Raw genomic sequence first — 55,641 nt, forward strand, 5'->3', positions numbered from 1 at the left:
GATTCCCGGCAGGAAGGCGGCGTAGCATGCGCTAGAATGACGGCATTCTAGGTGATTCTCGGCTCCTCGGGCAGCCTGCGGCTACCCTCGAGAACCGAGCTCTACACCAACATTCGGGACACTACCGTGCAGCGTTGAGCTTGATGGTGTCGGAAAGCACGGAATCCAGGAAAAAGACGCGTTTGGGTTCAAGAGCGGCGATTGCCTCCAAAACCTCAACGGTGAGTCCTTCGTCCATGCAGCAGATGAGCTCGTCAGCGGCGATAGATGTAATGGGGTAACCTGCTACCTCTGTCTTCTCCATGGGAAGCGAAAGCTCAAGTCCCCACTTGAGCATCATTTCGAAGATTATGTCGTCGTACGTGCGACCGGGCTTGATGAGATTGTCGACAAGTGCGCCGCCCTCCACCTGGTCGAAGTTGGAGCTGTCGAGCTTGAGTATGCGGAAACCAATGTCGGGCATCCTAGTCGATTCCCCTGACAGTGTTAGCTGTGCATTTGACGCATGAACTTCGGCTTCTATTTGTTTTCCAACACGTCTTAACCGCTCTTCGGCTATTTCGCAAAGATTAGAAAGTCCTAATTCCTCTGCTTTCTTATTACCGAAAGAGCATTCTGGCAATTGAATGCATATAGCTTTCCTTGTTCCACCATCGTGTAGGTTCATTTTCATTAGCGCATCCATTGAGCTGGCAGAACCGGAGAAAAAGTCGAGGAAAAGGGCGGATGTATCGGGAATCATATCGAATAATTTGATTAGAAATTGAGTCGGTTTGGGGTAAGAGAATATTTTTGCATCACCGAATATATCTAGAATTTCATTTGTCCCATGTTGAGTATAAACATCGTCAATAATTGACTGCAATTTTCCTCTTCTAATGGATCCGTCCTCAAGTTTTAAATACTGTTTGGTTTGAACGCTCCAACCTCCGTCGTTGCTCTTTGCAAACTCAATCTCATTGTTGTCTAGAGCTTCTCGAACACGTTCCTTACTCCAGAGCCATTGCCTTTTTGGCCATACTTCTGTTCCATCTGGCGCGACAATTGGAAATACAAGGTTTTCTCGAGCATCAAGTGTCTTATTCGCTTCGAGCGGGTGTGTCCTATATGGGCCTCCTACTATCTTCTTATCGCGTTTTGACTGTTTCAATCGAACCATTCAGAATGCGATGCAGTTACTGGCTGGGCAGGTATGTCGGCATGTGCCCTGGGGCGTATTCGGACCCCGCAAAAGAGACTGACGGCCTGCCCCATTCGGGGCGGTTCGCGGATAAGCTGGATGGCGGAGCCTTGATCGAAGGCTACCCCGTGTCTCTCACAGGAGGTTGCGAGCCCGTTTGGTGAGCAGGGGCCTGCCATGCACGGAAAGGCAGGGCCTATGATCTACGCCGGGATAGACATCGCCAAAAACGACCACGTCGTAGGGGCGACCGACGAACACGGGCGCGACGCGTCGAAGCCCATGAAGTTCGCAAACTCCGCTGGCGGGTTCGACCGCTGCGTCGCCTACCTGGAAGGGCTCGCGGAATCCAAGTCCGACCTGATGGTGGGCATGGAGGCGACCGGGCACTACTGGCTGCCGCTTTTCTGCCATCTGCAAAACGAGGGCTTCTCGGTCGTCGTGATCAACCCCATCCGCACCGATGCGATGCGGCGCTTCAAGGGCAGCTCGCGCGTGAAGACGGACATGATCGACTGCGTGCTCATAGCCGAGACGATGCGATGCGGCGACTTCGAGCCGAGCAGGCTCGGCGACGAGTCCATGATGGAGCTTCGCCAGCTCACGCGCCTGCACCAAGAGCTCAAAGAAAGCGTCGCGAACCTGAAGCGCCAGGTCATAACCGCGCTCGACCAGGTGTTCCCCGAATACGACTCCATCTTCTCCGACACCTTCGGCGAGAGCTCGAAGGCGTTCCTCAAAAGATGCCCCACCCCCGAAGAATGCCTCGGCATCCGCGCGGATTCGCTGGCGGGCACCTTGGCGAAAGCCAGCCACGGCAAGCTCGGGCGGAAGAAAGCCGACGAGATAAAGAGCATCGCCAAGGGCTCATGCGGGATGCGGATGGCGACTTCCGCCCTATCGTTCCAGATCAAGCTGCTCATAGACCAGATTGACTTCATCGAAAGGCAGGCCGAGGAGGTGGAGGCGAAGATACGCGAGGGCATCCAGGAGATCGAGCCGCTCATCCTCACCATCCCCGGCATCGGGCACATCCTCGGCGCGCAGATCGTCTCCGAGATCGGCGACATCAGGCGGTTCCACAGCGCCCCCGCGATCGTGAAGTACGCCGGCATCAACCCCTCTGTCAGCCAGTCGGGGAAATTCTCATCCGACGACAACCATATCACCAAGCAGGGCTCCCCCTACCTTCGCCGCGCGCTTTACCTGGCGGCGATGGGGCAGTTGAAGCTCAAAACGCCGTTCTACGACTACTATGCCAAGAAGCGCGCCGACGGGAAATCCCATCGAGAGGCATTGATCGCGGTTTCCAGGAAGCTGGTCCACGTGATCTACGCCGTGCTGTCCAAGCAGCAACCCTACGACCCGAATGCCGCGAAGAGCCCCGAGCTCGCATCGCGTTCCGAATGATTCGATGTGAAGCTGTCAAAGTGCGAAATCCAACAATTAAATACTCTCTAGAAAACTTGCCTTACGGGTCTTGACTACTCATAGCTGGTCTCTTTTATCGAAATTTGAATCTTGTTTCGTGTAATATCTCTGGATGGATTCTTCGGTGAGAGGGACGGTAATATCTTGGATCATCGAGATGTCTTTTGCATAGATTAGAACGTAATCCTGAAGTGTAACGAGGTATTTTTCCTTGGGACCGCCCCCATAACGTTTTTTCCAAATAATTGTATCGATGAAATTCGGCGAGCCCAAAATTTCGTCGCAGATAAAGCGTAACGAGTTCAATTCGTTGTCATCGATGGAGATAGCTATGATGCCATCTTCTGATAATAGCTCCCGCGCAAGCCGCAATCTTGGATACATCATGCTGAGCCAGTCAGAATGATAACGACCGGAAGTATCAGCGTTGGATTGACCGCTCAAACCAGCTTGATCTTTGTAGTTCTCAATTGAGTCTTGGAAGCTGTCCTTGTAAACGAAATCATGACCGGTGTTGTAAGGGGGATCGATATAGATCATCTTCACTTTACCGTGGTAGCCGCGCTGGAGAAGCTTCAGTACCTCTAGGTTGTCGCCCTCGATGTAGAGGTTTTCGGTGGTATCCCAATCGACGCTTGCCGCTTCATCGGGACGCAGCGTAGCTGTAGACGGAGTTTGCGCCTGTCGAATAGCATCAGTCTTCCCTGGCCATGTGAAGGCGTAGCGCTCCTGCCCTTCATCAACCTCGTCTCCCAGAATAAGCCGCAGTTTCTCGAAATCGATTGAGCCATCGCCTTCGACGGCAATCTCAGGGAAGAGCGCCTTCAGCTGCTCTATGCGTTCGGCAACTAGGTCTTTCGACTCCAAGTCCACATGCGTGAAGCTCTCGTCCATCAGCTTCTGCTCTTCAGGGGTCATTGGCATATCTCCTTTATCTCATCCATAACGCTTTCGCGCTGCTGTTCCAACTTTCGCATCTCAATGCGAAGCTTCGTCGTGTCAGCAAGAGTCGCATCTTTCGACTTCCTTGCATCGTTCAATTCGTTGATCTTCGACGTTAGCGCATTCATTGCTTTCACGTGTCCCATAAGCAGGTCAACATCCGAATCTTTGCAAACCGGGTAGAAGCCCAGCGCTTTCACGGAGCGCGCAAGCAAGGTTCTGTCGCCCAATGCGATCAGATAGTCCATCAGGGTCGTCTGCGGGAGCATCGCAAACGAGAGACGCTCCAGAAAGGGCGCGTATTCAGGGTTTTCCACCTTGAACAATCCGCTTGAACTGATTCTCTCCGTCACGAAGGCTCCGTGCTCTGCGAGGTTCTTGCGCCGCAGAGCGGCAGAAACTGCAATACCCGGGTTCGCAAAACCTTCTGCAAGGATCACCGTGGGGTTCGGGAAACAGCCGTGCACCATGCGAAGAGCCTCCGCTATCCCGGTCGTGGAGTTCAGGCCGCACGTCAGGAATATGACTGACTCGATGTCGTAGGCATCGTTCTTCACGGGCAAGATGCGGGAGTTCGACTTGTTCAGGCTCGCAAAGAAGCGGATATCCCGCAACTTGTCCAGAAGCTTGACGGACGCAGCTGGTGCCTTGGCAAGCCTCGCCTGCTCCGCCAGCTGCGTCTTGGGGACGCGCCGCTCTCCTGCGAGCGCGCCTTCCGGAAGCTTCAGTATGTCGTTCCAGGACACCGTCATTTCGTCAGCACCACGAAGCTCACGATGGAGTAGTCATCGAATCCGAGAGCCGATCCGCTGCCGACCTCTCCGGCAAAGAAGAGCTGCTCGATCCCTTTAGCTTCCTGCACGCCTGTGATGTCAGAGACGGCGGCCTGGAGAAGCTCGTTCACAGAGGCCATGTCGGTGCCGTCCTTCGTCTTCCTGTTGAAGCGTTTGCAAAGATCGAGCAGGGGCTCGCTCTGCCCATCGCATGCCGCCCTCATGATGTCGAGCGCCGCCTTGGGCTGGGTGTGCGGAGAGATCACGCTGCCGTTCTCGGTGACGTATATGACGTAGTAGGGAAAAGTCGGATTCGTGTCCTTGGGGTCGCGTCTCTCGTCGTTCTGCTTGAGGCAGAAGACGATGCCGGGCTCGACGTCGTCTGCAAGCTCGGGCGGGATCGGTGCAACGGCGCAAAGCCCGCACGACGAGTTCTCCAAAAGCCCCGGATGATTCTGGGCGTAGCGCTTCAGCTCCGCCCGAAAGTCGTCGAAGGCGAAGTCCGTGATGGATATGCCGCCGGACATGTCCTCCAGGTTGAGCACTTCCTCTTGGAGCGCCTGGAGCTGCTGGCGGCGGTATTTCAGGTCGTTCATCTCGTCGTTGCGCTTGCCTTCGAGCACGTTCTCCTCGCCGGTCGCGCTGGCATCGAGCAGCGCCATGCGACCTTTCACGCGCCCCTCCAGCTGGATGTACTCGTCGAGCTCGATGTCAGGCCAGAAGTTCACCAGCTGGATCGTAGTGTTGGCAGACCCCAAGCGGTCGATGCGCCCGAAGCGCTGTATGATGCGCACCGGGTTCCAATGGATGTCGTAGTTCACCAGGCAGTCGCAGTCCTGCAGGTTCTGGCCCTCGGAGATGCAGTCCGTGGCGAAGAGGATGTCAACCTCGCCGAGCTGCCTGCGCGTGTCGGAGAGTTCCTTGGACACTGGCGAGAAGTGCGCGAGCACCGTGTCGAACGTGGCGCGCTTGATCTTGAGTGAATGGGTTTTGGCGATATCGCCCGTGACCATTGCGCATTCGAGCCCAAGCTCTCTCGCCAACGGATCAGACAGTTGGCTATAGAGATAGTTCACCGTGTCCGCGAACGCGCTGAACACGAGGATCTTTCTGTTCTCTTCGTTGAAGGGGCTTTTGGCCTTCTGCTCGATGAGCTCTCGCAGGACGCGCAGTTTCTCGTCGCGCTCGGGCGTGATCTCGCGGGCGTAGCTAAGCAGCTGCTCAAGCACGCTGATGTCGTAGTCGATGTCCTGCCCGAGCTTCAATCGGTCGAGGTCGGCGGGATCCACATGTACCTTCGACGAGGCGCGGTATTCCGCGAAATCGTCCTCGTCGTCGAACATGGACGCGTCTATCTGCGCCATGTCATGCTGGGCGACGAGCTCCTCCGCCTTGTCCAGCATCCGCTTGGTGGCGAGGTTACCCTCGTAGATGCGCTCAAGGGTGATGCGGAACGCGTCGATGGAGCTCTCAAGGCGCTTGAGCAGGTTCACCCGCATGAGGTTGGCCACGGCATGGGTGCGGTTGATCTGGCTGTCGAAGTCGCGGCCCCACGTGTCGCCGTACATGTCCACGTACTTCTGCTGGCGTCCCGGCATCACGTAGGCGAGCTGCTGATACTGCGCAAACGTGAGAGACGCGATCATGTCGTTGAGCTCGGCTATGGAGGGAAGCTTTCCCAGCGTGTCGATGGGCGGGTGGAGCGATATGGGCTTGCGGCGCTCGGGGAATTTTGTGTCGCCTGCGGTGTAGTACTTGTCGATGTGCTTGCGGCTGCGCGCGATAGTGAGCACGTCGAGCAGCTTGAAGTAGTCGGCGTTCACGGCGTTCACGAATGATTGCGTCGTGCGCTCCTCGTCGTCGAGCTTGCTCCACTCTTGGAAGCGCTGCTGCGCCCTGCGCGTCACGCTGTTGATGGAGGGGATGCCGTCCTCTGCCAGATACTCATCATCGCCCTCGGTGATGATCTCTATCTGGTTGCGAAGGTCGAGCAGACGATTGTTCACCGGCGTCGCTGACAGCATGAGCACCTTCGTGCGGATGCCCGACTTGATGATGTCCTCCATGAGGCGATCGTAGCGGCTTCGTTTGGTGGTATCTGTCGGCTTGTTGCGGAAGTTGTGCGACTCGTCGATGACGATGAGGTCGTAGTTGCCCCAGCGAAGCGTCTCCAAGTTCACGTCTCCCGAATATCCGGTATAGCGCGAGAGGTCGGTGTGATTGAGCACCGTGAAGCTCAAACGGTCGTCTGCCAGCACATTGCGCTCGTCGTTGTCCGCCGCGTAGAGCGTCCAGTTCTCTCGCAGTCGCTTGGGGGCGAGCACGAGGATGCGGGCGTTTCTCTCCTGGTAGTACTTCATGATGGCGAGCGCCTCGAAGGTCTTGCCAAGACCCACGCTGTCGGCGATGATGCAGCCCTTGTACTTCTCCAACTTGTGGATGGCACCGACCACGGCGTCCTTCTGGAAGTCGTAGAGCTTGTTCCAGATCACCGAGTCCTCAAGCCGGAACTCAGGTTTTATGGGATCGTCCTCGTCGTCTTCCATGAAGTCTCGGAACAGATGGTAGAGGGTGAGGAAGTAGATGTACTCGGGAGCGTTATCCTTGTAGAGGGTCTGGACCTGCTCGGCCACCGCATCGGTCACTTCCTCCACCATGGCGGGGTTGTCCCATACGGCATCGAACATGGCCTTGAGGCCAGCGGCCTCGGTCTTGCCTTCGTAGTGGCTCACGCCCATCACGGTTCCCGGCTTGCGGTCATATCCGAGGCCTTCCAAGGTGAAGTCGGCGGATGCGCCCATGAATGCCTGTGCCCCGTCGTTCGCATTGTCGATGTAGTATGTGCCGCCCGGCTGGATGGCACCGCGATGCTTGGCGGACTTGAAGGTCGCCCTGTCTCGGATCCATTCCGCGCATTCCTTGGCAAGTGCGCGCTGGTTGAGGTTGTTGCGCAAGGTGAGCTCCAGCCCGGTGCCGCCGATGCCCTGTTCGCGCGAGCGGCGCTTCAGCTCGAACTCCATGGGCTCCTTGGCATCCTGCATGCGCTTCACGAAGGTGGGCTCACTGAACACGAAGCGGAGCTCTTCAACTTTGGAAAGGGCATCTTTCAGCTCACCGTAGGCGAACACTGTGAAATACGAGCTGATGATGGACAGCTTCGCATCCTCGTCGATGGAACCTGCCAAGGCGTCCCCGAGGCGCTCTTCTCCGATATTGCTCAGGAATTCCATAGCTAGTCTTTCTTCACGAGCTCGTCGATCATGCACATGCGCGCGAAGGCACTGAAGCTTAGTCCTTTGAGCGTCGCCGCCTCGGCAGCGGCATCCTTGAGGTTGCTCGGTATGCGAATGGTGATGGCAGTCTGCTCGCCATCGACTAGGTATTCATGCAGCTTTGTCTTGCTCGCCCCTGAATCTACTAGCTCCGTGAACTTCATAGACCCCTCCCGAACGGTTCGTTTTGCAATACAAACGATTATAATGTCTACAACGGCTCCGAGTAGTAATAAAGAGGACTAACATGGCTGAATCGGACAAAGAAATCATTCCAAGAGCTAGCAACGAATTCGATCCATATGACTCGAATTATCCGATAAACCTGCTTGCCGAGGGCATCGGCTCCACTCTCGCGGAAGCGGACAAAGCCGCCGCAGCAATCGTCAATGCGGTTTCGAAAGATGCGTCGATAGCTATCCAGATCGGAGAGTCCCTAACTAAGGGAGTTCGATATGTGGTTGATACGCCCGACGCCATGATCGACTCACTCGAAAAGGGAAAGATTAAGTTCACGCAAGAGAACAATGGCAAAATGTATGCCCAGTTACGTCAAAGCGACGGGCATTACGGTGAGAAGGTTCCCATCAAGCGGGAGGAATTCAGCCAAGGGATAGGCCCTGTGCAGATGGCCAATGCCATGCAGCTCCGCTCGCTCCAAGCGCAAGTGCAGGAACTTCAGGACAGCATCACGTTAATCGACTTCAATGTCAGAGACGTGCTACAAGGCCAGCAGAATGACCGTTTTGCACTATACCAAAGTGGATTAGGGCTGTTTCTGGAAGCACGAGGGGTATCTGATCCAGACCTGAAAAGACAGCTCACATCTCAAGCTATTCGCGCTCTATCAGATGCTTCTTCGCAAATCTCCCTGCAGCTCGAATCGGATGTTGATTGGCTCAAAAGCGAGTCTTACAAAGAGGCAAAGGGGAAGAACAAGCAGCTCATATTGGATCGCATAGCTAGAATCAACAGGGGCTTTGAGCATATTCACCAATCGTATGTCCTCAGGGCTGCCATCTATGGCGACATCCACGAGTATGCCGCGATGATAAGCACTCTGGAAGCCTATTCTCATTTCATAGACTCGACAATTGTCTCCAATGCTGGTTTCCTCGCAGAATGCGATCCTGACGATACTGGTCTTGGGCACGGAACGTGGAAGAAGCGTGCCCGTCTATCAATCAAGATGGGCGACCTCGCTAAACAGCTCAGATCTCAAGATGTTGTTTTATACCTTTCGGAGGCGGATGAGGACGACCATGAAGAAGATTAAGCTTGGATGCCCGAATCCAGAATGCCCAAACCACAAGAAGAACGCCAAGCTCAAGCACAACCTGACCAATTGTCCGATATGTGGCTCTTCGCTTGTCCATGTCTGCAAGAACAAAAAATGCCACACACTAGTAGAGGATGACGACAAGCTCTATTGTGTTCTTTGCAATGCTGATCGCGAAGATAAAAAAGTGGTCGCAGCGAAAGGCGCAGCTTTCGGGGGCGCAGGACTAATCGGAGCTGGCATTAAGTATCGCCATGCCATCAAAGACGTCATCGTGACCTTGATTAAGCGCTAAAACACCTTATATAGTTGCATACACCACCGTTCGCGAGTTCCTTGTCTGATAGGAGCAGGTGGTGAAAGCGAAGAGCTGACTTGCATCGGATGTATCTGCTAGCTGCAAGTCCGGCGTCCCGATAATCTCCTCAAGGCCTTCTTCCTGATCGATCACCAGCCTCTCTCGGCTGGCATTCACGATGTCTACGGCGCAGACCATAAGCTCAAGCGTATCGCCGCTTCGCTTGTAGACGATGATGCGGCTGTGCTCACGGGCGAATCCCTCGTCGATAAAGTCCGCGAACTCGGCGAACGCCGTACCGTCGGACATATGGTGTCCGTAAACCATGACAAATCGAGAATCTATCGTGCATTCGCAATCTATATAGGGCGTACCATACGCTCCCTGGCCAAATACGTCCCTATAGAGATAAGCATTCGGGACATCAGGCATGGCCTGCGCTATAGGCTCGTCTATGCTCGTACCGGGCACCTCAACCCAAGCAACGACCTCTGCAGGAAGGCTATCCCAGTCGATCTGCCTTTCCGGTTCTTCCTGATCGCTCAGATTATCGACCGTCTCTGCAATCTCGATGCGTTCCTCCTCTGACGCACAAAGAATGGTGAGAGTAAGCGCCGTGAGTATGGCGATAATGATTACGCTCGTGGCCTTCGCCGCCTTTCTGATTCTCTTCATTTTTTGCTCCTTGTGCCGAAAAAGGGTGGGACGCCTAGCGAGCGTCCCACCCTGCCATCCTTAGTTCTCAGCTAAGATTCCTGCCGCTTGCGTCAAGGGTCGGTTTAATCCTCGTCGGTTGCCGTCAGCGCTTCCTCTTCCATCTTTTCGATGGCGTCGGTCTGTTTGCGGCTGCGGCGGACGTAGGCGTAGGTCGCACCGGCGATGCCGCAGAGCAGGATCACCGCGACGCTGGCCGTGACGGGATCGACCTCTGCGAAGGCGCCTGTCTTCGGGTATCCCTTACCGGGGTTCTCCGGCTCTGGCACGGGTTCCGGCTCGGGGAAGCTCACGGTCTGGCCGTCGTCGTTGATGTCCTCGTGAGTGGCGACGATGTTCTCCTGCGCGTCTGCGAGCTTCTCGAAGAACACGATGTCGCGTCCCGCGAGCTCGCGCGTGTCGATCTCGACCTCGACGTCGATGGTGCCGTCCGGGGTCTCGGGCACGAACTCGGTCATTCCCACGATGGGAAGGCCGTCGTCGCCCAAGATTGGGTTTCCGGTAGCCTTGTCCATGAACATGGTGAATAGCTTGTAGGTGCTGCCCGGCGCAAGCCCGGTGTAGGCAACCGTGTCGATGAGCTTCACGTGCTCGCCAATGGTGCCGACGTTGGTTCCGGTCTCTGAGTCGCGCGCCTGGGTGGCGATGTCCACTATGGCGACCGTCTGCTCCACGTCGTTGATGTCGGCGTGAACCATGTACTCTGCGCCTTCGAATTCCATCGTCTCAAAGGCAACGAGCGACTTGCCAGCGAGGCTCACACCGGCGAAGGTGAAGGTCACATCCACCGTGCCGCACGACTCCTCTGCAGTGAAAGTGGTAGACGCTGTGATCTCGCTGCCTTCATCGTCGAGTGCGGGCCCGCCGGTGGTCTTGTCCATGAGGGCTCCGCTCACGGTGTACTCGTTTTCGGGGATGAGCCCCGTGTATTCGATGGTGTCCACGATGGTGAGCTCGTCGCGGGCTTGGCCCTCGTGGGTTCCGCTTGCTGAGTCCACAGCGGTCGTCTTCATGGTCTTGGACATGTTGTCAAGTACGAACTCGTGCGTCTGTGCCATGACCCCGCTCTCGTCCCACTCGATCATGCCCTGGTCGTTCACTTTGAAATCGGTCACGGTCGGGTTTCCTTCCTCATCGAGGTCGGCGATCACGTAGCCCCCGGGAGCCGCCACCTCTTGGATGTGGTAGCTCCCGTGCTTCGCGTAGGCGAGCGAGATGGTCCCGTTCTCGTCGGTCGTCATCTCCTCATCGAAGGTTCCCTCGTCGTTCCAGATGCGGAACACGGCACCGGCGACGGGGGTCTCGGGGTCGAGTGCGTCCACCTTCTTGATCTCAGGGTCGGTGGGCTCGTTTATCACGGCTTCCTCGTGGTCGTAGACCGCAACATCCTGTCCTGCGTATTCGAGCACCACGGTCTTCTCAGCCATGTCGAGGGCGTAGCCGTCTTTGGCCTTGGCCTCGTAAACGGTGTAGGTTCCGAGATAGAGCTCGGGCGTGGTCACCTTGCCGTCCTCGCCGGTCGTGAGCGTGGCCACGATCTCGCCCTCGTTCGCACGGATGGTGCCGTCAGGCGTCTGGATGGTCTCCGCAGCCTTCACGATGTAGACGGACTCGTCCACGGCCTCTCCCGTCCAGGAGTCGGTCTTGGCGACCGTGATGGTAGCCTTCTGGGGCATGTTTGAGAACTCTATGACAAGCGGGTTCTCCCAGCCGTTGTAGCCATCGCCGACATGGAACGTCTTGCCCTCAAGCTCCTTCACGTAGCCGCAGGGTGCCTGGACCTCTTTGAGCGTGTAGTCGCCCTCTTCGAGCAGCATCGGCAGCGTCAGCTCGCCGCGTGCGTTGGCCGTCCAGGTGTCGATGGTCTCGGTCACGGGGTAATGGGAGGTGTAGGTGACGAGGTTGCCGCTCGCGTCCTCAAGCTGGAAGCTCACGGGAAGCGGGACCTGCTTGCCGGTCTCGGCGTCAACCTTCACAACCTTGAGAGGAGTCTGCGGGATGTGGTCGTTCACGAGCTGCGGCGGATCGTACTGACCTTCCTCGCGGATCGTGGTCTTCCAGTCCTCCACGGGAAGGAGGGTCTTTCCCCACTTCGCTTTGAAGGCGTCGGCCACGTCGGCCGGGATCACCTCATGAATACGGTAGGTTCCGTAGGCGAGCGCGCCTGTCCAGCTGCCGGACTTGCTCCAGCCGTTGACTTCGGCGTTGTCGTCCTTGGTGGTGGCGAGCCCGTTCTCGTCCACCGTGATGGTGCACACGCGGTTGCCGGGTTCGACGAGCTTGCCGGTCTCGGGCGAGAGCACTGCCTCTGCGGAATCGTTATAGAGCTCGAACTTCACTCCGGGCACAAGGATGCGCACGACCTCCTTCGGCATGTCACCGTCAGGCTCGTCGTAGACGGTCACGGGCACTTCCTTCACGAGGCGGAAATCTCCGCGCTTGACGGTGTCGGGCACCTTGGGCGAGTTGTAGGTGTAGACGGACTCGCCCTGAGCGCCGTCGGGAGTGATGCGCACGCAGAACACCTTAGGATCCCCGCCGTGCCCGTCGTCGAGGTTGTAGCCCTGGGGGGCGCATGTCTCCTGGATCAGCACCGTTCCCAGGGGAATCGATGCGTCGCCGTTGGTCTGGTAGTAGAGGGAATCTCCCGAGTGCTTGTACTCGTCGGCCAGGTAGGCAAATCCATCGGCGTCCGTCTCGAACACCCAGGTGCGCGCAGGGGCACCGGAAGCCTCGGCCGACGCTGCGTCGGCGTAATCGCCCGCATAGTAGCGAACGGTGAAGAGCGCGCCTTCAAGCGTCGCGTCTCCCTGCGGCTCGCTCTCGTTGGTGTCGGCATCAACCTTGCCGACGAGCATGCCCACAGGGTCTGACTGCGGGATGTCGGATACGCTCTGGCCGTTCACCCGCGTGGTCTCATCTGACCTCACCTCGACCGGATAAACGGTCGGGTCGAGCGCGTGCCCCGGAGCCTGCTTAGTCTCGCGCACCCAGTAGCTGCCCGGCTCAAGCTCCTCCAGTATGCCGTAGCCTTCCTCGTCGGTCGTGATGGTGCCCGCCAAGTCCGTGAGGCCCGAGTTGCGGTACACGGTGTAGACCGCGCCCTCCACGGAGTAGAGCGGGTTGCCCTCGCACATCCCCTCGTTGGCGGTGACCTTCACCAGGTCGATCTTACCGTAGGGGGTGTACTTGAACGACAGAATCAGCTGGTTTCCAGCGCCCGTGTAGAGCATGAACGCCTCGAAGTTCGAGGGGACTTCGCCCTGCATGCGCGAGATCTTGCGGCCTGTCGCATCGTCGTTGCACATCGTGCCTGACGAGTCGAAGCCGATCACGTTGTAGCGGCACCATTCCTTGAAAGACTCGTTGCACCCGTAGAGCGCATAGTTTCCGTTGGACGAGAATGTATCTGAGAGCAGGATGTGCGCGAGCGCTGCGTAGCGCGCATCCGTCATGGCCGTGCCGTCATACCACGTGCTTGGCCAGAGGCTTGCATCGAATCCCGGGCTGCCGTAGCTGAACCAGAGGTCCGCTATGGTCTCCGCATCGCGACCCGATACCGAGCTTATCGCGCTTTTGGTGTAGGTGCCTGCAGGCGGCGTCGCCGCAGAGGGGTTACCGCAATAGGCCATCTCGCCGTCGGCGTACATCCATGTGGTCGTGTATCCCGCATAGGGGATCTTGCCTCCGATGCTCAATGAAGCGGTCTCTGAGGCGAATGCGCTTTGCCCCGAAGCCGCGGGAGCGCCTATGACCGAGCTCAGGGCGACAAGTGCTGCGAGCAGGCAGCGCAGTATCTTTGAGCCGGAAGCGCCAATCATCGTAACTTCCATGTCGCACCGCCTATCGGGAGACGGGCTCGGCCTGGCGAACCTCGCGGCTCTGGTTGGCCGATGCCTCACGGGCCTCTTTGGCCTTGTCGTCGAGCGACGCGAGGTAGGCCGCCCTTCCCTTGTCGATGCCCTCCTTGAGTGCAGCGGGCATCACCTTGATGACCTCGCGCACTTGCTTGCCATCCTCGTCGAGCGTGGGGCTGCCGACCGGCTCCAGCACGCTCTTCTTCAGCCAAACCTCCTTCTCGGCCAGAAGGGGGATGTCCCGGTAGTTCTCGCCCTTGAAGCGGGACGGATTCACAAAGAGGGGACTGAACTGGCTATAGCTCACATCCTGTCCGTTGACCACGGTGCCCTTGGGCAGCGTCACCGAGTTGAAGGTCTTGGTCTCGCCGGTCTTCCTGTCCTCGTACTCGATGCCCTCGTGCACGAAGTTCTTGTGCAGGGTGATGTAGATGTTCTTCTTGTCGTCCATTTTGCTTTCTCCTTTGCGTCTTGTGTCTTTTTGGGGTCTATTGGTGGAATGCCCCTGTGGATGCCCTGTCAGCCCATAGGCACCACCCCCTCTCTTGCTGGCATGCGCCTAGAACCCGCTCACGATGTCTCGTGCCCAGGCTCCGCTCTTCACGAGCGACAACACGAGCAGGATGCACATGGCGAGGTACTGGAGCGCGTAGGTGAGCCCGTTCGCTATCGCGTCTATGGGCGTTCCGGTTCCCGGGTTCACGGCGACGATGCCGCCCAGGATCACGGGGAAGCTGATGAGCAGGATCAGAATGATGAGTCCTGCGATGCAGACGGCACCGAAGCTCTTCAGGTACCCGAGCCCGATCTGGCGCGTCTGCTCGAATCCGAGGAATGCCAGCGGGATCGGGGAGAACGCCGCCATGACGTAGAGCTGTATCGCGCGCGCCCAGCAGACGACGAGCGCCACGATGTACGCGACGAGCACGACGAGCCAGCTGATGACCGCGACGACGAGCAGCGCCAGGAGCGCAGACAGGTCGTCATCGCCCGTTACGATCGAGACTGCCGTCATGTCCAGTGCGCCGCCAGTGCCGAAGAGGCCCTCCACACGGTCTATCGCAAGGCCTATGACCTCGTAGATGGCCGCCATGAGGTCGAAGGAGTGCTGGATCAGGAAAAGGAATACTGCGAAGAACACGAGGAGGAACACCACCTCCTTCACGCCCGGGAAGGATTGGTTGCCGTCCATGCGCTGTGATATCTCGATGAGCTTCAAAGTGAACACGAGCCCGAGAACCCCGCAACCGATGGGCAGCACAGCGACCTGCCAGACGCCTCTGGCGATGTCGTACATGGAGACATCTCCCGCGCTGGCGAGCATGGTCTCGAACGGTGCCGACAGTACGCCGTTAGCGCCAAGCGAGCGCATCACGTCGGTCTGAGCCGCGAAGATCCAGTTGCACCAGTCGCGGAGCACTCCGCAGAGCCATGCGTTGATGTCGTCCGCGATCGAACCCCATGCGAGCTGAGTGGGAATGAACAGCGTGGAGAGCAGAACGAATGTGGCTGCGAACGCCACTATGAATCGTCTGTTTGAGACGAGGCTTTTGACTTTGCCCATCCCTATCAGAGCGCCTCGATCGTGCCATCGGATGAGCGCGTTACCGAGATCATGGTCGATGCCCCATCGTCGAGCGTGAACGTTGTCGTAGCCGCGTTGTTGGCATAGTCTATCCACGCCTCCGCATCCCAGATGGCGCGAGTCGCGCTTGGGGACACGGCTGCTGCACGCGCCGAGACGGCGGCCTCGATCTTCGCGGCGTCGATCCCCATCGCCTCTTCGAGCTTGGAGGTGACGCCGGTGAAGCTAAGCGACCTGTCCCCGACCTGCACCTGCCTGTATGCGCAGGCGAGGGCGTCCGATCTAAGTACGGTGTCTGCGCCGTCGCTGCTAACAGAGACGAGAACGGGGCTCGCGGCATCGGTCATTGACTTCGAGGCGAGCACGGTGGCCTCTATGCCGGAGGAAAGCAGCTCCTCGCCGTCAAGCGTCCAGTAGGTCACCTCCGTGCCGCCGTCCTTGGTCTCGACGAAAGCTCCCTTGACGATGGAAAGCGAGTGCGTTGCGTCGTCCACGCCCACCCACGAGGTTCCGACGAGCGATTCGATGCCAGAGCTCGCTTCGCCGTCTGCAGCATCGGTCTCGGACTGAGGGTTCTCTACTGCTGCCTCCTCTGCCGATTCAACAGCAGCCCGGCCTTCAGTCGACCCGTTTTGGGCGAGCGTGCACCTTGCCACGCCCGAGCCCACGAGGAGCACCGCAGCAACAATGGCCGCAGCGAGCATGAGCTTGTTCTTTCTGGTCATGTTTCGTCCTTCCTATCTAATTTTGATGGCGCTCGCGAACTGCGACGCGCCGCTTGCAATCGTGCAGGCCGCGCCCGAGTGCGGCTCGTGGATGTAGCGGTCGTCCCCGATGTAGATGGCCACATGCCCGGGCCTCCAAAGGATGTCACCGGGCGATGCCTCAGACACCGGCACCTTGCGACCGAACGCCGCCTGGTCCTCGGAGTTTCTTGGGATGGCGATGCCCGCCTGTCGGTAGCAGTATTGGGTAAGCCCCGAGCAGTCGAGGCCCACGCCCGGCGTCGTTCCGCCCCATACGTAGGGCACGCCTAGCTGGCTGTAGGCGGCGGCGATGACCGCGTCTGCCGAGAGCGCCCCGCTCTCAAGGTCCTCGACTGTCATCGAGTCGAAGCGGCGCAGGTTGTAGGTATCCATGGCGGACTTGAGGGAGTCCACGTAAGCCGAGCTCGTTGCCCATCCCGCATCCTTGAGTCCCTCCGCCATCTTGTCGGAGGAGCGCTCGGCGATCGCCTGCTGGATGAGGGCATTGGCGCTGTAATGGGATGCCTGCAGGAACACGCGGCTTCTGAAGCGAATGCACTCCACATCTCCTTTGAACACCGTGAAGTACGCCGTAATGGTGGTGAAGGTGCCGGGTGTGTACTCCTCTTGGGTCGTCCATCCCTCCTTTCCGGCGACTTCCAGTGCTGATGCGAAAGACGACGCCCATTTCATCCCGAACAGGTTGTGGTCACGTGTCGCGAGCTGGCTCATGGTCTCGCCCTGTCCCGACTCGCAGATGATCTGCGCGATGGTGCACCCAGCGGGGTGACCGAACTCCTCCTGGCAGCGGATGGCCTCTTCGACCATCTCGTAGGTGATGTAGGGCGGAAGCCCTTCCATGGAGCGCTTCTTGTCCTCTGCATCCCAGAACCCGAACAAGGCCGAGATAATCTGGCCTATGACGAGCGCTACTAGCACGAAGGCGATGACCCCGCAGAGCACCCCACCGCCTGCGGCAATCCCGCTTCCGCCTACCGTGCCAGCGACGGCGGCGTTGCCGGACGACGAGGCGGCCGTCTTCGCGGCGGCTCCCGTCGCCTGGGCGGCGTGGCTCGCTTGCGTATGGCTGACTCCTCGGGCGCTTGTTGTCTTCGCCTTCTTCGTGCCCTGGGCGCTCGTGCTCTTGATGGCGTTCGCGCTCGATCCCTTGGAGCCGCCTGAGGCGGAGAGGGCCCCTTTCGCCTTCCTGTCGCGCATGGCTGCGATTGCCCGCTTTGCGCCTCGTTCGGTGTCGTAGGTGCTACCCACCCCCTCGAACTCGTCTGTTTCGTCGAGCTCGGAGACGGCTTCACGTTCCAGGAACTGACGAACCTTGAGCCGTTCGCTCGGAGTGCTGGATGTCTCGGTTTTTGAGGATGCCTCCCCGACACCCGATGCGCCATCGGAATCCGCGTTAACTGCACTCGCATCTGCCGACTTGCGCATGCGCCTCTTGGAGGGGGCCGCCTTGCACGTTGCCCTCGTGCCGAGTGCGGACTGTTTCTCGCTTAGGGCAGAGAGGCTTTGGCTCTCGTCGTCCTTCACGATTCCCGCGCTCACGGCGTCGAGCTTATCGGCGGTGACGATGTCCGCGATCGAGGCGCTCGTGTTGTCGAGGCTTCTCGGGTCCATCTAGCTCCGGCTCCTCTTCGCGTTCTTCTCGAAGACATGGGCTCGCTTCAGCTGTGCGATCTCCTCGGGCTTGGTGTTCCAGAGGTCGTAGAGCGCGCCTTTGGGGAAGTCGTCACGGATGGGCACGCGCGCCCCTCCCGCGACGAGAAGGCCCTCTCCGGCCTTGATTGACTCGTCGATGTACTCGCGCTCGGCACCGGAGAGCGATAGCATCTCCGCCCACGCGGCGAGATCCTGGCTTGCCTGCTTGTGAAGCAGCATGAAGTCTGAGTTCAGAACCATGGTGCGGGCGCGCTCGTGAGTGAGCATGTGCGAGGTGTTCTGGGAGATGCCGGTGCAAATCAAGTTAAACTTCCTCCCTTCCGCCCAGAACTTCGCGAAGTAATCGATGATGGTGGGGTGGCCGAAGAGAGACTGGACCTCATCGATGTAGAGCCAGGTGGTAACGCCCCGATCGAAGTTCGCATACATCCGGTTGCGCACGGCCTCTAATGCGGTGAGCATGCCGAACACGCGCATGTTGGTGGAGAGGTCGTGAAGGTCTATGTTGGTGATGCGGTTGTGGAAGCCGACGTTGGACTGGCGGTTGAAGAACGACAGCGCACCGGTGACGTATCGCTCGTAGCGAAGGGCTATGTCGCGCGCCTCCGCCTCAGGCTGCTCGACGAGTATCTCGTGGAAATCGGAAAGCGTCGGCATCCCCTCGCCGCCCGAGCATCTCGCGTAAGCCGCCTCGACGCATCTTGTGATGATCGACTTGTCCGCCTCGGGAAGGCCTTCGGAAGACTCCGCCATCATCGCGCTCGAAAGGGCCAAGAAGGCATCGATCTTGAAGGCGAGCTGCGCGGCGTCGGCGCGCCCCTCCACATCAGCCAAATCGAAGGGATTGAGCGCGGTATCCGCATCGGGCGCGAGCCGGACGTTCACGCCGCCGAGGGCCTCTATGAGATTTCCGTACTCACCAGCGGGGTCGAAAATGATGATCTCGTCCTCCGGATAGGCGAGCACTGTATTGGTGATCTCGCGTTTCACAGAGAAGGACTTCCCGGAACCGGGCTTGCCGCAGACGAACCCCATGGGACTTGCGAGCTTCTTGCGGTTGCAGATGACGAGGTTGCCCGACTGCTTCGACTGCCCATAGTAGCCCCCGCCCTCCTGGTTTAACTCTAACGATGCGAAAGGCATCTGCATGGCGATCTGCCCGGTTGTGAGGTAGCGGGTGACATCGACGTGGTTCATGCCGAGCGGTAGCACCGAGTTAAGAGCCTGGCGCTGGCGATAGTAAAGCGGCTCGATACCGAGCGAATTTCCCTGCCCGACGGAGATGATCTGCTCGACCTGGCGCTCAAGCGCATCAACAGTATCGGCGTAGGTGTAGATGAGGCCGGTGTAGGTAAAGAGGCGCTCGTTCTTGTTGCGAAGGAAGTCGAGGAGCTCTTCCGCCTCCTCCTTGGAGTAGCGCAGCTCCGGAGGCAGGATCGTATAGTCGTAGCCCTTCTTCATGGCGCTCATCTGCTCGTCGATTATCTCCTTGTCCATCCAGTCGAGCTGTCGCTTCACGAGCGCAAGGGCGTCCGATTGCGCGATGGGCTGGATGTGCAGGTTCACCGATAGCGGCATGGGAAGGTCGATGATGTTCGCGAGGTAGTGGTCCTCAAGCATCGATCCGAACGTGCGGATGGAAAGCACGCAGCCGTATGTCTCGTCGATCCTGAAGATGTCCGAGCGTCCGCTGGGCTTGAAGTCCACGAGCGCGGGGGCGATCAGGTCGCGCGTCCTTGTGTTCGAGCAGGGATTCACCTTGTCCCATGTGAACGTGAACGCTGCCTTCGGACGAAGCTGGGAGTGGATCGCGCTCAAGCGCTCGATGCCGTTCAGGGCATGCGCCTCGCAGCGTATGCGCGAGAGCGTGTCGGTGACATCGCCCTTGATGCGGGAGAGCTTCGGCACTGCCTCCCACACGTCGCTTGCACCGACCATGTAGGTGAGGTAGCGATGGCGCGTGAGGTTGGAGACGCCCTCTCGCATCTTGTCGTTCAAGATCTGGTTGTATTCCTTGGCGTACTTCTCTGTGTCGGTACCTGCCGCCTTGAAGAAGCGCTTCTTGCCGATCTCATCTTCGGGGATGGGGACGTTGGCTATCGTGAGCTGGACGCACGAGTCCGCCCCGAAGTAGTTGTAGAGGGAGGAGAGCACCGTGAAGATGTTCTGCTGGTTCTCGCGACGAGCCGACTGGTAGGAGATGTCCGAGAACTCGATCGTCTGCGAGAAGAGGCCCTCCTCGACCTGTGCGATGCCATCCTTGTAGATGGCGTCGTATCCGATGTAGGAGGTTATGTCGCTCGCTGACGCCCTTGTCCTCTTCTGTCGCTTCAGCTTCTCCTCGTGGACCTTCTTCGAACGGTCGGATTTGGTGGACATGCCGATAAGCTGCCGCAGGAGGCCTGTCTGGGAACCACTCCGCTCGCGCTTGGCCTTAGCCATCGCTGCACGTTCGGTTCTGATGCGGGCCTTGGCGAGACTTTTCTCATTCTTGAGCCTCTTCTTGTCCTCTTTCATCTCTTTCTTTGGCTTCCTTGTATTCTCTGGTTGGCTCATTGGCCTCCGCTCCTTTGCGTTTGGACATCCTCTTCGCCCTGCGACTTGGCGCCCCGCGCTTGATGCGCGCCAGATGCTTCGGTGCCGGGCTCTCATAGAGGAGTCTCTGGTCTTTCAGATGGTGGGAAAACAGAAGGGGTGCGAACTTCTCAGCGCGCATCCCGAAGGGACGCCAGAAACCGGCGAGCCAGAACGGGATCGATGCGCACATGACGGGGAATGCGGCATCGGCGACCTCAATGCCGATCCAGAAATGGCAGATCGCCGCCACGAGGATCGCCGATCCGAAGCCTCCCGCTACGCACACAAGGGTGCGGAAGGAGAGCTTCCCGACGATCTTCTCCTCGTATTCTCCGATGTCCTTCTGAATGGGGATCTGAAGCGACATGGCTCACCGCCTCCCTAGGCGGGGAGCCAGGACGTGTCGAGCATCCCGAAGTAGACCGCTGCGGCGATGATGATCGCGCCGCCCGCGATGGTCGATATCGCCGAGGCGATCTGGCTGCCTCCCTGCTGCTCCCTGATGGCGAGTCCGAGCGACACCGCGCCCCAGACGACCAGAAAGCCGCCGAGGAAGGTGACGCAGCCAGAGACAAGGCTGATGATGTTTGCGAGCATTTGCCCTCCTTTGCCGTCTTTCGCGCTACCGCCCTGAATGTGGAATGGGTCGGTTGCGCCCCGATGATAGAATTGGGTTCGCAGGGGCGCTTGCGCGCTCCTTTGCGTCTTTCGGCTGCGGCAGCGTCCGGGTGCGTGGAATCACCTAGGCGTCTTGGGGATCCGCCGATCCTTGCCGCAGCCGCACATTTCAGGTCTCCATCAGCTCTCCTTCCCGTCGGGCGCGATACCGTTTGAATTCGAAGGGACCGGATTTCTCGGCCCTTGCCAGCAAAGATGCGCGGGGATGCGACGAAAGCACGTACTTCTTGTCCTTGAACGCCTGAGCCCCGTTTATGAGCACGAGCGCCTCGTCCTTGGGCATGCGTGAGATCTCGGAGCCCTGCATGAGGTCTCGCTCTATGAGGCCGTAGTTATGCGTGTAGGTGGGGTTGTTCCCACGAGAGTCGTTCACGGAGACGTTCGCTACCGTCTGCTTCCCGATCATCTCCGCAATCTTCTGATTGGTGTCTGCCGACTTGCCTCCCAGGTAGAGCATCGTGTCGCAGGCGTTCACAATCGTCGCCGCGTTGTTCTCGCCGTAGTTCTCGTCGAGCTGCGAGAGGGATTGGCAGATCATGGACACGGCGATGTTGCGGCTTCGGGTGACCGTGATCATCCGCTCGAAATCGGGGATGGTGCCGATGTTCGCAAACTCGTCGAACACGAAGTGCACGCATCTCGGGAGCCGTCCCGCGAATCGCTTGAGCGCGCACTCGCAGAGGGTGTCGAGCGCTTGTTGCATGAGCAGCGCGAATACGAAGTCGAAGGTGGAGTCTGTGTCCGACATCGACGCGAACACTGCGACCTTTACATTAGCGTCTCCCATGTGGTCGAGGGCCATCTCGTCAAAGCGGAGAAGCTCGCGCATCTCGGCGATGTCGAAGGGTTTCATGCGAACGTTGCACGAGATCATGATGGATTTGAGGGTCTTGCCCGCAGCCACTTTGAACTGCTTGTAGCTCGACAGGGCGAAGTCGTCCTCGGGTCGCACGGGCTCTGCCACCTTGACCCACGCCCAATCGCCCGTGTCCGTGGTGAATGCCCGGGAGCTCGGATCGAATGCGCGGCCTTCTGACACCTTCATGAGACGACGCCCCGTTTCGAGCTCTTTGAACAACATGTCGAGCGGGCTCAGGTACCCCTCGTCGTCCTCGCGCGCATCCGCTAATGCGAGAAGGGAGAGGAGGCCGGGTATGTTCCTGTCCTCCTCGGGACAATGGTCGAGAAGATATGCCACAAGGGCTGTATAGAGGAGCTTCTCGGCGTTCACCCAGAAAGGGTCTGTCGCGCTCTCGCCCTCTGCTGTGGTGTTCCTGATGAGGCATTCAACGAAGCGCAGGAGCCCCGCCTCGTCCTTGATGTATGCGATGGGGTTGAAGTGCATGGAGCGCGAGAAGTCCACGGTGTCGAACGTCTTGATCTCGTATCCCAGCCATTCGAGCACCCATCCCATATCGTGGATGAGCGTTCCTTTGGGATCCGTAATGAAGAAGCTCGCGTTGGCCTGCATGAGGTTGGGCTTCACGTAGTAGCGCGTCTTGCCGGTGCCGGGTCCTCCGACGACGAGGACGTTGTTGTTCGTCTCCGTCCTCTGGTCGTGAGAGGTGTCCTCCAGGCGCTTGCGCGCGGATGCCGTGAGGATGATGTTGTTGTCGGGGTTTCCCTTGTCGGAGAAAGCACCCATCTCGCTGGCCGTGGCCCAACGGGCGCTACCATGCTCCTCGCCCTTGCGGTAACTTCCACGCCGTTCCCACCATCGCACCCATACGAGCCATACAGCGCACGCGCATGCCGCGCCAACGCTCAAGGGGAGGGGTTCAAGATAGATCACCTGACCTTGCGATAACCGACCGATAAAGGCGTGGGCAAGATTTAACTGGCCATTTCCCGCCTCCATGACGAGCCCCGTGCAGATGTTGCCCAATATGAACAGAGCGAGGGACATGAGCCCGATGGCGAGAAGCTCTCGCCTCATCGGGCCTTCACCTCGATGCGCTCCATCTCGTGCTCGGTCTTGCTTGCTGCCTGATACGCATGGCTGGCCTCGTGGGCAGCGGCGGCCTTCTGCTCAAGGGGCTCTGCGTCGCGCTCTGCGCTCAGATCGCGCCCTCGTTCCTTTACTGCTCTCTCGCATGCCGCGTCGGCGTCGCGTTCGAGCTCCTTGAAAGCCTCGTCCACCTCCGGCGCGTCTTCCACCTTGAATATGAGGTGGTCGTGCCCATCGATGCTCGCGATGTCGTGCTCAATCGCGGCAGCGTCGAGCCGGGCATCGATGATCTCGCGCAGGCTTGCGTAGTCGGGCAGCTCTTCGAATTCGGAGAGGTTCAACCGTGCGTAATCCCGCACGCTCTCGTGCTCCGCTTCTGCTAGGGGCTCGTCGATCTGACCTCTAAGGTTTCTGATGGCATTTTTGAGCCTCTCGGCGCTCGCTCGGATAGCGTCCTGGCTTGCGTCTTGGCCCATCCTGAGCATCCAGTCGAAGAGCTTCTCTCCTGCCTCGTCGCCATAATCGCTTGCCATGATGTTTGCCCCCTAATCTATCTTTCGTTTTCATGCGTCTGCTCCGCATGTTCAGTTCGCACTTGGTTCTCAGATGCGATGACGGCATGCCTTGCTTTGTCAGACAGCCCTTGGGCGTCCGGGATCATCGCAGCCTTCTCATACTGGTCTGCCTTCTCGACCGCTGCTCTTAGCTGCTCTATCAATGTGCCGAAGTTCTCTGAATCGAGGCCTTCGAGCAGGCCCTCCTGGGCCGTCATCGAGACGCCGCGCCCTATTCGGCTTGCAACGACTTCTAGCTCGAAATTCTCGCCTCGTGCCCTGACGTAGCCGCTCGAATCGTCGGGGAAGGCCTCTCCGTCCCAAACGAGAGAGGTCTTCGGCAGCGAGTATTCGAGGCGCTTGCACTCCTCTGGCGTTGCCAGCTGCATGCTCGCGATCGCACGCGTGAAACGGCTCATGTCGGGCAGGATGTAGCTCATGGTGTAGCTCTCGAAAGCAAGCCATGACCCATCGGGGCATCTCTTCAGCGTCCACCATTCGTCGCCCCCGTTGACCTGCTGGATGAAGGCAAGGTCACCGAAGAGCACGCCTTGGCGGATTGCCCAGTTACCGTTTGAGAAGAAGTCGGCGAGGTCTTTGATCGTGGATGCGCGGGAGAAGTCGTATGGATACTCTTCGAGCCACGGATCGTCTTGCCAATCGAATCCGCCTCGCTTGAGCCATCCGTTCTTCTGGCACTTCTCGACGAGCGAGTCGTGCTCCTCCTGGGTTGCCGGTGTGAGGTTGAACATACGGTGCGCTCCTTGTTTGCCATTCGATGGCGGCGGGGCGCATGTCTTTCGAGCCAAGCCCTGAGGGGGTCCGAGTTAGTTGTGTTTCGGGCGACCTGCATCTCCCCGCCGCTAATTTGCTTTATAGCGGGGAGGCAAGGCGATTGCTTGCGTGAGGCTATTCGGAAAGTTCAACTAGGTTCTATAAGGTTTACTGGATCAAGAAAGCAAGATTGAATGTTTTAAGAGAAGTATGCCGTAATAGCGGATGTCACCTTGTCAGGAGAAATCTCAAGCCAATTGTTCTTCGCTCGCGAAAGCTCCCTTTTGAATCTGCGGTCACCGAACACGCGAGAAAGGCGATTGGCTATGTCACCGTAACTTCTCTCACGCATTGTCGGATCTTCGATAACAAGGGCGCGAACCGCATCGTCGAGCTCACGTTCTCGCACACCTTTTTTGCAGAGCAGGTAGTAGATGTCGAAGACATCTTTGTAGCGGGTGGACGCAGCACCGATGCGCAGCAAGGAGCGGAGCTTTTCAGCTACCACCTGCTCGTTGCTATCGGCGAGGATCGTCACGGCATCGTCAAGCTTGCCGAGATCGAAGCATATTTCGGCAAGGTCTGGGGAGACGAGGTTGTGCACTCCTATGTCCACCTTGGTCTCGATGGAGCTCCCTTGGGCATCTGATATGACGACATGGATCCTCTTGCCGCTGTAGTCTTGGTGCTTCAGTTGCTCTATCTTGCCCGTCATCCTTATCGAGAATGTCGAAGACCCGTCTGAGAGCGCGCCGATAAACTTCCTGATAGAGTCATCGGCTATCGAAAAGCGCACGAAGTCCAGGTCGAAGTCTGTGGTTGCGCGGCGCGTGTCATTGGATACGTGCTGCATGAGGACGCCGCCTTTTACCGTCACGTTGCGCGCGAGGTCGGATTTGGCGATAAGGTCCAGCATAGCGTCCTGGGCGGTTCGCGCCCGAGCCTGCTCGTAGACAAGTCCGTCGGCAATGTAGGAGTCTCTGATCTCCGCCAGGCTTTCCATTTCTACAGAACCTCCCTCTGGAGTATGTCGAACATGAAGTCATTCTTCTTGAAGAGGGCCATGTAGTCCTCGACGAGTGCGATGTCGAGCTCGTCGGCTATCTTGCGATAGGAGCTTATGACCTCCTTGTAATAGTCGAGGGGAAGGGATGCCTGGCGGCGCATCACCTCAACGAGCATGCGCTCACGGTTGTACATGCGCGCTGTTCCGCCATCTCGCTCGACATCCATCGTCCCCGGTGTCAGGAGCGCATCCTCGGTGAAGTACTGTCGATATCCAGGCCGAGCGATCCGTGTGGAGCTTCTGCTTGTGGCGAGATGCACTTCATCGGGAATCACATCGGTAAGGTCGTGGGCGTAGAGCGCGCTGTCCATGGTAATGACTGCCTCGGGATAGAGAACGTGCGCGAGCACCAGAGGATCCGGATGCTCGATCTTCGAATATGCCCCACGCGTAAGCTTGTGCAACTCCTTCGATTCCAGCTTCTTCTTCAAGAGGAAGGCCGATCCTGCATCTGCCAAGGCTTGCTCATATGTCATCACTGCGTTATCCATGACGACAATAGTATTGTAATCACTCACATTAAACAAGACCATGTGAGTGATTACATGAATTAATTTTCATACTGATCTCCGCAAAGGAGCTTCAAGTTTTTCGGGACTTCTTGCTATCTCGTGCCAAGCGCGTGTTTCGCTTGAACCAAGCCATGAGCTCGCCGCGCTCCGCAAGGGCTCCCCTTGCTGACCAGCCATACATACGCATAGGCAACGGATCTTCTTCGCGTTCGACAAGCTCGTAGTATTTCTGCTTGCTCAGTTTCAACAGCGCCATGACTTGCCTTGAGTCGTAATAATCCTGGGGCAGGATTTGCCGCTTCTCTTGTTTGGGACTGTCTTCGCTCATGGAACTATCTCGAATAGATTTGCAAGCTGATAGGACAATCAGCTCTCGAAGCTATGCGGATTCGTGCTCAGATCCCGAATCGCCTTCCAGCATCTGGCATCGAGGTCTTCTTGGATCTTCTCGTTGATGAAATGGTTGAAGTCGAGCTTGAGGACGTAGCAGAGAGCAACAAGCTCGTCTGCCTTCATCTCTCGGTTTCCGTGAAGGGTCTTCCAGAGGGTCTTGTTCTTGATGCCTGCGCGCCTTGCCAGTTCGGTGATGTCCTGGCCACATTGCGAGCGGACTTCGTCAATCCTTATCGATATTAGCTCGATTAGCTCCATCCTCGTCTACCTAACGCATCCTTCTCATTAATCCAATAGGAACATTTATTAGGCTAAAGGCGATATAGATGCTCTTGCGATTGTTTCCCCTTCAGGGTGATTTATTTCACCGGCATGGTGAACATTTCCAGCTCCTTACCCTTTTCTCACTAGTGTTCGAGAAACGACACAGCGCTTCGTTTTCGCAATCTGGGAAACGTGCGCCGAGCCATACACCTTGACACTCAAATACGCATCCGCCTCGCAGGCGCGAGGCATACCTACCCCGAGGCGTCAACGACGCGAACGGGGCTTTCGCATCGTTGCTCCGGATGCCGACAGAAGAAAAGATTGTGGCAGGAAGCCACCTTAGCGAGAGGAGGCTGATATGGAACATGAGATAGAAGAAGTCCCGTACGACGAGCAGCGCTTAAGAGACGCCGACCCCGATGGTCTCTACCTTTTCATGCTGGAGCCTTACCCATACATGATGACTCCGGATCAGGTCGCAGACTTCACCGGATCGACCGGACAAGAGATCAGGAAACTCCTGAACAGAGGAGATATCCAAGGTTGCCGAATCGGCATCAAGTGGTGCATCCCAAAGCTCGGGCTTCTCAACTACCTCAACAAGAACCGAAAGGCGGTAGATGAAATTGGGGACGAAGAAGCTAAAGTGCGACAAACCGTATGACATAGATGAAGCTCGCAAGAAGAAGGGGCTCCCGCGCCGAAAGCGTTCAGATTCGCGCACTACAGCCTACGAGCTGACCATTCGCATTCCGGAGGAATATCGCACCTACTTCGATAACAAGAAAAAGCTCACCCGAGTTGTGTTCGCGCTCAACAGGAAGGATGACCTGAAGTCTCAGATTGAGTCTTTTGAGAACGAGAAGAACGCTGAACTTGAGCGCAAGCAAGAAGAGCGTGGATATGCACGCCAAGGAGATGACAGAAACGAGCCGGGGCGATGCATGACCCCGCTCGGAAGTTATGCCGAACGCTATATCGACATCAGGAGCAACGGCTCAGTTGGCAAAGAAACTATCACGAGCGAACGTCGTCTCTTGCAGTACGTTGACGCTGTGATAGGCAGCATCCCCATCTGCAAGGTGACAGCTGAGGACATAGAGGGATGCATCCTCAAGGTACCGGAGCTCTCTGAGAAATGGGCGCTTGAGCGTAGAGCAGCTTGGGAGGAGAACCGAAAAACGGCACGATGGGCAAAGAAGCACGGTACACTTGTTAAGCCATTCAAGCCAATTAAGGTGGCAGGACCTGGCATGCAGGCAAAGGTGCTCAAGTTTCTGCGCGAGCTCATGAACTATGCGCTGGAAAAGGATGACATCACGAAGAACGTCGCGAAGGCGAAATTCCTCACGAGGTTATTCAAGAAGAGCAAGCCCCTCATCGATCCCCTCATGGCTGATGATGCCGCTAGATTTCTCCAGGAAGTGGAGAAGCTGCCTTTGGGCTATCTCAAGGTCACGCTACTTCTCCTTCTCAACACCGGGATGAGGCCAGAGGAAATGCTCGCTATCCGCGTAGGCAACATCACCTCCGATGGTAATGAGACCATCATCAGCATCACGAGTGCTCTCGATCGCGATGGGAAAACCATCAAGGACTATCCGAAGTCGGACGCAGGGCGGCGATCGTTGCCTGTGGACGACTATACGGCAGATACTGTACGAGCATGGATAGAGCTCAAGTCGGAGATGATGAGGAAGATGGGGCTCAAGCCCTCCATGAGTATGCTGGTCTGTGGCCCTGAGATGATTCCTCGCACCTATCAATCCTGGCACCGAGATTGGATGCGATTTGCGGCAGAGGCAGGGTTTGAGGGGGTGCGGCCTTATGCCCTGCGTCACACTTTCGCAACGTTGAATCTTGCAAACGGAGAGAACATAAAGACCGTGGCGGTGCTTATGGGCCATGCCAGCTCTGCCTACACACTCGACCTCTATGCTGCCTATGTTCCAAACACGGGTATAGGGATCGGCACGCGATACATGAACTTCCTACGGGCTGCCGCTTAAGGTGTTACTCGTGGGGATTCCCTGAAATGACCGGCGGTACAAAGGAGGTAAGGTTATAATGGATTACCAATGCGGGCGTCGTATAATGGTTATTACGGCAGCTTCCCAAGCTGCTCACGCGAGTTCGATTCTCGTCGCCCGCTCCATAAACAATTGTGTCGGAAGTCGCCTCTTTGGCGACTTTCGTATTTCAGAGTAGAATTGACTATTGGTTAGAAAACCAATCGTTTTTCCAGTATTTCGTCCAGTACGTTTGCTAGAATTACAGTATTGGTTTTAAGAACAGCGAGGTCAGACGGTTAATTCGAGTCGCGGAAGGTCGGGTAAGGAATAAGCTTCCCAAGCTCGTATTCGCGGGTTCGAGTCCCGTCACCCGCTCCATTGAAAACCAGCGGCAATGGAACACGAGCATTGCCTTTTAAACAAACCCGCTGCGGCGGGTTTTTCTATTGCAGCAGGTCTCTCTTATAAGGAAGAGAAGGAGCGGCTTCACTCATGAGCGACAAGAAATCATTCGACACCTTCATCTTCGACCTCGACGGCACCATCCTGGACACGCTGCCCGATTTGGTTGTTGTCACTAACGAGGCCCTTCGCGAGCAGGGATTTCCCGAGCGAACGCACGATGAGGTTTTGAGCTTCGTGGGCAACGGGCTCGTCGCACTCATGTACCAAGCGGTGCCCGAGAACACCCCGAAAGACATAGCCGACCAGGCAGTTGCATGTTGGAAGCGCTTCAACCTGGAATACGACAACCACCTGACCGCGCCCTACCCGCACGTCCCTGAAACGCTCGCCGAGCTGCGCCGACGCGGTTGCAAGCTGGGCGTTCTCTCCAACAAGTTCGACGGAGGCGTGCACAAGATTATCGCCCAATGTCTCCCCGGCCTCTTCGACGTGGAGCACGGCGAATGCGAGGAAATTCCCCGAAAGCCGAACCCGGCGGGCCTGCTGCGTACCATCGAGGAGCTGGGCAGCACGCCGGAGCGCACCGCCTATCTGGGCGACTCACCGAACGACATCTTGGTCGCTCATCGCGCCGGCGCCTGCGGCATTGGTGTTTCGTGGGGGTACCACACCGCGCAGGAGATGCGCGACGCAGGGTCGGACATCATGCTCGAAAGCTTCTCCGACCTGCTGGAATACGCACCAGAAGTGTAAAGCTCCAAGAACAACGAGGCAAAACAAAGGGAGGCAGTTCCCCCATGTGGACTGCCTCCCTTTGTTTTGCATAAGCAATGCGGGGGCGCCCAATGCCTGCCCCCGCGATTCCGAAATCCTACGCCTTCGTCGCGTAGCCGTCGGGGTTCATCGACTGCCAGCGCCAGCTGTCGGAGCACATGCGGTCGAGGTCGTACTGCGCAACCCAGCCCAGCTCTCGCTGCGCCTTATCGCAAGCAGCGTAATTCGTCGCGATGTCACCCGCGCGGCGAGGCTTGATCTCGTAGGGAATCGTCTTGCCGCAAGCACGCTCGAACGCATGGATCACGTCGAGAACGCTCGAGCCCTTGCCGGTTCCCAGGTTGAAGATGCCCACACCCCGACGCGAGCCGTCAGCCTGAGCCTCGCCCTGGATCGAGCCGAGCCCGGAAGGCTCGCCCGTGCCGACCTTGCCGCCCATCCAGTCGAGCGCGGCAACATGCCCGCGCGCCAAGTCGACCACGTGGATGTAGTCGCGCACGCCCGTGCCGTCCGGCGTGGGATAGTCGTCGCCGAACACGCCGACCGCAGCGAGCTTGCCAACAGCGACCTGCGCCACATAGGGCACCAGGTTGTTGGGAATGCCCTTCGGGTCCTCACCGATAAGGCCGCTCTCGTGCGCGCCGATGGGGTTGAAGTAGCGCAGCAACACGACGTTCCACTCGTTGTCGCCCACGTAAAGGTCGGTAAGCACCTGCTCGAGCATAGTTTTCGTCTGCCCATAGGGGTTCGTGGCGGAATGCTTCGGGCAATCCTCGGTGATGGGCACGAACTCGGGCTCGCCATAGACCGTGGCGCTCGATGAGAACACGATGTTCTTCACACCGTGATTGCGCGCGACGTCGCACAGGACCAGCGTGCCCGCGATATTGTTCCAGTAGTACTCGAGCGGCTTGCGCACGCTCTCGCCCACCGCCTTGAAGCCGGCGAAGTGAATGATCGCATCAACATCGTGCTCGGAGAAGATGGCTTCCATCGCGTCGCGGTCGAGCACGTTCGCCTCGTGGAACGCGCATCGATCGGCGCCGACTCCGGCAATCTTGCGCACGCGTTCGACGGCGACTTCGCTCGAGTTGCTCAAATCGTCGACGATGACGACGTTGAAGCCTTTCGCAAGCAGCTCGACGCAGGTGTGCGAGCCGATGAATCCAGCGCCGCCGGTGACCAAGATCGTAAGCTCGGTGGGCAACTTCGCCAGAGATTTGTTTGCCATAATCACTCTTTTCTCGGAGGGTCCAAGCTTTCGCCATGATACCGCACCTCAAAGCTGTGCGCATGCCCTCCAACAACATCGCAAAACAGCAACGAAAATAGACGATGCCTCGCGAAAAGGAGCATTTCGTCGCTATAATGGCATCATTCTATTAGTGGCAAACGTCTATCTCTAAGGTGCGCAGCGCGCGACGGGTGGACCAACGAAAGGAGCTCCCCATGGAAACGTATTACGACCCGGCAGATCTCGCAAAGTTCTCCGCCGACGGCATTGGCGAAGGCGCCCCTGAGTTGTGGGACCTCTTCATGGCGTACTACGGCAAGGTGTTCGAAGAGGGCGCGCTGACCGCCCGCGAGAAGTCCATCATCGCGCTCGCCGTGGCAGCCGCCGTGCAGTGCCCGTACTGCATCGACGCCTACACCAACTCCTGCCTGCAGAAAGGCGTTACCGAAGAGCAGATGACCGAGGCATTCCACGTAGCGAACGCGATCCGCGGCGGCGCGGCGCTCGCGCATGGCGTGCAGATGAAGAAAATTGTCGAGAACCTGGAGATGTAGTCTCATCGCTTATCCTTCGAGGGCCCGGCTGTTTGGCACGCCGGGCCCTCGCTTTGCGAGAAAGACGAGAGGATGATCATGGGATACATCGAAGAGGTGAACGAGGCGCTTGCTGCCTATCCGCCCTTCTGGCAACACGTGGGGGAATATCGCCTCACCGAGAACGCGCTCGACACGCTTCAGATCAACATCGGACTCAAGTGCAACCTGGCGTGCAAACACTGCCACGTGGAATCGAGCCCCGCGCGCACCGAGGAGATGTCGCGCGAGACGCTCGAGCAGTGCCTTGCCGTCTTCTGCGACCGCGGTTTCAAGACGATCGACATCACGGGCGGAGCTCCCGAGATGAACCCGAACTACGAGTGGTTCCTGCGCGAAGCTGTCGGCGCGGGCGCAAGCGTAATGACGCGCTCGAACTTGAGCATCTGCAAGGAGCCAGGCTACGAGGGCATTCCCGAGCTGTGGGCCGAGCTGGGCATCATCGTCATCGCGTCGCTTCCCCACTACGTGAAGAAAACATCCGAGAAACAGCGCGGCGCGGGCACCTTTGACCCGACGATCGAGATGCTCCAGCACCTGTGCGCGCTTGGGTACGGCAAGGGCGAAGGCACAGGACTTGGCGGCAAAAGGCTCGAGCTCGACCTGGTGTTCAACCCGCTCGGCGCGTTTCTTCCACCCGAGCAGGGGGCGCTCGAGGCCGAGTACAAAGCGAAGCTGAAAGCTGATTTCGACATCGATTTTGACAACCTCTTCGCCATCACCAACGCGCCCGGCGGGCGCTTCGGCGAGCGACTGCTCAAGACGAACAACATGGACCGCTACATGAACACGCTGATCGGGGCATTCAACGAGGAAACCGTCCCGGCGATGATGTGCCGCACGCAGCTTTCGGTATCGTGGGACGGCACCTTATACGACTGCGACTTCAACCAGGCGGTCGGCATGCCATGCAAAAACGGCCTCACCATCGCCGACATGGCGGCGGACCCGTCGATTCCCCTTGCGCGCGAAATCCGCTTCGGGAACCACTGCTACGCCTGTTGTGCAGGATCGGGGTCGAGTTGAGGCGGCTCAACGGCGTAGGTCTTGCGCCGCTCAACCGCAGAAAGCCCTTGGCCGACCTGCAGAAAAGCAAGCCGCCGAGGGCTTTCTCGTATGAAATGTCAGCCGCTGTTGACTTATACTCTTTTCAAGTGCATCATTGCACGCTGGCGCAACGAAAGGAGTCTTCCCTATGAAGAAGCACATGTTTTGGGCATATGCCGCGATCGCATGCATGGTCATGTGCGTCTGGACGGGCAAAGCCCACCGCTAAGGATATTGAGCGCGGGCGGCTTCCGCGAACTGAAGAAGCCGCCCTTACGCTGTTCGCCCAGATAGATACGCTCTCTTGCGGCCCTCATAGCGAATTGAGGCAACGCTACTTCTCGTCGTATTGCGGAATCTCGGTGTCGTCGACTTCCTCCAAATTGCCATCGTAGACATAGTGCTTGGTCTCGCGCGCGATGACGGCGGACAGGCCGAGGACCGCGATGCAGTTCGGAATGGCCATGAGCGCGTTCATCACGTCAGCGAAATCCCACACCGTAGAGCTCAAATTGGAAACCGCGGCGCTGTTCGACGCATCGCCGACCATCATGCAGCCCCAGAACACGAACAGCAGGAACACGATGTAGTACGGAAGCACCGCCTTCTTCCCGAGCAGATAGCTGATCGCGCGGTTGCCGTACTGGCTCCACCCGAGGATGGTGGAATAGGTGAAGGTGAGCAGACCCACCAGCAGTACCAGCGGTCCGAATACGGGGATTTTCTCGAAGGCGGCGGTCGCAAGGCCCGCGCCGGAAGAGATGGTGCCGTTGGCGACGGCGGTGGAAAGCTCCGGGTTCGCGATCAGAGTAGTCATCAACATGAGGCCGGTGATGAGACACACGACGACGGTGTCCCAAAAGGTGCCGGTCATGGAAACGAGAGCCTGACGTGCGGGGTTTTTTGTGGTGGCGGAAGCGGCAACGAGCGGCGCAGAGCCCATGCCGGACTCATTGGAGAAGATGCCGCGCTTGAAGCCGAACTGCAAAGCAAGCGTCACCGTCGAGCCGACAGCGCCGCCGGCAGCACCAGCGGGGGTAAACGCGCCTTCGATGATCTGGCGAACCGCCTCGCCGAGGTACTGACCGTTGATGCCGATGATGATCAAGCAGCACACCACATAGAAGAGCGCCATGACGGGGACAAGCTTCTCGCACACCCTCGAGATGGACTTGATGCCGCCTAAGATGACGATGGCGACGAGCACCACGACGACCGCGCCCACAAGCCACTGCGGGATGGCCTTGCCGTCGACGAGCGAGGTGTTGTAGAGGGCGTCGGCAAGCGAGTTCGACTGCGTGGAAGCGCCGATGCCGAAGGCTGCCAGCGACGCGAACAGGGCGAACAGGATAGCGAGGATGCGACCGAGCTTCTTGTTCTTGAAGCCGCGCTCAAGCGCATACATCGCGCCGCCGAGCATCTTGCCGGAGTGGTCCTTCACGCGGTACTTCACGCCAATGAAGACCTCGGAGTACTTGGTGGCAATGCCCAAGATGCCCGTGATCCACATCCAGAAGATGGCGCCCGGGCCGCCGAACAGAAGACCCGTGCCCACGCCGACGATGTTGCCGGTGCCGATCGTGGCGGCAAGAGCCGTGGTCAGCGCGCCGAACTGAGTGATGTCGCCGCTTGCATCGGAAGGGTCGTCCTTGGTGACCGACATCTTGATGCCCGTGCCGAGCTTTCTCTGAATGAAGCCCGTGCGGACGGTCATGAAGATGTGCGTGAACAGCAAAAGCAAGATCATGATTGGGCCCCACACGAAGCCGTCGACGGCGTCGATGACGTCAAGGGGGCTTGTCGCGCTCGCAATTCCCGTTGCCAGCCCGGTGAACGGAGCGACGAAGAACGATGTCAGGAAGTCCTCCATAGCCCCTCCTTTCTACAGGGAAAAGCGCAAGTACCAGGGAGGCCGAGAAAGCTGAGACCGGGTCGGGATTCGAGTCGGATTCCGGGCCCAAGTAACCAAATCGCCTCGCAAGCGCATACGTTTTTCGCTTACATTGCACGGTAAAAGTTAGGGGAAGCACTTTTCGAGATTATTTCGGCGGTGAGAAATAAGGGTTTCTAGCCCGCGAAAGGCCGCGATGCGGTGCTTAGGGGCGGCCTCTTGACACGATACGTCAGGTTCATTATTGTTGCCGTTGCAACTATTGTCGTGGCAACAATAAGCAAATCGAAAGAGGGCAACCGTTGTACATGTCGGACATTTCCATCATCGTACGGAAGATGCGCACCTTCGCCGAACGGAACATGGCCCACAGGGGAATCGGGTTCCCCGAGCAGCTCGTGCTGATGAGCCTTCTCGCAAACGGCGAGTCGAATCAGGAGTCAATCGCAGCCGAGCACGGCATCGATCGCGGCGCCATCGCGAAGACACTCGCGAAGCTCGAGGCAAAAGGCCTGGTGACGCGCAAGGTCAACAGCAAGAACAAGCGCGAGAAGATTGTCTGCGCAACACCTGAGGCGACAAGCGTCTTCAACGAGATGCGCGCGTCGTTCGTCGAGCTGGACAACACGCTTTTTAGCGGCTTCACCCCCGAGGAGAAAGCGAGCGCCTGCGACCTCATAGCGCGCATGGCGGCCAACCTGCAGGAAGTGGTTGCCGCACCCGTGAGCGCGGCAACCGCGGGCGACGCACCTGCCGCCGCAAGCGCCTCCCCCGCCGACGCGGCAACCACCGGAAAGGAGAGTCTTTAGTCCCATGACCCGCAAGAAGACAGAGGAGCAGGACATCGAACCTGCTCAATCTAAGGAGGGCTCGGACATCGAACCGCAAGCCCCGGCGGGCAATTCCCTCGCCAAAGCAGCACCCACCGCCCGCAGCCAGGGAAAGGGCTACGCGCTTGTCGCCGTAGTCTACCTGCTCGGCCTATGCATGGGCGCACTCGACATGGGCATCGTCAACCCCGCGCGTACCGTTATCCAGAACACGCTCAGCGTTGACGATAGCCTCGGCGTATGGATCATCACCATCTACACGCTCGCCTACGCCGTGTCGATTCCTATCATGGGCAAGCTTGCCGACCGCCATGGCCGCAAGGGGGTCTACCTCCTGTGCATCTTGCTCTTTGGCATCGGCTCGGCGTTATGCGGTGTCGCGCAGGATCTGGGCAACTTCTGGATCCTCATCGGCGCACGCGTCATCCAGGCACTCGGCGGTGGCGGCATCATGCCGGTTGCAACGGCGGAATTCGGCACCGCGTTCCCCGAGGAAAAGCGCGGCATGGCGCTCGGCATCGTCGGCATGGTGTACGGCCTCGCCTCCATCCTAGGGCCGACGGTGGGCAGCGCGATCCTCGAGGTGTTCGGGGCAACGCAGTGGCAGTTCATCTTCTACGTGAACATCCCCATCTGCATCATCGTGCTGATTCTCGGCGTCAAGCGTCTCCCAAACGCACAAGCCGAAAAGACGGGGCCCCTCGATGGCCTGGGCATTCTCATCCTCACGCTCATGACGCTCAGCCTTATGTACGGGCTTAAGAACATCGACTTCTTCGATTTCGCGACGTCGATCGCATCGACCGACGTGTGGCCGTTCCTCGTGGCGTTCGTGGTGCTCCTCCCGCTGTTCGTGCTGCGCGAGCGCCGCGCCGCTGACCCGATTCTCAACCTGAAATACTTCACCAATGCGAACATCGTCATCGCGTTTCTGTGCGCGGTGATTTCGGGCATCGCCATGATGGGCACTATCTTCTTCCCGCAGTTCTGCGAGAACGCCATGATGATGAAATCGGGATCGGGCGGCTACTTCATCGCGCTGCTCGGCGTAGGCAGCGGCGTTGGCGCTATGATGTCGGGCAAGCTCATCGACAAACACGGCGTGAAACCAGTGCTCGCGATGGGCTTCATCGGCGTGGCAATCGGCTCGATTTTCATGGCGTTTGTGGCCTGCACCTGGCCAAGCCTCCTCACCGTGTGCGCCACCATGATCATCACCGGCCTCGGCCTTGGCTTCACCATGGGCACGCCGCTCAACTACATGATGCTGGAGAACACCGACGAGAAGGAATCGAATTCGGCGCTGGCCGCGCTTTCCCTCGTCCGTTCCATCGGCACCGCAATCGCGCCCGCTATCATGGTCGCATTCGTCGTGCACGCGAGCGCCTACCTGCAGGGCAACCTCATGGACGCGATGCCGAGCGAGGTGAGCGCCTCCGAGCTGCCCCACGCCGCCGAGCTCGACAGCGAGCTTGCGAGCCTTCGCGAGACCGAGAACGGCACGAAAATGCTCGAGGGTGTCGACATCCCGTCACTCGAGGACTATCGCACCATCGACGTGGGCATGGACAGCGCGAGCGGAGACGGAAGCTTCGAGATGAGCGACGAGACGCTCGAGCAGCTGAAGAATTCCGACGTCACCACAGTGGTTTCCGCATGCAAGGCGCTTTCGAGCGAGATGTTCGACGCCATGGAGCCGACGATCGAGGGCAACATCCAAGGTGGGTTCGATAAGGGCATAGCCTCGATGCAGGAGGGCCTGGACAGCATGAACGCCCAGATGAACCGTGTGCCGGCGCCTGCGGCAGCAGCCATGACCGCCCAGCGCGACGAACTGCAGACCGTCGTGTCGCAGATGGAGGAGGCGCGAGATGCCGTGCCCGCCATGCTCGACGAGGCGAAGGAGAATTACCTGACCGAGGTCGACAACGACGCTGCGGAGATTCAAGAGGCCTACCAGCAAACGATGAATAGCGGCTTCAAGGGCATGTCGCTGTTCGTGGCCGCCTGCGCGATCGTGGGGCTTGTGCTGCTTATTCCCTATAAGGACAAGAAGAGGCTCGCGCAGTCTGAGAAGTAAACAACCCACACCATGGGACGCCGCCGCCCCGGTAGCGTTGCCGGGGCGTGTTGTTCGGCGCCGCCGGAGCGCTCCACTCAAACGACGAAAGGCATCTTACACAAGCACCCGTGCCCATGGATAAAACCACGGGCACGGGTGCTTCACTTTATTCCCAGCCGCTTTATTCCCAGCCCTTCCACACGTCGGGCTCGTAGCCGACGGTTGCCTGGCGGCCGTTACGGACGATGGGCTCGCGAAGTATCTGCTGGTTATCGAGCACCTTTTCGAACTTCTGGTCGGCAGCAAGGTACTGCACGAGCGCAACCGTGTCGGCATCTTTCGCCTTCTGATCGATCACAGCGTCGATCCCGCCGACGGCGCGCGCCACGCTTTCGAGCTCGCCTTTGCTCATCCCCTTTTCTTTCAAGTCGATGAACTGGAACTTCACGCGACGCTCCTTGAAATAGCGCTGCGCCTTCTTAGTATCGAAGCTTTTCTTCGTGCCGAATATCTGGATGTTCATACGTACCGCCTTCGCTCAATTCTCGTCCATCCATGATACGACAAGGGAGCCGAGCAAAAACAGAGCAGGCGGAGATGGAGGAGGACGGCGACCGACCGTCGGCAAAAGTCGGCCGGATCGGACTGGCGCCCAGCGCGCGCCGGCAACACGCTCGCAGCTGCACACATAGCCGATGCACAAGCTCGCCGCGGCGTTCCCTCGCCCCGCGGCGTGGCGATAGAGAAGCACGCCACTCGCCAACGATGGCGCCTCGGTGAAGAAAATCAACGTCTGGGTTACATCCCTTGAAAGGGGCGAAGGGGACTGCTAGGATACCTCCCCGCTATGAAGGATTTGACCAAAGCATACATCGCAATTCGGCGGCCCCTGGTATACGGGGCCTCTCCTGTTGTTCCCCAAGTGCGCTCTGAGCAGCCGCTTTCTTCCTGTCGTATCTGATGCGCGCATAGCACGTGCATGTTATTTCGCCCGTGGGCCAGCGCGCCTTCGGCGAAGAATCGAATAGATACGAAGGAAGCTTATGTCTGATAATTGTACGGTCGCGCCCGCAAACGGACGCATTACCGGTACCCAGATCCGCATCGTCGCGGTCGTCGTCCTGGGTGCCTTCTTGGCGCTACTGAACCAAACGGTGATGTCGCCTGCGCTGCCGGTCATAATGTCCGATTTCTCCATTGATGCCTCGACTGCCCAGTGGATTATGTCCATCTATCCGCTGGTGAGCGGCATCATGGTCCCCGTTTCGGCGTTCCTTATCGACAAGTTCAGCACCCGCGCGCTGTTCTTCGGGGCAACGCTGGTGTTCGCGCTTGGTACCCTGCTGTGCGCCGCCGCCCCCGATTTCTTGTTCCTCATCATCGGTCGCGTGTTGCAGGCGGCTGGTTCGGGCGTGCTCATGCCGCTGGTCTCGGTGGTTCCCATGCTGGTGTTCCCCGTCGAGAAACGAGGGACGGCTATGGGCATGGCGGGCATTGTCATGTCGGCAGGTCCCGCGGTTGGCCCCGTCGTAGGCGGCGCGGTGATCGACACGTACGGCTGGCGCACCATGATCGGTGCCATCGTCCCCCTCGCAATTCTCGTGCTGGTGCTGGGCGTGTTCATGCTGAAGAACGTGGGCGAGCTGAAGAACCCCAAGCTCGACCTGCTTTCGGTCGTCCTTTCCACCATCGCTTTCGGCGGGCTTCTCTACGGATTTTCCAGCGCCTCGTCGATGGGTTGGGGCAGCCCCGTGGTGCTCGGCTCGATCGTCGCGGGCGTCGTGTGCTTGGTGCTGTTCGTCGTGCGCCAGGGCAAAATCGAGGACCCGCTGCTTCAACTGGGCACGCTCAAGACGCGCGAGTTCCGCGTGGCCGCCATCATCGTCACGCTGATCAACGCTGCATGTCTGGTCACCAACACGTTGCTGCCGCTGTTGCTGCAAACGGCACTCGGTGCTTCGGCCTTCGAAACCGGCATGGCCATGCTTCCCGCCGCGGCGGTGGGCATCATCATCAGCCCTATCTCCGGCGTGGTGTTCGACAAATTCGGTCCGCGCGCCATCTCAATCGTCGGCCTGGTGCTCATGACCGGCGCCCTGTTCCTGCTCTCGCTTTCGACGGTCAACACGCCCATCCTGGTGGTTGCACTGTTCTGCATGCTGCAGTCCGCCGGCCAGTCGCTCGCGAACATGCCGGTGAACACATGGGGTGTCAACGCCTTGAAAAATGACATGATCGCCCACGGCAACGCCATCGCGAACACCGGCCGCCAGGTCGCCGGCGGTTTGTGCACGGCGCTCATCATCACGGTCATGACAAGCGTCACCGCGTCGGCCGGCGTCGACGCGAGCATCCAAGTAGCCACCGCCGTGGGCGCGGGCGTCGCTTACAAGGTGTGCGCGGCAATCGGCCTCGTTTCCCTTATCTACGCCATATTCAGCGTGCGCACCTCGAAGAAGGCCGCACCAAAGCCGAAGGAGGCATAAGCGATGTCCGAGATTCTGTCCGAGCGCATCCCGCTCGAGCTCGAGGGAACTCCTGTTTCGAGCATCATGATTGAAGAGCCGTTCACCTGCACGCAGGATTGCACGATTTCCGACGTGGTGCGCATGCTCGCCGAGAACGAGGTGAGCAGCATGCCCATAATCGATGAGCGCAACCACGTGGTCGGGTTCATCTCCGACGGCGATGTCATGGGCGCCATCGCGCAACATCGCGCCCACACCATTTTCACGGGCGGCGACGCATCTATGCTGTACTTCGACGATCAGAGCCTTGAGCAGCGCATCGAGGACCTGAAGGATCGCTGCGTCATGGATTTCGCGACGCGCAAGGTAGTGTGCGCGCGACCCGACCAAAGCATCGCCCGCGTCGCCGCACTACTGGCGAAGAAGAAGTTCAAGAAGCTCCCGGTGGTGGACGATGAGGGCAAACTCGTGGGAGTCATCCGCCGCTCCGCCATCACCGAATACATCTTCGGCATCCTTTTTCAATAGGGCAGATTGCACTTGAGGCGCGCACCCGAGGGGCATCGAGCCAGCAACTGGACCAGACAACCTTGACACGCACGCGCTTTCCTTCGATGCTTCGGTAAGGGGGGCTGCGAAAATCGCAGCACGGGTGATCGGCACCGCGCCCCCGAAGGCAAAAGCAAACACGGAAGCGATACGATGGGAAAAGTCCTGGACGAAGATCTGGTTTATGAGATTCTCTCCGTCGTGGCGGAGATCCCGGCGGGATGCGTCGCCTCGTACGGTCAGATAGCGCGCCTCATCGGCAGGGAGAAAAACTCTCGCCTGGTCGGAGCTGCGCTGAGTGAGGCAGATCGCTACGGCGATTATCCGTGCCACCGTGTCGTCAACCACGCGGGACGCCTCGCGCCCAACTTCCCCGACCAGCGAGCACTACTGACGGAGGAAGGAGTCGTCTTCCGAGACAACGGCTGCGTCGACATGAAAAAGCACCAGTGGAGAGAGTAGCCAGGCTGCGCGGCGTCGAAAGGAGCGACGCCGCGGGGAACGACCTGCGCCCCGCCGCCGGGCAACCTATGGCAAAGCGACATGCCCCACGAAGAGCGGCGCACCAGTGAGAGATGCGACCACGACGTAAAAAGACCCTATGATACTCGTAAGCATCTATCTGATTGTCCGCCTCGAGGTACCCAAAGAACGAGAGATGCCGAAACCCGTAGACAAAGAAAAAGGTCGGAAGCTTTTATGCTTCCGACCTGAAGTTTCATGGTCGCGGGGGGCGGATTTGAACCACCGACCTTCGGGTTATGAGCTGGCGTCTCCACTATCGGGACGTCTCGCGGTTCAAGTCTGTCAAACTAAAATCCCAGATAAAGCCCGATTTTTCTATTTCGTTCCATCGGCTCTCGTGGGACGTGTTCTCTAGCTTCCCCCCCCCCGAATTCCCCCCGATTGCTCGAAATCGGCGTTTTCGATTCTCCCCTAGCAGTGTTTGTGCGAAACCATCGGAAACGGCCATTCTGGAGAGCGCTCACGCAAACGCTCCTAATGGTCGCCTCGGAGAAGGCGCCGGCCTACAGCTCCTTGATCAACTTGGCGGGAACGCCGCCGACCACCGTGCGTGGCGCGACGTCGCGGGTCACGACCGCGCCCGCCGCCACGACCGCGCCCTCGCCGATGGTCACGCCGGGTAGCACGGTAACGTTCGACCCGAGCCACGCGTCGGCGCCGATGCGCACGGGCGCGGGAATCAGATTCGCACGCTTGGCCGGATCCATGTCGTGGTTCAGCGTGGCGATGACGCAATTGTGCCCGATGAGCGCGCGGTCGCCGATGTATATGCCGCCCTGGTCCTGGAAGCGGCAGCCGGCGTTGATGAACACGCCCTCGCCCAGGTGCGTGTTCAGCCCGCAGTCGGTCGTGAAAGGCGGAAACAGCCCCACGCCTTGCGGAAGCGGGCGCATGAACAGCCGCTCGAGCTGCTCGCGCGTGTCGGATAGGCTGTTGAACTCGGCATTCATGCGCGACGTGATGCGCATGGCCCGCTCGGAGGCAGCCGTCATGAGCTGGTGGACATCCGAGCCGGCCTCGACTTCCTCCCCGCTGTCCATGCGCTCGAGGAAGTAGCTGATCTGCTCTTGCGTGAGTTCCTGTCCGTCTTCGTACATAAACCAAGCCTTTCGCTTTTAGTTGTGGGATCCTGGGTCAGCGCCGATCAATTGCCCGCTATCGACAGCGTGACGTCCGCGTCGCCGTCGCCGAAAGCCGCGAGCAGCGAGTCGGCTGTGGCGCCCTCGATGTGGCCGAGCGGCGTGTAAGCCCAGCTGTTCGAACCGTGGAATATCGTGATCCGGTCGCCTTGGTAGAGCATGACGTCACCGGGAATGGTGGTGACCTGTTCGTCATTCTGGGGCAGGGACCACGGAAGCGGTCCCACGTGCTCGAAGCCGCCATACGCATGCAGGCTCACCGTAACCGGGCCGTCCTGCAGCTTGCCGACGAGATCGCGCGCGGCGTCGGTGTCGGCGGGCGTCATCTCGAACGAGGCGTCACCTGCGGTGATGACGATGACAGCTTCCTCGGATTCGGCGCTGGTGGCAACAGCGGGCGAGGCAGCAGGCGAAGCGCCCGTAGCACTCGACCCCGACCCGACTTCAGCTTGGCTCGAAGACGCAGACGACGAACTGCTACCACCTGCCGTCGATGACGCCGAGTTCTGCGCCTGTGCGCACCCCGCGAGCGCCAACAACCCAGCCAGTGCCACGACGACGATTGCCCTCTTCATACGAATACCCAGCCTTTCCCGACTAGCCTATCTCTACCAACTCGTAGGCGCGGCTGCCCACGCCGAGCGACTCGGCCGCCTCGAGCACATGCACGCCGTCGCGGCTCTCCATGCGCTTGATAAGGTCGGCGCTGTCGTCTTCGCTCGCGTACACGAGGTCGACGCACGCCTGGTCGAGCGCCACTGGGTCGGCCGAGGCCAAAATCCCGATGTCGGCCATCTTCGGCGGCGCGGGATTGGAGTCGCAGTCGCAGTCGACCGACAGGTTGTTCATGACGTTGACGAACAGCATGTTCGGCTGCGCGGCCAGCACCGCCTTGCACGCGTCGGCCATCGACTCCAGGAAATCCGGGGTCGCCGCGCTCCGCCAGCTTTCGCTGGTCGCGCCCGCCGAGTGGATGAGGCACTTGCCCTCGCGCGACGCCATGCCGATGGAGATATTTTTGAGCGCCCCGCCGAAGCCGGCCATCATATGGCCCTTGAAGTGCTAGAGAACCAGGAACCCGTCGTAGTCGGAAAACGCCGCACCCACCAGGTCTTCAGACAGGTGCAGGCCTCCCACCACCGGTAGGGAGAGCGATCCTGCCTCGTCCATGATCTGAAAGTCGGCTATGGCGGTGAAGCCGTGGTCGGCCGCCACCTGGTAGTGTGCCGCGATAGAAGAGCGCCCGCCGCCGTAGGCCGTGTTGCACTCGACGATGGTGCCGCCGACCGCGTGGACCAGGTCAGCGATGAGGTCGCCCTTCAGGTAGTGGTTGCCGCCCGGCTCGCCGCTCGAGAGCTTTACGCCGATCTTGCCGGAGCCGAGTTCCCGCCCGATGGCGGCGAACACGGCCTGCAACCCCGCGCTATCGAGCGCGCGCGTGAAGTAGACCTGCGGCGCTTCAGAGGAGGTAGGGGCCGAAGAGGCGGACGAGGACGAAGCAGAAGAGGACGAAGCGCTTTCCACACTTTCCGCGCTTTCCGCAAATGAACTGGCCGCCAAACTGACAGGCGACGCCTGCGAAGTGCTGCCGCACCCGGCGAGCCCCGACAAGGCAGCAAAGCCCCCTGCAATCGCTCCGAGCTCCACGAACGTCCTGCGCGTCATGTATCCCATGTCGAGCTCTTTCCCTAACTCTGCAAGCCATCGAGGTAGGCGACGATGTATCCGCACGCCTCCTCGAAGTTCTCGCCCGTGAAACCATGCCCTGCACCGGAAATGACATGCAGCTCGCAGTCAGGATACACCTGCGACGCGCGCTCGGAGTACGACACGTCGACGACCGAATCCGCGTCGCCGTGCAGCACGAGCACCTTTCCGGGATAGGCGCCGATACGCGCGAACATATCGTAGTCCCACATGTCAGCTGCGTAGTTGCGCCCAACCGTCATCCAACCGCCGAACAGCCCGTAGGTATCGGGTACGTCTGCAACCGATGCGAACTGCGCATGGATGTCGTCGGAGATCGAAAGCGCCGGGTAGAGCAGTACCAACCCAGCAAGCTCGTCGGCATGGTCGGCGGCGTAGACCGCCGAAACGCATCCGCCCTGGCTCTCGCCGACGGCCACGATTGCGGACGAGTCTACGAAGTCCCAGTCCTTGGCCGCCTCGATGACGGCTTCCAAATCGGAGACCTCGGTCATGGCCGACATGCTCGTCGATGAGCCGTCGCTGCGGTTCTGATGCGCGCTTCCCCCGCGGAAGTCGAACGTGTGCACCGCAAAACCGTGCGAGGCGAGAACCTCGGCGTACGGCGCGCCCGCAGAGTGGTCGTTGCCAAGCCCGTGCGAGAACACGACGAGCGGCTTTTGCCCCTCCCCCTCGGGCACATATGCGACTCCGTAGATCTGCTCGCCCCCGTTGTCCACCCATAGCTCACGCTGCTCGTAGGTGAAATCGCCCTTTTGGTCGACATCTCCGGAGGAGGCGACGGCCGCCTGCCCGGGGCCCAGGGACGACGCGCTTGCGTCCGTAGAGGCCGATGATGCCTGGCCTTGCGCGGACCCGCATCCTACCAACCCGAACGCTGCGGCGAGAACGATGGCCATAACGGCAGTGGTTCCCTTCATGACGAGGCTGTCCTTTCCCATCGTCCTACTTCAGGCTCTCCTTGAAGAATGCCTCGAGCTTGTCGAAGGGGATGCGGTCTGTGCGGTCGTACAGGTCGATGTGCTCGGCGTCGTCGACCACGAAAAGCTCCTTGGGCTCCGCGGCCGCAGCGTAGGCTTTCTCGGAAAACGCGCGCGAATGGGCACGATCGCCTACGACGAACAGTATCGGCCGCGGTGCAATCTCGGTGATGTAGGCAAGTGCCGGGAAGTTCAGCATGGCCAGGTTCGAGGTCATCGTGAACCCGCCGAGCGCATTGGGATGATGGCCGCGCGGCACGGCGCAGAAGCGCTGCCACTCATTGGTGAGCGGGTCGGTTTCGGGCAGAGCCTCGACGGATGGATACGGCTCTCCCGGGAAGGACGGCACGTATTCTTGCTTCCCCGCCTCGAAGTCGGCCCAACGGTGCTCGGCCAGCTGGCGCTTCATGTCCTCGAGCATGTCAGGGTTGTCGCCGAACATGCCGCGTACGTCAGTGATATCGTACATCGACGTCGTGGCAACGGCTTTGATACGCACATCTACCTGTGCGGCCGAAAGAGCGAAGCCGCCGCTGCCGCAGATGCCGATGGCGCCGATTCGCTCGCGGTCCACGCAAGGCACCTTCACGCCCAGGTAGTCCACCGCTGCGCTGAAGCTCTCCGCGAACAAATCGGGGCTCGAGATGTTGCGCGGCTCACCGCCCGACTCGCCCATGTGCACCTGGTCGAAGGTCAGCACTACGAAGCCGCGCTGCGCGAGCTCGTTCGCGTAGACGCAAGGGCCCTGCTCCTTCACGCCGCCGTAAGGGGCGCCCACGATGAGCGCGGGGTGCTTCGCGTGGCTGCGCATCTCGCGGCGCATGAGCAGGCGAGGCTACACCTCCGCAGCCCTTGTCGTGTCGGCGATCGTCGGAGTTTGCATTCTCGTGTTCGGGCAAATGGGCACTTTCGTCTTCTGCGGCCTGTTCGTCGTGTTCGCGTTCTTCGAGGCCTCCGTGCGCCCCTATGCCGTGGCGGTGCTGCTCGCGCAGCAGGAGGGCGACACGGGCTCGGCTTCGGCGCTCATCAACTTTACCCGGACCTTCACCGGCGTCATCGGCATGTTCGCGGTGATGGCGCCCGTCTTCTCCGGTTACGTGAACGCGGTCGGCTGGCTCATGGCAGGCGGAATGCTCATGGCAATCATCGCATGGGTTGCCCTGCTGCGCTCGTCCATGCCTCTTTCCGGCGTGAAATGAGGAAGAGGGGTCGATCTTCATGCCCTGTCGAGTGCGCTGGTGGGGTTTAATCCAGCGAGGGGCTTGACATGCGCGATTTCAGGTTTCGGGCGAGCGCGAGGAAGCGTTGGGCCGACTTGGCCGATGCCTGGTACAAAGCGTACACCTGCCAGCTAAGGCACGGATTGTCGAGCGGAATCGCCACGGTTCCTTCGGGTACGCATTGGGCAAAGACCTCGGATACCAAGCCAATTCCTTCGTCTGCACCGACGATTTTCTCGGCAAGTTCTACCCCGTTTATCGTGCTGAATCTTACATTGTGGATGCCGCTGTTCTGAAGGGATTGCATCAGCGACCCGTATTGCAATTTATCGTCTGATACCAAGAGCAGCCTCTGCCCGCCAAGCATTTCGAGCTTAAGTGCCTTTTCGGTTGCAAGCGAAGAAGAGCGGGCAGTCCAAGCATAAACCGGTATCGTGGCTATGCGAAGCGAATCGCACATGTTGAAGTTGCGGTTCATTCCGACGACGAAAGCGCCGTCCGCAAGGCCGGCGCATACGCTTTCCACGCAGTCCTGATAGCCAGACTCGCTGATTCGTATGCCGCCCGGATAATCGAAGAACACCCCTGAAGCATCGGCGGGCAAGGCGCTTAGGAGCGCTGTGGATACGATAACGCCAATCGGCTGGAGTGAGCGCCTGTTTTCGTTTGCTATATCGTGCATGTCGTCAAGCAGGTTGATTGCAGCCTGCGCCTTTTCAGAAAAGGCCTTCCCGTCATCGGTGAGTTTCAGGTTCTTGCCCTCGCGCCAGAAGAGCTCGACCCCAAATTCGCGTTCGACGGATTTCACGGCATGTGCGATGTTTTGCCGACTTGTGAAGCACCTCTTGGCGGCTTGGGTGAAACTGCCCGTTTTCATTACGGCCAGCACGAATTCCAACTGCTGCGTTTCCATGCGATGCTCCTCTTCATGGTGCGGCTGAAACGTCTTCTACCGTATTATCTGCACAGGGACGTTGCGTGTCAAAGGCCCCACGACTCTTGTGCGCCACTTGGTTGTCGTGATGGCAGGAGCCCGTGGGCCCCGTCATGGAAAACGGCAGCCGGCTGGCCATGTGGTTGGTCATGGCAGATTTCCTTTGCCTGTATGCGCAAATCATCGGCTACGCCAGAGCCATGCCGCCCTTTCTATACTCGATACGGGAAGGACGGCAATGGGAATCAACTCAGTAGCGGCTAAAAGAGAAGCAAGATTGCCGCCTGCTTTGGATCCGATTCCCGTTGCCTCTGAAGCCTGACATGAGACTTGAAAGGAGATCAGCTGATGAAGAACCGTTATCTCATGTTTTTCGTGATGTATTTCTGCGCGGCGGCATTGGCCCTGAGCCAATTCAAGATTGTGCCTATCCTCGGGCCAATCACCGAAGGCCTCGGCATTGCTTTTGAGCAGGTGTCGTGGCTTATGTCGGTTTTCACCGTTGCAGCCATAGTCCTTGCCATACCTGCCGGGGGCCTGATAGCCAAATTCGGCCCGAAGAAGGTCTGGGTGGTTGTCATGCTGCTCATGGTGTGCGGCAACGTAATCGGCGCGTTTGGAATCGAAAGCTTCGCCATACTGCTTTTCAGCCGAGTCGTGGAAGGCTGCGCATTCGCCTTTGTCGCCATTGCGGGCATCGTGTTCATAAACATGTGGTTTCCTGATAGGAATACCGGTCTTTTCACTGGCATTTTCATGTCGTTCATCTCGATAGGATCGATTGTCGCACTCAACTGCGTATACCCGCTCACCAGTGCTTATGGGCTTGCCAGTGCTTGGTGGCTCGCTGCAATCGTGGCAGCGCTTCTGACGGTTCTGTTTGTTGTCGTTGTGAAAGAGGCCCCTGCTCCAGCGCAGGGAGGCGGCGGGAACCTCCCGAAGGCATCGCTTACCCCGATTCTGAAGAATCAGCGCGTCATGCTGCTCTGCTTCCTTGCGTTGACCTTGGGTTTCGTGCTCTACTTCTTTTTGAACAATTATCCGTCCCTATTCATGACGGTATACGGAGTTGATCAGGCAGGGGCCACGCTCTATAGCAGCCTGAACAATTTGTTCAGCATCCCCTTCTGCGTAATCGGCGGATTCGTCGTCGATAAGCTTGGGCCAAAGCGGGCCCCCGTGTTCATGGCGGTTTCGTTCGTGTTCATCATCGTCGCCTGTGCGTTCATGACGAATCTGACCCCGCCCCTGTTCGTTGTGCACACTCTGGTAATCGCGGCATTCCCTGGCTTGATTTACACGGCGTGCAACTACCTTATCCCGCGCGATGTCGAAAACCCCCTGCAAATCAGCTACGGTATTGCGCTCATGACGCTGTTCTATAGCCTTGGCATTTTCATCGGCAGCCCCATTGTTCTTTACGCCATTGCCGGCACCGGCTCCTGGGCAGTGGGTGGGTACATTCTGGCAGTCATCATGGTTATCGGATTGGCGTTGAATCTGCTCTACATTGGCGTCTCGAAGGGCAAGCCGGCTGCGCCCGACTTCGCAAATTCGCCCATGAAGGCAGGTGACCAGTAACGTTCATTTGGACAGGAAATCAGGAACAAGCATAGAGAAAAGAGAGAAAAGGGGAAGACAATGAGCATGACGAAAATCGCGACGGTAAACTTCGAGACTTCGATGGACAAGCAGGCCAACCGCGCCAAGATGGTCGACTTCATCGAGCAAGCGGGCGCGCAGGGATGCAATCTGGTCGTGTTTCCCGAGGAGGCGCTTACGGGCATCGGCGAGGCAGGGTTCGTGGCGGTGAGCGCGCAGGACAAGCTGGGCATCTACTCGAATTCCGAACTCGTGCCCGAGGGCGAGTCGACCCAGATGTTCATCGAGCTGGCCAAGAAGCACGACATGTACATCTGCTGGGGCATGGCCGAGCGCGACCCCGAGCGCGACTTCGCGTACCACAACGCGTGCGTGCTTGTGGGGCCGGAGGGCTTCGTGGGCAGGTACCGCAAGACCCACCTCGTGCTGACGGAGGGCTTCTACCACTTCCCCGGCACAGAGTTCCCGGTGTTCGACACCGCGCTGGGCAAGGTCGGGCTGTACGTCTGCTACGACATGTGCTTCCCCGAGGTGACGCGCATCCTGGCCAACAAGGGCGCCGAGCTGCTTATCTCGGTCACGGGATGGCCGAACGTCACTGGCACCGACGACGCGAGCGGCCACACCGAGTATATGCTGTTCCAGAAGGCGCGCGCCGCGGAGAATATGGTGCCCATCGTTGTCTCCACGCTGTGCGGGCAGTACCTCGAGGGACACAGCATGATCCTGGGCGCCACCGCGGGCAAGGTCATCGCGTGCGGGGGCTACGGCGAGGAGATGGTGGTCGGCGAGATGGACGTGCAGCGGGAGATCGTCGAGGCTCGCATGCTGTCGATGGGCGGCACTGACCTCCTGCGCGACCGCAGGCCGAACCTGTATGGCGAGCTCGTCGAGCCCAACGCGTTCAATCCCGCGTACAACGTGGACCCGCGCGGGTGCTAGGGGCCCTGCGGTCCGGGCTAACGGGGCGTTCCCCTCCTACAGAAGGCGGCGGCATAGCCAGAGGGCGTGCCGCCGCCTTCTTTAACGCGCGTTGCCGTGGAAAAGCGCAAAGTAGCGCAACGTGAGCGTTCGTGGCGGTGCGTTGACCGTCGGCCGAGCGTTGCGCACGCATTCCGGGTAGGCTAGGATAGAGCGCTGTCGCAAGGAGTGGCCGGATGGGGAGAATGGACGCGTGGCTCGTCGAGCCGCAACCGAGGCTGAGGGCGGGCGGCCTTCTCGCGCTGGATGAGATAGTTCCTCTTCCTGCCCTCAAAGCGCCTGATCGGCAATGGATCCACCTTCCTTTCAGCCATCGTGTAGACACGACCCCTGCTCCAGTGCAAGAGCGCTGCGACCTCCCTGACGTTGTAGAAGCCCTTCAGGAGGACGAGCGTTCCGCTCTCGTGTTCAGATGTAATAGGGATTCGCGATCTTGCCCGCGCCCTCAGGCGAGGCGTTCAGTTCTTGCATCGATATACCTCCTGTCTTTGCTTCCAGCGGCACCGCCATGCTCGAATGCGGATGCTTCGCTTCAATAACAAGGTTTTTTACAAGCCGGGGAGACATGCGGCAAGTCGCGCGAAACGCCTTGGGTCCGCTAAGGTTCTCTATGTTCATTAACCATGGAATCCACATCGCGTGCGGCGTATCGGGGCGGATGGACGGGGTCCGCCCCGAGCGCCCCGCGGTTGGGTCCGGGGAAGTTTCGGACAGGGGGAATGAGCCCCTTTCGCTGCCGCCGATAGGCGAAATGCAGCGACGCGGGTTGGGTTAGCGATCCCCCGCTAGTAGCGGGATACGCCGATAACCGCGCAATATCTCGAGTGTTCCCAATATCAATCTTTTAGTGGGATAATATGCGCAAGCACAGTCACTCATCCGAAGGAAGTCCTTTGCGCTGCTACGAGAACAGATTCTGCTCGTCGCTCGACCCGGATACCCGCAGGCGGCTCTGCCAGGCGTGCACGAAGCCCACGTACGCCGCTAACTCGAAGGCGACCATGAACTTCTACAGGCACTTCCTCGTGGTCGAGGGGCTGTGCCTGGCGAAACGCTTCCGCACGAGCTTCGTCTACCGACAGGGCGATTTCGTCGTCACCCCTCCATCCCGACGAGAGCAGGGAGGTCAACCTTGTCGACGTCTCCTTTTCGGAGGGCGTCGACTACGACACCGACCTCGATTTCATCACCATGACGACCCTCGCGTTCTTCGACAAGGGGGAGATCGACGCGCTGCTCGACGACCCGGGCTTCCTGCGCGCGAGCTACGACAACCTGCAAGACCTCAACGCGCACATCGTCGCGTACCTCATCGGGGTCGGCAGCTCCTCGGCGTACGATGCGGTCCGCTTCGTGCTGAAGCACTGCGCTCACAACGGCATCGACCACCTGACGCACGAGCAGATCGCAAGGCTGACCGGCCTCTCGCGTACGACGGTGACGAGTCTCGTGCGCGAGGTCGCCCTCGCTGAGCCCGAGCTCCTTCGCTGAGCCCGGGGCACGTGCCGTATCCGCACTGACCTGCCGATTGTCGCCTAGGCGACATCCACGTTGTCTGCTCGCATGCGCCGAGGTTGTCGGGCACCGCCTCCGCCGACCGCCTACCATCGCCTTATCGGAGTCGCCCGGACGCGCCGGGCGCACAACCTCGAGAAAGGCGAAGACATGATCGGCAAGGACCTACCCAAGAGCAACATCCGCAACAACGACTTCATCGACGTGGTGTTCGGCAGACGCGCGACGCGCTTCATGAACCCCGACTTCAAGGTCGACCGCGAGGAGATCGTCGAGATCTTCTCGGAGATGAACGTGTTCACCCCCTCGGCGGTGAACACGCAGCCCTACAAGTTCCTCGTCATCGACTCGGACGAGGGCAAGAAGAAGATCAACTCCATCATGCGCCCACCGTTCGACCGCGACCGCACCACCTCGTGCTCGTTCGCCGTAGTCGTGTTCGCCGACCGCAAGTGGATCGAGGGATTCGACGAGCTGTACCAGAACGAGATCACCATCGTCCCAGACTATCCCGAGATGATGGTCCCGGTCACCTACGAGTAGTACGAGGAGCTCACCGCGGGCGACGGCTCATACCTTGACAAGTCCATCAACTTCCAGGCGGGCCAGGCGTCGATGATGCTGCAGTGCATCTGCCGCGCGCACGGGCTCGACACCTCCGTCATGGACGCATGGGACCCCGAGCTGCTCACCGATCTGTTCGGAATCGACCTCGAGCGCTACATCCCCGAGGTCGTGCTCATCATCGGCAAGAGCACCGGTCCTGCGACCGAGCGCTACCGCTACACGGGCGACCATTTCATCATCTGGGGTTAGCAGACGACTCGCGGCCGGGCGCGGCCTAGCGCCCGGCCGCCGCGGAGGAAAGGAGGCCCAGGCGTGAACGTGACGCTTGTGTACAAATGGGGGCGCGACCCCGAGGAGATATTCGTGTACGACGGCGGGACGACCAAGCTCCGCCGCGACAGGCTCGTGGCGAGCGACGACGACGCCGCCGCAATCGCCTGCGCACGCGGACTCGCGGAGGCGACCGGGGGCGAGGTCGTGGGCGCGACCATCGGATCAGGCGACGTGAGCTGGGCGATGGCCCGGGGGGCATCGCGCGCCGTGAGCGCCGAGCCCGGACGACAGGCAGACCGCCGAGGCTCTCGCCCAAGTCGTCGAGGCGGCCGGCGTCGCGGACGTCGTCGTCATGGGGGACGCCCGCGACGCGGCAGGCGTCGCGGGGGCGCTCGCCGCGCACCTCGGGCTCCCACTCGTGGCGGGGGTCCGGGACTGTACCACGAGACGACGCGCTCGCCGCTGCAGCAGATCAGCACGACCAGGCGCTCCGCGAGCCAGATCCCGTCGACGAAGAGGACGCGGTGGAGCTCCCCGTCGGGCACGGGCATGGGCCAAACCTCCCAGAACTCCGAGGTCCTGCGCCTGAAGGTCCGGCCGGCGCCCGGCATCTCGAGCTGCGTGCCCTTCGACAGCAACCACGACAGGAACTCCTCGAGGCGGGCGGCCGCGTCGTCGTAGCGCACGGTGGCCGAAGCGCCGCACGCGGCGCACCTCCATCTCTGGGCCCCCGACGAGGTCTTGCCGTTCCTTTTCATCGACCCGCCGCAGCAAGCGCATTTGACCGCCTTCATGGCGCACCCCTCCCGAAAGGTTTTTAACGTTTCCGAAAAAGGCTACCCATCTGGAGGAACGGCGAGCGCGAGGACACACATTTTGTCCGAGTGCTTAAATAGGGCCGACGAATTTAAACGAACGAGAAAGGGGCATCGACCTGCGCCGATACCCCTAAATGAGACACACATTTTGTCCTATAAGCCGAAAGATAAAAGGGGCCCGGGAACCGCGATTCGGACGGCTTCCGGACCCCTTCCAGAGGGTGAAAAAACAGGCCGTGGGGTAAACTTTTTCGACCGGAAAATTCCCCCGCAATAAAAAATCCCTGACCGTTTTCGCAGGTCAGGGACTTGATTTTGGTCGCGGGGGGCGGATTTGAACCACCGACCTTCGGGTTATGAGCCCGACGAGCTGACCAGACTGCTCCACCCCGCAATGTATGTAAGGCGCCTTTTCACAATGGGAAAAGCTGCAAGAAGGAATATTACCCTCCCCACTATTTGAGTGCAAGTATTACTTTCCGTATCACAAATTCGCCACAATCATCAATCTTTCACCAAAAAGGAAGTGCTGTAAGAAAAAACGCCTCTTATTCCGCAGGTGTGGAGCCTATAATAGAAACTCTGCAAACAGAGCGAACGAGTCATCTATCTGGGGAAAGGAGCAAGGGCGAATGGCCGATGCGAACCATCGCAGCACGGACGGTTCCGCGCATCCGCACGTCCACGCGCTTCCCTCCCATCGCATGGCACGCCGCGCCAGGCCCCTCCCCGAAAAGCTCACCTTCTTCCATCTTTTCTGGATTTTCGTCATCTGCAGCGTCGTCGGCCTCGTCGTCGAGACCATCGTGAGCTACCCCATCGACGGCATCTGGAAAGACCGCGCGGGCCTGGTCTGGGGCCCGTTTTCCCCTATCTACGGCGTCGGCGGCATGCTCATCACCATGGCGCTGTGGAACCTGCGCGACAAAAGCGCGCTCGCCATGGGAATCTGCGCGGGCTTCGTCGGCGCAGGCTTCGAGTTTATCGCCGGCTGGTTTTGGGAGACATTCTTCGGAATCGTCGCGTGGAGCTACGCTGACCAGCCCTTCAACCTGGGAGGACACACCTGCCTCGGCATCGCAATCGTCTGGGGGTTCGCCGGCCTCGCCTGGATGCGGATCGGCCTGCCACCCATGCTGCGTATCATCGAGGACATCCCGAAAAGCGTCCGCAAGCCGCTCACGGCCATCCTCTGCGCGTACATGATCGCGAACATCGTGATGACCGTCCTCAGCTTCAATTACTGGTACGAACGGCAGAATGGCAACCCCATCGAGACGCCACTTCAGTCATACTTTGCAGAAAACTACAGCGACGAGTTTATGAGCGAACGCTTCCAAACCATGTCGCTCTACGCCGACCTTGTGAAACGTGGGAATCAATGATAGCTAGCACTTACCATTTGGGAATCGACGTCGGATCCACCACCGCGAAAGCCGTGGTGTTCGACCCGCTCGCGCAGCGCGTGCTCTTCTCGCGCTACGTGCGCCACAACGCGCATCAGGTGGAAACGGTCGCCACCCTCCTGCGCACCGTTGCGAAAGAATTCCCCGAGTGCGCGTTTCGCCTGGTGGCGTGCGGGTCGGGCGGCACTACCATCGCCGACGTCCTCGACGTGCCCTTCGTGCAGGAAGTCGTTGCGAACTCGCTTGCCGTGCGCCGCGACCACGAGAACGTGCGCTGCGCAATCGAGCTCGGCGGCCAGGACGCGAAGATGGTGTTCTTCGAGCGCGACGAGAAGTCGGGTGCCACCACCGTGGCCGATATGCGCATGAACGGCTCGTGCGCCGGCGGAACGGGCGCCTTCATCGACGAGATGGCCGCGCTTTTGAAGGTGCCTGTCGAGCAGTTCGACGAGCTCGCCGCGCGCGGGCAATCGGTCCACCAGGTATCGGGCCGCTGCGGCGTTTACGCGAAGACCGACATCCAGCCCCTGCTCAACCAGGGAGTTTCGAAGGAGGACCTGGCGCTGTCGTCGTTTCATGCCATCGCCAAGCAGACGATCGGCGGCTTGGCGCAGGGCCTCGACATCCATCCGCCCGTCATCTTCGAGGGCGGCCCGCTAACCTTCAACCCGACGCTCGTGCGCGTGTTCGCTGAGCGCCTGGAGCTTGCCGACGACGACATCGTGATTCCCCAAAATCCCGAGACCATCGTCGCTTTGGGCGCAGCCCTTGCAGCCGACGAGCTGTTCGCGGACAACGAGAACTGCCTTGTCGCAGACCTCCTCGATGCAGCCGACACTCTCGACAAGGCCGCGGCGAGCCCCGCCCCCAGCACGCGCGGGACGGCATATTTCGCATCGCCCGAAGAGCGCGCCGCATGGAAAACCTCGCATGCGCTCGCCCCGCAAACGCCACCCGACCCAGCCCCTGGTTCGACGGTGCGCGCCTACCTGGGTATCGATTCAGGCTCCACCACTACCAAGTTCGCACTCGTTTCCCCCGATGGGAAGCTTGTCGACTCGTTTTACGCTCCCAACGAGGGCGAGCCTCTCGACGTCGCCCGTACGGCACTCATCGCACTGCGCGACCGCTATCGCGCAGCGGGTGCCACGCTCGACATCCTGGGCGTGGGAACCACTGGCTACGGCGAGCTCATGTTCGCGAAAGCCTTCGGCGCCGATTACCACACGGTCGAAACCGTGGCGCATGCCCGCGCGGCGGAAGCGTGCGTGCCCGATGCGAGTTTCGTGTTGGACATCGGCGGACAGGACATGAAGGCCCTTTGGCTCGATGGCGGCATCATCACCGACATCGTCGTGAACGAGGCCTGCTCATCGGGCTGCGGATCGTTTCTTGAAAACTTCGCATCCTCACTTAACATCCCCGTGGAAGGCATCGCACAGGCCGCGTTCTCCTCGGCCAATCCCGCCGTGCTCGGCAGTCGCTGCACCGTGTTCATGACGAGCAGCATCGTGTCCGAACAGCGCTGCGGGAAGACGCCCGCCGACATTATGGCTGGCCTGTGCCGCTCGATCATCGAGAACGCGTTC

General features: G+C 59.4%; 53 protein-coding genes, 2 tRNA genes and 3 pseudogenes (1 of these 58 only partly in view). 24 read left to right on the forward strand and 34 right to left on the reverse strand.

Going from position 1 to position 55,641, the window contains the following annotated elements:
* Positions 1-121: 121 nt before the first annotated feature.
* Positions 122-1,159 (reverse strand): site-specific DNA-methyltransferase, encoded by a 1,038-nt coding sequence (locus F8C90_RS05775; protein WP_158049511.1) that lies wholly within the window; start codon positions 1,157-1,159, stop codon positions 122-124.
* Between the two features lie 219 nt (positions 1,160-1,378).
* Here F8C90_RS05775 and F8C90_RS05780 point away from each other — a divergent pair, with 219 nt between their 5' ends.
* A complete protein-coding gene (locus tag F8C90_RS05780; RefSeq protein WP_170264567.1) occupies positions 1,379-2,590 on the forward strand; it encodes an IS110 family RNA-guided transposase in 1,212 nt (403 codons plus the stop codon).
* A 78-nt stretch (positions 2,591-2,668) separates the two neighbouring features.
* On the opposite strand, the gene F8C90_RS05785 is transcribed toward F8C90_RS05780, so the two are convergent.
* From F8C90_RS05785 to F8C90_RS05800, 4 genes are read right to left on the reverse strand one after another with little or no spacing between them, the layout of a single operon-like run.
* On the reverse strand, positions 2,669-3,529 hold the full coding sequence (locus F8C90_RS05785) for a site-specific DNA-methyltransferase (RefSeq protein ID WP_211361040.1): 861 nt from the start codon (positions 3,527-3,529) through the stop codon (positions 2,669-2,671).
* Positions 3,526-4,305: a DUF4391 domain-containing protein gene (locus F8C90_RS05790; RefSeq protein ID WP_158049513.1), complete on the reverse strand. Its 780-nt coding sequence runs from the start codon at positions 4,303-4,305 to the stop codon at positions 3,526-3,528. The genes F8C90_RS05785 and F8C90_RS05790 overlap by 4 nt, the downstream gene beginning before the upstream one ends.
* Positions 4,302-7,556 (reverse strand): helicase-related protein, encoded by a 3,255-nt coding sequence (locus F8C90_RS05795; protein WP_158049514.1) that lies wholly within the window; start codon positions 7,554-7,556, stop codon positions 4,302-4,304. The genes F8C90_RS05790 and F8C90_RS05795 overlap by 4 nt, the downstream gene beginning before the upstream one ends.
* A 2-nt stretch (positions 7,557-7,558) precedes the next feature.
* Positions 7,559-7,762: a YlcI/YnfO family protein gene (locus F8C90_RS05800; RefSeq protein WP_158049515.1), complete on the reverse strand. Its 204-nt coding sequence runs from the start codon at positions 7,760-7,762 to the stop codon at positions 7,559-7,561.
* Positions 7,763-7,845: 83 nt separating this feature from the next.
* Here F8C90_RS05800 and F8C90_RS05805 point away from each other — a divergent pair, with 83 nt between their 5' ends.
* Positions 7,846-8,874 (forward strand): hypothetical protein, encoded by a 1,029-nt coding sequence (locus F8C90_RS05805; RefSeq protein WP_158049516.1) that lies wholly within the window; start codon positions 7,846-7,848, stop codon positions 8,872-8,874.
* On the forward strand, positions 8,861-9,172 hold the full coding sequence (locus tag F8C90_RS05810; RefSeq protein ID WP_147319436.1) for a hypothetical protein: 312 nt from the start codon (positions 8,861-8,863) through the stop codon (positions 9,170-9,172). Before F8C90_RS05805 ends, F8C90_RS05810 begins: the two co-directional genes overlap by 14 nt.
* A gap of 6 nt (positions 9,173-9,178) precedes the next feature.
* On the opposite strand, the gene F8C90_RS05815 is transcribed toward F8C90_RS05810, so the two are convergent.
* The 16 genes from F8C90_RS05815 to F8C90_RS05890 form a co-directional block, all read right to left on the reverse strand.
* The gene (locus tag F8C90_RS05815) at positions 9,179-9,850 is read right to left on the reverse strand and encodes a class B sortase (RefSeq protein ID WP_158049517.1); all 672 of its coding nucleotides are present in this window, start codon (positions 9,848-9,850) and stop codon (positions 9,179-9,181) included.
* Between the two features lie 104 nt (positions 9,851-9,954).
* Entirely contained in the window at positions 9,955-13,722 is a 3,768-nt protein-coding gene (locus F8C90_RS05820; protein ID WP_158049518.1) for a VaFE repeat-containing surface-anchored protein, read from the reverse strand.
* A 10-nt stretch (positions 13,723-13,732) separates the two neighbouring features.
* Positions 13,733-14,197, reverse strand: coding sequence for a DNA gyrase (locus F8C90_RS05825; protein WP_158049519.1), 465 nt, complete (start codon positions 14,195-14,197; stop codon positions 13,733-13,735).
* 108 nt (positions 14,198-14,305) lie between these two features.
* Entirely contained in the window at positions 14,306-15,310 is a 1,005-nt protein-coding gene (locus F8C90_RS05830) for a VirB6/TrbL-like conjugal transfer protein, CD1112 family (protein WP_117283755.1), read from the reverse strand.
* A gap of 5 nt (positions 15,311-15,315) precedes the next feature.
* Positions 15,316-16,056: a hypothetical protein gene (locus F8C90_RS05835; protein ID WP_158049520.1), complete on the reverse strand. Its 741-nt coding sequence runs from the start codon at positions 16,054-16,056 to the stop codon at positions 15,316-15,318.
* 12 nt (positions 16,057-16,068) lie between these two features.
* A complete protein-coding gene (locus F8C90_RS05840) occupies positions 16,069-17,709 on the reverse strand; it encodes an NlpC/P60 family protein (RefSeq protein ID WP_158049521.1) in 1,641 nt (546 codons plus the stop codon).
* On the reverse strand, positions 17,710-20,130 hold the full coding sequence (locus F8C90_RS05845; RefSeq protein ID WP_211361045.1) for a VirB4-like conjugal transfer ATPase, CD1110 family: 2,421 nt from the start codon (positions 20,128-20,130) through the stop codon (positions 17,710-17,712). It lies immediately after the preceding gene.
* Positions 20,131-20,236: 106 nt separating this feature from the next.
* Positions 20,237-20,695, reverse strand: coding sequence for a PrgI family protein (locus F8C90_RS05850; protein WP_158049522.1), 459 nt, complete (start codon positions 20,693-20,695; stop codon positions 20,237-20,239).
* A gap of 14 nt (positions 20,696-20,709) precedes the next feature.
* Positions 20,710-20,925 (reverse strand): hypothetical protein, encoded by a 216-nt coding sequence (locus tag F8C90_RS05855; protein WP_079535874.1) that lies wholly within the window; start codon positions 20,923-20,925, stop codon positions 20,710-20,712.
* A 190-nt stretch (positions 20,926-21,115) separates the two neighbouring features.
* Positions 21,116-22,942, reverse strand: a complete 1,827-nt coding sequence (locus F8C90_RS05860; RefSeq protein WP_158049523.1) for a VirD4-like conjugal transfer protein, CD1115 family — start codon at positions 22,940-22,942, stop codon at positions 21,116-21,118.
* Positions 22,939-23,487, reverse strand: a complete 549-nt coding sequence (locus F8C90_RS05865) for a hypothetical protein (RefSeq protein ID WP_158049524.1) — start codon at positions 23,485-23,487, stop codon at positions 22,939-22,941. Before F8C90_RS05865 ends, F8C90_RS05860 begins: the two co-directional genes overlap by 4 nt.
* A 17-nt stretch (positions 23,488-23,504) precedes the next feature.
* Positions 23,505-24,260, reverse strand: a complete 756-nt coding sequence (locus tag F8C90_RS05870; RefSeq protein ID WP_158049525.1) for a hypothetical protein — start codon at positions 24,258-24,260, stop codon at positions 23,505-23,507.
* Positions 24,261-24,481: 221 nt separating this feature from the next.
* Positions 24,482-25,285, reverse strand: coding sequence for a nucleotidyl transferase AbiEii/AbiGii toxin family protein (locus F8C90_RS05875; RefSeq protein WP_158049526.1), 804 nt, complete (start codon positions 25,283-25,285; stop codon positions 24,482-24,484).
* A gap of 2 nt (positions 25,286-25,287) precedes the next feature.
* Positions 25,288-25,779, reverse strand: a complete 492-nt coding sequence (locus F8C90_RS05880) for a type IV toxin-antitoxin system AbiEi family antitoxin domain-containing protein (RefSeq protein ID WP_211361041.1) — start codon at positions 25,777-25,779, stop codon at positions 25,288-25,290.
* A 151-nt stretch (positions 25,780-25,930) separates the two neighbouring features.
* A complete protein-coding gene (locus F8C90_RS05885) occupies positions 25,931-26,188 on the reverse strand; it encodes a helix-turn-helix domain-containing protein (protein ID WP_158049528.1) in 258 nt (85 codons plus the stop codon).
* Positions 26,189-26,226: 38 nt separating this feature from the next.
* Positions 26,227-26,511: a helix-turn-helix domain-containing protein gene (locus tag F8C90_RS05890; protein ID WP_158049529.1), complete on the reverse strand. Its 285-nt coding sequence runs from the start codon at positions 26,509-26,511 to the stop codon at positions 26,227-26,229.
* A 367-nt stretch (positions 26,512-26,878) separates the two neighbouring features.
* Here F8C90_RS05890 and F8C90_RS05895 point away from each other — a divergent pair, with 367 nt between their 5' ends.
* The 4 genes from F8C90_RS05895 to F8C90_RS05910 all read left to right on the forward strand — a co-directional run bounded on the left by F8C90_RS05895 (position 26,879) and on the right by F8C90_RS05910 (position 29,690).
* A complete protein-coding gene (locus F8C90_RS05895) occupies positions 26,879-27,184 on the forward strand; it encodes a helix-turn-helix domain-containing protein (protein ID WP_158049530.1) in 306 nt (101 codons plus the stop codon).
* On the forward strand, positions 27,141-28,529 hold the full coding sequence (locus F8C90_RS05900) for a tyrosine-type recombinase/integrase (RefSeq protein WP_158049531.1): 1,389 nt from the start codon (positions 27,141-27,143) through the stop codon (positions 28,527-28,529). Before F8C90_RS05895 ends, F8C90_RS05900 begins: the two co-directional genes overlap by 44 nt.
* A gap of 71 nt (positions 28,530-28,600) precedes the next feature.
* Positions 28,601-28,675 (forward strand) — tRNA-Gly (locus F8C90_RS05905).
* Between the two features lie 349 nt (positions 28,676-29,024).
* A complete protein-coding gene (locus F8C90_RS05910) occupies positions 29,025-29,690 on the forward strand; it encodes an HAD family hydrolase (protein ID WP_158049532.1) in 666 nt (221 codons plus the stop codon).
* 118 nt (positions 29,691-29,808) lie between these two features.
* Here the strand turns inward: F8C90_RS05910 and galE are convergent, their stop codons facing one another.
* The gene (gene galE, locus F8C90_RS05915; protein ID WP_158049533.1) at positions 29,809-30,942 is read right to left on the reverse strand and encodes a UDP-glucose 4-epimerase GalE; all 1,134 of its coding nucleotides are present in this window, start codon (positions 30,940-30,942) and stop codon (positions 29,809-29,811) included.
* A 218-nt stretch (positions 30,943-31,160) separates the two neighbouring features.
* Here galE and F8C90_RS05920 point away from each other — a divergent pair, with 218 nt between their 5' ends.
* Positions 31,161-31,499 (forward strand): arsenosugar biosynthesis-associated peroxidase-like protein, encoded by a 339-nt coding sequence (locus F8C90_RS05920; RefSeq protein ID WP_158049534.1) that lies wholly within the window; start codon positions 31,161-31,163, stop codon positions 31,497-31,499.
* A gap of 78 nt (positions 31,500-31,577) precedes the next feature.
* On the forward strand, positions 31,578-32,564 hold the full coding sequence (gene arsS / locus F8C90_RS05925; protein WP_158049535.1) for an arsenosugar biosynthesis radical SAM (seleno)protein ArsS: 987 nt from the start codon (positions 31,578-31,580) through the stop codon (positions 32,562-32,564).
* A 355-nt stretch (positions 32,565-32,919) separates the two neighbouring features.
* Here the strand turns inward: arsS and F8C90_RS05930 are convergent, their stop codons facing one another.
* On the reverse strand, positions 32,920-34,332 hold the full coding sequence (locus F8C90_RS05930) for an alanine/glycine:cation symporter family protein (protein WP_246155817.1): 1,413 nt from the start codon (positions 34,330-34,332) through the stop codon (positions 32,920-32,922).
* Positions 34,333-34,784: 452 nt separating this feature from the next.
* On the opposite strand from F8C90_RS05930, the gene F8C90_RS05935 reads away from it, so the two are divergent.
* On the forward strand, positions 34,785-35,285 hold the full coding sequence (locus tag F8C90_RS05935; RefSeq protein ID WP_158049537.1) for a MarR family winged helix-turn-helix transcriptional regulator: 501 nt from the start codon (positions 34,785-34,787) through the stop codon (positions 35,283-35,285).
* 4 nt (positions 35,286-35,289) lie between these two features.
* Positions 35,290-37,386 carry an MFS transporter gene (locus tag F8C90_RS05940; protein ID WP_158049538.1) on the forward strand — a complete coding sequence of 699 codons (2,097 nt, stop codon included), beginning with the start codon at positions 35,290-35,292 and terminating at the stop codon, positions 37,384-37,386.
* A gap of 163 nt (positions 37,387-37,549) precedes the next feature.
* On the opposite strand, the gene F8C90_RS05945 is transcribed toward F8C90_RS05940, so the two are convergent.
* A complete protein-coding gene (locus F8C90_RS05945; RefSeq protein WP_158049539.1) occupies positions 37,550-37,891 on the reverse strand; it encodes an arsenate reductase family protein in 342 nt (113 codons plus the stop codon).
* 520 nt (positions 37,892-38,411) lie between these two features.
* Between F8C90_RS05945 and F8C90_RS05950 the strand changes: the two genes are divergently transcribed.
* The 3 genes from F8C90_RS05950 (at position 38,412) to F8C90_RS05960 (ending at position 40,847) form a co-directional block, all read left to right on the forward strand.
* Positions 38,412-39,854: an MDR family MFS transporter gene (locus F8C90_RS05950; RefSeq protein WP_158049540.1), complete on the forward strand. Its 1,443-nt coding sequence runs from the start codon at positions 38,412-38,414 to the stop codon at positions 39,852-39,854.
* A gap of 3 nt (positions 39,855-39,857) precedes the next feature.
* Positions 39,858-40,364 (forward strand): CBS domain-containing protein, encoded by a 507-nt coding sequence (locus F8C90_RS05955; RefSeq protein WP_158049541.1) that lies wholly within the window; start codon positions 39,858-39,860, stop codon positions 40,362-40,364.
* A gap of 174 nt (positions 40,365-40,538) precedes the next feature.
* Complete coding sequence (locus tag F8C90_RS05960; RefSeq protein ID WP_158049542.1) at positions 40,539-40,847, forward strand: MGMT family protein; 309 nt, start codon at positions 40,539-40,541, stop codon at positions 40,845-40,847.
* A 566-nt stretch (positions 40,848-41,413) separates the two neighbouring features.
* Here the strand turns inward: F8C90_RS05960 and F8C90_RS05965 are convergent.
* The 6 genes and pseudogenes from F8C90_RS05965 to F8C90_RS05985 all read right to left on the reverse strand — a co-directional run bounded on the left by F8C90_RS05965 (position 41,414) and on the right by F8C90_RS05985 (position 45,559).
* Positions 41,414-42,007, reverse strand: coding sequence for a DapH/DapD/GlmU-related protein (locus F8C90_RS05965; protein WP_158049543.1), 594 nt, complete (start codon positions 42,005-42,007; stop codon positions 41,414-41,416).
* 47 nt (positions 42,008-42,054) lie between these two features.
* Positions 42,055-42,624: a cyclophilin-like fold protein gene (locus tag F8C90_RS05970; RefSeq protein WP_158049544.1), complete on the reverse strand. Its 570-nt coding sequence runs from the start codon at positions 42,622-42,624 to the stop codon at positions 42,055-42,057.
* Between the two features lie 22 nt (positions 42,625-42,646).
* A pseudogene (locus tag F8C90_RS11135) lies at positions 42,647-43,099 on the reverse strand (DUF362 domain-containing protein); the annotation flags it as partial.
* Positions 43,100-43,111: 12 nt separating this feature from the next.
* On the reverse strand, positions 43,112-43,723 hold the full coding sequence (locus F8C90_RS11140) for a hypothetical protein (RefSeq protein WP_211361043.1): 612 nt from the start codon (positions 43,721-43,723) through the stop codon (positions 43,112-43,114).
* A 14-nt stretch (positions 43,724-43,737) separates the two neighbouring features.
* On the reverse strand, positions 43,738-44,697 hold the full coding sequence (locus F8C90_RS05980; RefSeq protein ID WP_158049545.1) for an alpha/beta hydrolase family protein: 960 nt from the start codon (positions 44,695-44,697) through the stop codon (positions 43,738-43,740).
* Positions 44,698-44,701: 4 nt separating this feature from the next.
* Positions 44,702-45,559 carry an alpha/beta hydrolase gene (locus F8C90_RS05985; protein ID WP_211361044.1) on the reverse strand — a complete coding sequence of 286 codons (858 nt, stop codon included), beginning with the start codon at positions 45,557-45,559 and terminating at the stop codon, positions 44,702-44,704.
* On the opposite strand from F8C90_RS05985, the gene F8C90_RS05990 reads away from it, so the two are divergent.
* On the forward strand, positions 45,558-45,935 hold the full coding sequence (locus F8C90_RS05990) for a hypothetical protein (protein WP_158049546.1): 378 nt from the start codon (positions 45,558-45,560) through the stop codon (positions 45,933-45,935). The genes F8C90_RS05985 and F8C90_RS05990 overlap by 2 nt on opposite strands.
* A 46-nt stretch (positions 45,936-45,981) precedes the next feature.
* Here the strand turns inward: F8C90_RS05990 and F8C90_RS05995 are convergent, their stop codons facing one another.
* The gene (locus tag F8C90_RS05995; RefSeq protein ID WP_158049547.1) at positions 45,982-46,869 is read right to left on the reverse strand and encodes a LysR family transcriptional regulator; all 888 of its coding nucleotides are present in this window, start codon (positions 46,867-46,869) and stop codon (positions 45,982-45,984) included.
* A gap of 369 nt (positions 46,870-47,238) precedes the next feature.
* On the opposite strand from F8C90_RS05995, the gene F8C90_RS06000 reads away from it, so the two are divergent.
* Both F8C90_RS06000 and F8C90_RS06005 read left to right on the forward strand, forming a co-directional pair.
* Entirely contained in the window at positions 47,239-48,471 is a 1,233-nt protein-coding gene (locus F8C90_RS06000) for an MFS transporter (protein WP_158049548.1), read from the forward strand.
* 60 nt (positions 48,472-48,531) lie between these two features.
* Positions 48,532-49,434, forward strand: a complete 903-nt coding sequence (locus F8C90_RS06005) for a carbon-nitrogen hydrolase family protein (protein ID WP_158049549.1) — start codon at positions 48,532-48,534, stop codon at positions 49,432-49,434.
* Between the two features lie 447 nt (positions 49,435-49,881).
* Here F8C90_RS06005 and F8C90_RS06010 read toward each other — a convergent pair whose 3' ends face one another.
* Positions 49,882-50,091 (reverse strand): hypothetical protein, encoded by a 210-nt coding sequence (locus F8C90_RS06010; protein ID WP_158049550.1) that lies wholly within the window; start codon positions 50,089-50,091, stop codon positions 49,882-49,884.
* Positions 50,092-50,664: 573 nt separating this feature from the next.
* Between F8C90_RS06010 and F8C90_RS06015 the strand changes: the two genes are divergently transcribed.
* The 5 genes and pseudogenes from F8C90_RS06015 (at position 50,665) to F8C90_RS11305 (ending at position 52,509) form a co-directional block, all read left to right on the forward strand.
* Complete coding sequence (locus F8C90_RS06015) at positions 50,665-50,964, forward strand: cyclic nucleotide-binding domain-containing protein (protein ID WP_158049551.1); 300 nt, start codon at positions 50,665-50,667, stop codon at positions 50,962-50,964.
* A 174-nt stretch (positions 50,965-51,138) separates the two neighbouring features.
* Positions 51,139-51,531 carry a nitroreductase family protein gene (locus F8C90_RS06020; protein WP_170264568.1) on the forward strand — a complete coding sequence of 131 codons (393 nt, stop codon included), beginning with the start codon at positions 51,139-51,141 and terminating at the stop codon, positions 51,529-51,531.
* A 72-nt stretch (positions 51,532-51,603) separates the two neighbouring features.
* A complete protein-coding gene (locus tag F8C90_RS06025) occupies positions 51,604-51,804 on the forward strand; it encodes a nitroreductase family protein (protein WP_158049553.1) in 201 nt (66 codons plus the stop codon).
* A gap of 316 nt (positions 51,805-52,120) precedes the next feature.
* Positions 52,121-52,417, forward strand: a pseudogene (locus F8C90_RS11410) (hypothetical protein); the annotation flags it as partial.
* On the forward strand, positions 52,378-52,509 hold the full coding sequence (locus F8C90_RS11305) for a hypothetical protein (RefSeq protein WP_281350321.1): 132 nt from the start codon (positions 52,378-52,380) through the stop codon (positions 52,507-52,509). The pseudogene F8C90_RS11410 and the gene F8C90_RS11305, both read left to right, overlap by 40 nt.
* A gap of 17 nt (positions 52,510-52,526) precedes the next feature.
* Here F8C90_RS11305 and F8C90_RS11415 read toward each other — a convergent pair.
* Positions 52,527-52,622, reverse strand: a pseudogene (locus tag F8C90_RS11415) (IS1/IS1595 family N-terminal zinc-binding domain-containing protein); the annotation flags it as partial.
* A gap of 340 nt (positions 52,623-52,962) precedes the next feature.
* A tRNA-Met gene (locus F8C90_RS06035) sits at positions 52,963-53,040 on the reverse strand.
* Positions 53,041-53,278: 238 nt separating this feature from the next.
* Here F8C90_RS06035 and F8C90_RS06040 point away from each other — a divergent pair.
* Both F8C90_RS06040 and F8C90_RS11235 read left to right on the forward strand, forming a co-directional pair.
* A complete protein-coding gene (locus F8C90_RS06040) occupies positions 53,279-54,031 on the forward strand; it encodes a putative ABC transporter permease (protein WP_158049554.1) in 753 nt (250 codons plus the stop codon).
* On the forward strand, positions 54,028-55,641 hold the start of the coding sequence (locus F8C90_RS11235; RefSeq protein ID WP_246155813.1) for an acyl-CoA dehydratase activase. Its footprint extends 3,462 nt past the window's final position; only the first 1,614 of its 5,076 coding nucleotides appear in the window; its start codon is at positions 54,028-54,030; the stop codon falls past the right edge of the window. The genes F8C90_RS06040 and F8C90_RS11235 overlap by 4 nt, the downstream gene beginning before the upstream one ends.

This window comes from Ellagibacter isourolithinifaciens, from assembly GCF_008831035.1.
GTDB classification, from domain to species: Bacteria; Actinomycetota; Coriobacteriia; order Coriobacteriales; family Eggerthellaceae; genus Ellagibacter; species Ellagibacter isourolithinifaciens.

Bases quoted from the DNA above. Each gene is read 5' to 3' on its own strand.
- F8C90_RS05775 (WP_158049511.1), bottom strand. From the start codon at position 1,159: ATGGTTCGATTGAAACAGTCAAAACGCGATAAGAAGATAGTAGGAGGC.
- F8C90_RS05780 (WP_170264567.1), top strand. From the start codon at position 1,379: ATGATCTACGCCGGGATAGACATCGCCAAAAACGACCACGTCGTAGGG.
- F8C90_RS05785 (WP_211361040.1), bottom strand. From the start codon at position 3,529: ATGACCCCTGAAGAGCAGAAGCTGATGGACGAGAGCTTCACGCATGTG.
- F8C90_RS05790 (WP_158049513.1), bottom strand. From the start codon at position 4,305: ATGACGGTGTCCTGGAACGACATACTGAAGCTTCCGGAAGGCGCGCTC.
- F8C90_RS05795 (WP_158049514.1), bottom strand. From the start codon at position 7,556: ATGGAATTCCTGAGCAATATCGGAGAAGAGCGCCTCGGGGACGCCTTG.
- F8C90_RS05800 (WP_158049515.1), bottom strand. From the start codon at position 7,762: ATGAAGTTCACGGAGCTAGTAGATTCAGGGGCGAGCAAGACAAAGCTG.
- F8C90_RS05805 (WP_158049516.1), top strand. From the start codon at position 7,846: ATGGCTGAATCGGACAAAGAAATCATTCCAAGAGCTAGCAACGAATTC.
- F8C90_RS05810 (WP_147319436.1), top strand. From the start codon at position 8,861: ATGAAGAAGATTAAGCTTGGATGCCCGAATCCAGAATGCCCAAACCAC.
- F8C90_RS05815 (WP_158049517.1), bottom strand. From the start codon at position 9,850: ATGAAGAGAATCAGAAAGGCGGCGAAGGCCACGAGCGTAATCATTATC.
- F8C90_RS05820 (WP_158049518.1), bottom strand. From the start codon at position 13,722: ATGGAAGTTACGATGATTGGCGCTTCCGGCTCAAAGATACTGCGCTGC.
- F8C90_RS05825 (WP_158049519.1), bottom strand. From the start codon at position 14,197: ATGGACGACAAGAAGAACATCTACATCACCCTGCACAAGAACTTCGTG.
- F8C90_RS05830 (WP_117283755.1), bottom strand. From the start codon at position 15,310: ATGGGCAAAGTCAAAAGCCTCGTCTCAAACAGACGATTCATAGTGGCG.
- F8C90_RS05835 (WP_158049520.1), bottom strand. From the start codon at position 16,056: ATGACCAGAAAGAACAAGCTCATGCTCGCTGCGGCCATTGTTGCTGCG.
- F8C90_RS05840 (WP_158049521.1), bottom strand. From the start codon at position 17,709: ATGGACCCGAGAAGCCTCGACAACACGAGCGCCTCGATCGCGGACATC.
- F8C90_RS05845 (WP_211361045.1), bottom strand. From the start codon at position 20,130: ATGTCCACCAAATCCGACCGTTCGAAGAAGGTCCACGAGGAGAAGCTG.
- F8C90_RS05850 (WP_158049522.1), bottom strand. From the start codon at position 20,695: ATGTCGCTTCAGATCCCCATTCAGAAGGACATCGGAGAATACGAGGAG.
- F8C90_RS05855 (WP_079535874.1), bottom strand. From the start codon at position 20,925: ATGCTCGCAAACATCATCAGCCTTGTCTCTGGCTGCGTCACCTTCCTC.
- F8C90_RS05860 (WP_158049523.1), bottom strand. From the start codon at position 22,942: ATGAGGCGAGAGCTTCTCGCCATCGGGCTCATGTCCCTCGCTCTGTTC.
- F8C90_RS05865 (WP_158049524.1), bottom strand. From the start codon at position 23,487: ATGGCAAGCGATTATGGCGACGAGGCAGGAGAGAAGCTCTTCGACTGG.
- F8C90_RS05870 (WP_158049525.1), bottom strand. From the start codon at position 24,260: ATGTTCAACCTCACACCGGCAACCCAGGAGGAGCACGACTCGCTCGTC.
- F8C90_RS05875 (WP_158049526.1), bottom strand. From the start codon at position 25,285: ATGGAAAGCCTGGCGGAGATCAGAGACTCCTACATTGCCGACGGACTT.
- F8C90_RS05885 (WP_158049528.1), bottom strand. From the start codon at position 26,188: ATGAGCGAAGACAGTCCCAAACAAGAGAAGCGGCAAATCCTGCCCCAG.
- F8C90_RS05890 (WP_158049529.1), bottom strand. From the start codon at position 26,511: ATGGAGCTAATCGAGCTAATATCGATAAGGATTGACGAAGTCCGCTCG.
- F8C90_RS05895 (WP_158049530.1), top strand. From the start codon at position 26,879: ATGGAACATGAGATAGAAGAAGTCCCGTACGACGAGCAGCGCTTAAGA.
- F8C90_RS05900 (WP_158049531.1), top strand. From the start codon at position 27,141: ATGAAATTGGGGACGAAGAAGCTAAAGTGCGACAAACCGTATGACATA.
- F8C90_RS05910 (WP_158049532.1), top strand. From the start codon at position 29,025: ATGAGCGACAAGAAATCATTCGACACCTTCATCTTCGACCTCGACGGC.
- galE (WP_158049533.1), bottom strand. From the start codon at position 30,942: ATGGCAAACAAATCTCTGGCGAAGTTGCCCACCGAGCTTACGATCTTG.
- F8C90_RS05920 (WP_158049534.1), top strand. From the start codon at position 31,161: ATGGAAACGTATTACGACCCGGCAGATCTCGCAAAGTTCTCCGCCGAC.
- arsS (WP_158049535.1), top strand. From the start codon at position 31,578: ATGGGATACATCGAAGAGGTGAACGAGGCGCTTGCTGCCTATCCGCCC.
- F8C90_RS05930 (WP_246155817.1), bottom strand. From the start codon at position 34,332: ATGATCTTGCTTTTGCTGTTCACGCACATCTTCATGACCGTCCGCACG.
- F8C90_RS05935 (WP_158049537.1), top strand. From the start codon at position 34,785: ATGTCGGACATTTCCATCATCGTACGGAAGATGCGCACCTTCGCCGAA.
- F8C90_RS05940 (WP_158049538.1), top strand. From the start codon at position 35,290: ATGACCCGCAAGAAGACAGAGGAGCAGGACATCGAACCTGCTCAATCT.
- F8C90_RS05945 (WP_158049539.1), bottom strand. From the start codon at position 37,891: ATGAACATCCAGATATTCGGCACGAAGAAAAGCTTCGATACTAAGAAG.
- F8C90_RS05950 (WP_158049540.1), top strand. From the start codon at position 38,412: ATGTCTGATAATTGTACGGTCGCGCCCGCAAACGGACGCATTACCGGT.
- F8C90_RS05955 (WP_158049541.1), top strand. From the start codon at position 39,858: ATGTCCGAGATTCTGTCCGAGCGCATCCCGCTCGAGCTCGAGGGAACT.
- F8C90_RS05960 (WP_158049542.1), top strand. From the start codon at position 40,539: ATGGGAAAAGTCCTGGACGAAGATCTGGTTTATGAGATTCTCTCCGTC.
- F8C90_RS05965 (WP_158049543.1), bottom strand. From the start codon at position 42,007: ATGTACGAAGACGGACAGGAACTCACGCAAGAGCAGATCAGCTACTTC.
- F8C90_RS05970 (WP_158049544.1), bottom strand. From the start codon at position 42,624: ATGAAGAGGGCAATCGTCGTCGTGGCACTGGCTGGGTTGTTGGCGCTC.
- F8C90_RS11140 (WP_211361043.1), bottom strand. From the start codon at position 43,723: ATGGGATACATGACGCGCAGGACGTTCGTGGAGCTCGGAGCGATTGCA.
- F8C90_RS05980 (WP_158049545.1), bottom strand. From the start codon at position 44,697: ATGGGAAAGGACAGCCTCGTCATGAAGGGAACCACTGCCGTTATGGCC.
- F8C90_RS05990 (WP_158049546.1), top strand. From the start codon at position 45,558: ATGAGCAGGCGAGGCTACACCTCCGCAGCCCTTGTCGTGTCGGCGATC.
- F8C90_RS05985 (WP_211361044.1), bottom strand. From the start codon at position 45,559: ATGCGCCGCGAGATGCGCAGCCACGCGAAGCACCCCGCGCTCATCGTG.
- F8C90_RS05995 (WP_158049547.1), bottom strand. From the start codon at position 46,869: ATGGAAACGCAGCAGTTGGAATTCGTGCTGGCCGTAATGAAAACGGGC.
- F8C90_RS06000 (WP_158049548.1), top strand. From the start codon at position 47,239: ATGAAGAACCGTTATCTCATGTTTTTCGTGATGTATTTCTGCGCGGCG.
- F8C90_RS06005 (WP_158049549.1), top strand. From the start codon at position 48,532: ATGAGCATGACGAAAATCGCGACGGTAAACTTCGAGACTTCGATGGAC.
- F8C90_RS06010 (WP_158049550.1), bottom strand. From the start codon at position 50,091: ATGAACATAGAGAACCTTAGCGGACCCAAGGCGTTTCGCGCGACTTGC.
- F8C90_RS06015 (WP_158049551.1), top strand. From the start codon at position 50,665: ATGACGACCCTCGCGTTCTTCGACAAGGGGGAGATCGACGCGCTGCTC.
- F8C90_RS06020 (WP_170264568.1), top strand. From the start codon at position 51,139: ATGATCGGCAAGGACCTACCCAAGAGCAACATCCGCAACAACGACTTC.
- F8C90_RS06025 (WP_158049553.1), top strand. From the start codon at position 51,604: ATGATGCTGCAGTGCATCTGCCGCGCGCACGGGCTCGACACCTCCGTC.
- F8C90_RS11305 (WP_281350321.1), top strand. From the start codon at position 52,378: ATGGGCCAAACCTCCCAGAACTCCGAGGTCCTGCGCCTGAAGGTCCGG.
- F8C90_RS06040 (WP_158049554.1), top strand. From the start codon at position 53,279: ATGGCCGATGCGAACCATCGCAGCACGGACGGTTCCGCGCATCCGCAC.